Annotated in this window: 57 protein-coding genes (1 of these 57 running past the window's edge); 33 read left to right on the forward strand and 24 right to left on the reverse strand. The window is 33.0% G+C overall.

Translation table 11 applies throughout. The features are described 5' to 3' along the window. Positions 1 to 5 precede the first annotated feature (5 nt). The 3 genes from BUE10_RS09675 to BUE10_RS09685 all read left to right on the forward strand — a co-directional run bounded on the left by BUE10_RS09675 (position 6) and on the right by BUE10_RS09685 (position 1,444). The gene (locus tag BUE10_RS09675) at positions 6 to 380 is read left to right on the forward strand and encodes a hypothetical protein (protein ID WP_073484603.1); all 375 of its coding nucleotides are present in this window, start codon (positions 6 to 8) and stop codon (positions 378 to 380) included. 177 nt (positions 381 to 557) lie between these two features. Continuing rightward, the gene (locus BUE10_RS09680; RefSeq protein WP_073484605.1) at positions 558 to 1,007 is read left to right on the forward strand and encodes a Panacea domain-containing protein; all 450 of its coding nucleotides are present in this window, start codon (positions 558 to 560) and stop codon (positions 1,005 to 1,007) included. Further along, a complete protein-coding gene (locus tag BUE10_RS09685; RefSeq protein ID WP_073484607.1) occupies positions 1,007 to 1,444 on the forward strand; it encodes a hypothetical protein in 438 nt (145 codons plus the stop codon). The genes BUE10_RS09680 and BUE10_RS09685 overlap by 1 nt, the downstream gene beginning before the upstream one ends. A gap of 123 nt (positions 1,445 to 1,567) precedes the next feature. Here the strand turns inward: BUE10_RS09685 and BUE10_RS09690 are convergent, their stop codons facing one another. Continuing rightward, positions 1,568 to 2,353 (reverse strand): sulfite exporter TauE/SafE family protein, encoded by a 786-nt coding sequence (locus BUE10_RS09690; RefSeq protein ID WP_073484609.1) that lies wholly within the window; start codon positions 2,351 to 2,353, stop codon positions 1,568 to 1,570. A 310-nt stretch (positions 2,354 to 2,663) separates the two neighbouring features. Further along, complete coding sequence (locus BUE10_RS09695; RefSeq protein WP_053473921.1) at positions 2,664 to 3,290, reverse strand: Crp/Fnr family transcriptional regulator; 627 nt, start codon at positions 3,288 to 3,290, stop codon at positions 2,664 to 2,666. Positions 3,291 to 3,762: 472 nt separating this feature from the next. Between BUE10_RS09695 and BUE10_RS09705 the strand changes: the two genes are divergently transcribed. The 12 genes from BUE10_RS09705 to BUE10_RS09760 all read left to right on the forward strand — a co-directional run bounded on the left by BUE10_RS09705 (position 3,763) and on the right by BUE10_RS09760 (position 18,480). Then, entirely contained in the window at positions 3,763 to 4,074 is a 312-nt protein-coding gene (locus BUE10_RS09705) for a rhodanese-like domain-containing protein (protein ID WP_053473922.1), read from the forward strand. Positions 4,075 to 4,148: 74 nt separating this feature from the next. Continuing rightward, positions 4,149 to 5,729 (forward strand): NADP-dependent glyceraldehyde-3-phosphate dehydrogenase, encoded by a 1,581-nt coding sequence (locus BUE10_RS09710; protein ID WP_073484612.1) that lies wholly within the window; start codon positions 4,149 to 4,151, stop codon positions 5,727 to 5,729. A 215-nt stretch (positions 5,730 to 5,944) separates the two neighbouring features. Continuing rightward, positions 5,945 to 7,816, forward strand: coding sequence for a M1 family metallopeptidase (locus tag BUE10_RS09715; protein ID WP_073484614.1), 1,872 nt, complete (start codon positions 5,945 to 5,947; stop codon positions 7,814 to 7,816). A 92-nt stretch (positions 7,817 to 7,908) separates the two neighbouring features. Next, positions 7,909 to 9,171, forward strand: a complete 1,263-nt coding sequence (locus tag BUE10_RS09720) for an alpha/beta hydrolase-fold protein (RefSeq protein WP_073484616.1) — start codon at positions 7,909 to 7,911, stop codon at positions 9,169 to 9,171. A gap of 10 nt (positions 9,172 to 9,181) precedes the next feature. Further along, entirely contained in the window at positions 9,182 to 9,574 is a 393-nt protein-coding gene (locus tag BUE10_RS09725) for an ACT domain-containing protein (protein WP_073484618.1), read from the forward strand. 86 nt (positions 9,575 to 9,660) lie between these two features. Then, on the forward strand, positions 9,661 to 10,278 hold the full coding sequence (locus tag BUE10_RS09730; protein WP_073484620.1) for a hypothetical protein: 618 nt from the start codon (positions 9,661 to 9,663) through the stop codon (positions 10,276 to 10,278). Between the two features lie 99 nt (positions 10,279 to 10,377). After that, the gene (locus BUE10_RS09735) at positions 10,378 to 10,788 is read left to right on the forward strand and encodes a GNAT family N-acetyltransferase (RefSeq protein WP_073484622.1); all 411 of its coding nucleotides are present in this window, start codon (positions 10,378 to 10,380) and stop codon (positions 10,786 to 10,788) included. A gap of 185 nt (positions 10,789 to 10,973) precedes the next feature. Further along, a complete protein-coding gene (locus BUE10_RS09740; RefSeq protein ID WP_073484624.1) occupies positions 10,974 to 11,345 on the forward strand; it encodes a hypothetical protein in 372 nt (123 codons plus the stop codon). 173 nt (positions 11,346 to 11,518) lie between these two features. Next, positions 11,519 to 12,601, forward strand: coding sequence for an efflux RND transporter periplasmic adaptor subunit (locus BUE10_RS09745; protein ID WP_073484626.1), 1,083 nt, complete (start codon positions 11,519 to 11,521; stop codon positions 12,599 to 12,601). 125 nt (positions 12,602 to 12,726) lie between these two features. Beyond that, the gene (locus BUE10_RS09750; RefSeq protein ID WP_073484627.1) at positions 12,727 to 15,894 is read left to right on the forward strand and encodes an efflux RND transporter permease subunit; all 3,168 of its coding nucleotides are present in this window, start codon (positions 12,727 to 12,729) and stop codon (positions 15,892 to 15,894) included. Then, a complete protein-coding gene (locus BUE10_RS09755) occupies positions 15,887 to 17,326 on the forward strand; it encodes a TolC family protein (RefSeq protein ID WP_073484629.1) in 1,440 nt (479 codons plus the stop codon). The genes BUE10_RS09750 and BUE10_RS09755 overlap by 8 nt, the downstream gene beginning before the upstream one ends. A 113-nt stretch (positions 17,327 to 17,439) precedes the next feature. Next, complete coding sequence (locus tag BUE10_RS09760; RefSeq protein WP_073484631.1) at positions 17,440 to 18,480, forward strand: S66 family peptidase; 1,041 nt, start codon at positions 17,440 to 17,442, stop codon at positions 18,478 to 18,480. Positions 18,481 to 18,552: 72 nt separating this feature from the next. Here BUE10_RS09760 and BUE10_RS09765 read toward each other — a convergent pair whose 3' ends face one another. From BUE10_RS09765 to BUE10_RS09780, 4 genes are all read right to left on the reverse strand, one after another. Beyond that, a complete protein-coding gene (locus BUE10_RS09765; RefSeq protein WP_073484633.1) occupies positions 18,553 to 19,674 on the reverse strand; it encodes a nuclear transport factor 2 family protein in 1,122 nt (373 codons plus the stop codon). A 131-nt stretch (positions 19,675 to 19,805) separates the two neighbouring features. Next, on the reverse strand, positions 19,806 to 20,288 hold the full coding sequence (locus tag BUE10_RS09770; protein ID WP_073484635.1) for a YybH family protein: 483 nt from the start codon (positions 20,286 to 20,288) through the stop codon (positions 19,806 to 19,808). A 186-nt stretch (positions 20,289 to 20,474) separates the two neighbouring features. Then, complete coding sequence (locus tag BUE10_RS09775; protein WP_073484637.1) at positions 20,475 to 21,284, reverse strand: helix-turn-helix transcriptional regulator; 810 nt, start codon at positions 21,282 to 21,284, stop codon at positions 20,475 to 20,477. Positions 21,285 to 21,350: 66 nt separating this feature from the next. Beyond that, the gene (locus BUE10_RS09780; RefSeq protein WP_073485254.1) at positions 21,351 to 22,100 is read right to left on the reverse strand and encodes a DeoR/GlpR family DNA-binding transcription regulator; all 750 of its coding nucleotides are present in this window, start codon (positions 22,098 to 22,100) and stop codon (positions 21,351 to 21,353) included. 88 nt (positions 22,101 to 22,188) lie between these two features. Between BUE10_RS09780 and BUE10_RS09785 the strand changes: the two genes are divergently transcribed. The 4 genes from BUE10_RS09785 (at position 22,189) to BUE10_RS23870 (ending at position 24,145) form a co-directional block, all read left to right on the forward strand. After that, the gene (locus tag BUE10_RS09785; RefSeq protein WP_073484639.1) at positions 22,189 to 22,722 is read left to right on the forward strand and encodes a 5' nucleotidase, NT5C type; all 534 of its coding nucleotides are present in this window, start codon (positions 22,189 to 22,191) and stop codon (positions 22,720 to 22,722) included. 181 nt (positions 22,723 to 22,903) lie between these two features. Beyond that, positions 22,904 to 23,065 carry a hypothetical protein gene (locus BUE10_RS24000; protein WP_159439055.1) on the forward strand — a complete coding sequence of 54 codons (162 nt, stop codon included), beginning with the start codon at positions 22,904 to 22,906 and terminating at the stop codon, positions 23,063 to 23,065. Further along, entirely contained in the window at positions 23,065 to 23,631 is a 567-nt protein-coding gene (locus BUE10_RS09790) for a GNAT family N-acetyltransferase (RefSeq protein WP_073484641.1), read from the forward strand. Before BUE10_RS24000 ends, BUE10_RS09790 begins: the two co-directional genes overlap by 1 nt. A 238-nt stretch (positions 23,632 to 23,869) precedes the next feature. After that, a complete protein-coding gene (locus BUE10_RS23870; protein WP_143187735.1) occupies positions 23,870 to 24,145 on the forward strand; it encodes a hypothetical protein in 276 nt (91 codons plus the stop codon). A gap of 119 nt (positions 24,146 to 24,264) precedes the next feature. On the opposite strand, the gene BUE10_RS09800 is transcribed toward BUE10_RS23870, so the two are convergent. From BUE10_RS09800 to BUE10_RS09855, 11 genes are all read right to left on the reverse strand, one after another. After that, positions 24,265 to 25,617 carry a GH1 family beta-glucosidase gene (locus BUE10_RS09800; RefSeq protein ID WP_073484644.1) on the reverse strand — a complete coding sequence of 451 codons (1,353 nt, stop codon included), beginning with the start codon at positions 25,615 to 25,617 and terminating at the stop codon, positions 24,265 to 24,267. A 431-nt stretch (positions 25,618 to 26,048) separates the two neighbouring features. Then, the gene (locus tag BUE10_RS09810; protein ID WP_073484647.1) at positions 26,049 to 26,456 is read right to left on the reverse strand and encodes a hypothetical protein; all 408 of its coding nucleotides are present in this window, start codon (positions 26,454 to 26,456) and stop codon (positions 26,049 to 26,051) included. A 120-nt stretch (positions 26,457 to 26,576) separates the two neighbouring features. Then, the gene (locus BUE10_RS09815) at positions 26,577 to 27,608 is read right to left on the reverse strand and encodes a hypothetical protein (RefSeq protein WP_073484649.1); all 1,032 of its coding nucleotides are present in this window, start codon (positions 27,606 to 27,608) and stop codon (positions 26,577 to 26,579) included. A gap of 2 nt (positions 27,609 to 27,610) precedes the next feature. After that, positions 27,611 to 29,389 carry an AAA family ATPase gene (locus BUE10_RS09820; RefSeq protein ID WP_073484651.1) on the reverse strand — a complete coding sequence of 593 codons (1,779 nt, stop codon included), beginning with the start codon at positions 29,387 to 29,389 and terminating at the stop codon, positions 27,611 to 27,613. Positions 29,390 to 29,391: 2 nt separating this feature from the next. Further along, positions 29,392 to 29,607, reverse strand: a complete 216-nt coding sequence (locus tag BUE10_RS09825; protein WP_073484653.1) for a hypothetical protein — start codon at positions 29,605 to 29,607, stop codon at positions 29,392 to 29,394. A 6-nt stretch (positions 29,608 to 29,613) separates the two neighbouring features. Then, positions 29,614 to 29,823 (reverse strand): KTSC domain-containing protein, encoded by a 210-nt coding sequence (locus BUE10_RS09830; RefSeq protein WP_073484655.1) that lies wholly within the window; start codon positions 29,821 to 29,823, stop codon positions 29,614 to 29,616. Positions 29,824 to 29,927: 104 nt separating this feature from the next. Beyond that, entirely contained in the window at positions 29,928 to 30,578 is a 651-nt protein-coding gene (locus BUE10_RS09835; RefSeq protein WP_073484657.1) for a hypothetical protein, read from the reverse strand. Continuing rightward, positions 30,578 to 31,021: a hypothetical protein gene (locus BUE10_RS09840; RefSeq protein WP_073485256.1), complete on the reverse strand. Its 444-nt coding sequence runs from the start codon at positions 31,019 to 31,021 to the stop codon at positions 30,578 to 30,580. Before BUE10_RS09840 ends, BUE10_RS09835 begins: the two co-directional genes overlap by 1 nt. Before the next feature lie 130 nt (positions 31,022 to 31,151). Next, positions 31,152 to 31,820 carry a response regulator gene (locus tag BUE10_RS09845; RefSeq protein ID WP_073484659.1) on the reverse strand — a complete coding sequence of 223 codons (669 nt, stop codon included), beginning with the start codon at positions 31,818 to 31,820 and terminating at the stop codon, positions 31,152 to 31,154. 6 nt (positions 31,821 to 31,826) lie between these two features. Beyond that, on the reverse strand, positions 31,827 to 33,530 hold the full coding sequence (locus tag BUE10_RS09850; protein ID WP_073484661.1) for a tetratricopeptide repeat-containing sensor histidine kinase: 1,704 nt from the start codon (positions 33,528 to 33,530) through the stop codon (positions 31,827 to 31,829). A gap of 57 nt (positions 33,531 to 33,587) precedes the next feature. Further along, entirely contained in the window at positions 33,588 to 33,779 is a 192-nt protein-coding gene (locus BUE10_RS09855; RefSeq protein WP_073484662.1) for a hypothetical protein, read from the reverse strand. A 377-nt stretch (positions 33,780 to 34,156) separates the two neighbouring features. Between BUE10_RS09855 and BUE10_RS09860 the strand changes: the two genes are divergently transcribed. Both BUE10_RS09860 and BUE10_RS09865 read left to right on the forward strand, forming a co-directional pair. After that, a complete protein-coding gene (locus BUE10_RS09860; RefSeq protein WP_073484664.1) occupies positions 34,157 to 35,182 on the forward strand; it encodes a hypothetical protein in 1,026 nt (341 codons plus the stop codon). Positions 35,183 to 35,313: 131 nt separating this feature from the next. Then, positions 35,314 to 35,730 (forward strand): lipocalin family protein, encoded by a 417-nt coding sequence (locus BUE10_RS09865; RefSeq protein WP_073484665.1) that lies wholly within the window; start codon positions 35,314 to 35,316, stop codon positions 35,728 to 35,730. 104 nt (positions 35,731 to 35,834) lie between these two features. On the opposite strand, the gene BUE10_RS24215 is transcribed toward BUE10_RS09865, so the two are convergent. From BUE10_RS24215 to BUE10_RS09880, 3 genes are read right to left on the reverse strand one after another with little or no spacing between them, the layout of a single operon-like run. Further along, positions 35,835 to 37,562 carry a PAS domain-containing sensor histidine kinase gene (locus tag BUE10_RS24215; RefSeq protein WP_317043639.1) on the reverse strand — a complete coding sequence of 576 codons (1,728 nt, stop codon included), beginning with the start codon at positions 37,560 to 37,562 and terminating at the stop codon, positions 35,835 to 35,837. Between the two features lie 31 nt (positions 37,563 to 37,593). Further along, positions 37,594 to 39,483, reverse strand: a complete 1,890-nt coding sequence (locus tag BUE10_RS24220; RefSeq protein ID WP_073484669.1) for a PAS domain-containing protein — start codon at positions 39,481 to 39,483, stop codon at positions 37,594 to 37,596. 10 nt (positions 39,484 to 39,493) lie between these two features. Further along, complete coding sequence (locus BUE10_RS09880; RefSeq protein ID WP_073484671.1) at positions 39,494 to 39,943, reverse strand: response regulator; 450 nt, start codon at positions 39,941 to 39,943, stop codon at positions 39,494 to 39,496. 543 nt (positions 39,944 to 40,486) lie between these two features. On the opposite strand from BUE10_RS09880, the gene BUE10_RS09885 reads away from it, so the two are divergent. Then, positions 40,487 to 41,923, forward strand: a complete 1,437-nt coding sequence (locus BUE10_RS09885) for a glycosyltransferase family 2 protein (RefSeq protein WP_073484672.1) — start codon at positions 40,487 to 40,489, stop codon at positions 41,921 to 41,923. Between the two features lie 52 nt (positions 41,924 to 41,975). Here BUE10_RS09885 and BUE10_RS09890 read toward each other — a convergent pair whose 3' ends face one another. From BUE10_RS09890 to BUE10_RS09900, 3 genes are all read right to left on the reverse strand, one after another. After that, entirely contained in the window at positions 41,976 to 42,365 is a 390-nt protein-coding gene (locus BUE10_RS09890) for a DUF5367 family protein (protein WP_073484674.1), read from the reverse strand. A 4-nt stretch (positions 42,366 to 42,369) separates the two neighbouring features. Then, on the reverse strand, positions 42,370 to 43,200 hold the full coding sequence (locus BUE10_RS09895) for a Rossmann-fold NAD(P)-binding domain-containing protein (protein WP_073484676.1): 831 nt from the start codon (positions 43,198 to 43,200) through the stop codon (positions 42,370 to 42,372). Between the two features lie 72 nt (positions 43,201 to 43,272). Beyond that, positions 43,273 to 44,181, reverse strand: coding sequence for a helix-turn-helix domain-containing protein (locus BUE10_RS09900; protein WP_234984730.1), 909 nt, complete (start codon positions 44,179 to 44,181; stop codon positions 43,273 to 43,275). A 94-nt stretch (positions 44,182 to 44,275) separates the two neighbouring features. Here BUE10_RS09900 and BUE10_RS09905 point away from each other — a divergent pair, with 94 nt between their 5' ends. From BUE10_RS09905 to BUE10_RS09950, 10 genes are all read left to right on the forward strand, one after another. After that, on the forward strand, positions 44,276 to 44,704 hold the full coding sequence (locus tag BUE10_RS09905) for an NUDIX domain-containing protein (RefSeq protein ID WP_073484678.1): 429 nt from the start codon (positions 44,276 to 44,278) through the stop codon (positions 44,702 to 44,704). Positions 44,705 to 44,845: 141 nt separating this feature from the next. Further along, positions 44,846 to 45,427 (forward strand): TetR/AcrR family transcriptional regulator, encoded by a 582-nt coding sequence (locus tag BUE10_RS09910; protein ID WP_073484680.1) that lies wholly within the window; start codon positions 44,846 to 44,848, stop codon positions 45,425 to 45,427. 65 nt (positions 45,428 to 45,492) lie between these two features. Beyond that, the gene (locus BUE10_RS09915; protein WP_073484681.1) at positions 45,493 to 46,683 is read left to right on the forward strand and encodes an MFS transporter; all 1,191 of its coding nucleotides are present in this window, start codon (positions 45,493 to 45,495) and stop codon (positions 46,681 to 46,683) included. A gap of 171 nt (positions 46,684 to 46,854) precedes the next feature. Next, positions 46,855 to 47,457: a TetR/AcrR family transcriptional regulator gene (locus BUE10_RS09920; protein ID WP_073484683.1), complete on the forward strand. Its 603-nt coding sequence runs from the start codon at positions 46,855 to 46,857 to the stop codon at positions 47,455 to 47,457. A 65-nt stretch (positions 47,458 to 47,522) separates the two neighbouring features. Then, positions 47,523 to 48,788 (forward strand): TolC family protein, encoded by a 1,266-nt coding sequence (locus BUE10_RS09925; protein WP_073484684.1) that lies wholly within the window; start codon positions 47,523 to 47,525, stop codon positions 48,786 to 48,788. Between the two features lie 7 nt (positions 48,789 to 48,795). Next, the gene (locus BUE10_RS09930; protein ID WP_073484686.1) at positions 48,796 to 49,695 is read left to right on the forward strand and encodes an HlyD family secretion protein; all 900 of its coding nucleotides are present in this window, start codon (positions 48,796 to 48,798) and stop codon (positions 49,693 to 49,695) included. Next, entirely contained in the window at positions 49,695 to 50,603 is a 909-nt protein-coding gene (locus tag BUE10_RS09935) for an ABC transporter ATP-binding protein (RefSeq protein ID WP_073484688.1), read from the forward strand. The genes BUE10_RS09930 and BUE10_RS09935 overlap by 1 nt, the downstream gene beginning before the upstream one ends. 259 nt (positions 50,604 to 50,862) lie before the next feature. After that, positions 50,863 to 51,603, forward strand: coding sequence for an ABC transporter ATP-binding protein (locus BUE10_RS09940; RefSeq protein WP_073484690.1), 741 nt, complete (start codon positions 50,863 to 50,865; stop codon positions 51,601 to 51,603). A 194-nt stretch (positions 51,604 to 51,797) separates the two neighbouring features. After that, complete coding sequence (locus BUE10_RS09945) at positions 51,798 to 52,904, forward strand: ABC transporter permease (RefSeq protein ID WP_073485260.1); 1,107 nt, start codon at positions 51,798 to 51,800, stop codon at positions 52,902 to 52,904. Continuing rightward, positions 52,901 to 54,019 (forward strand): ABC transporter permease, encoded by a 1,119-nt coding sequence (locus BUE10_RS09950; RefSeq protein WP_073484692.1) that lies wholly within the window; start codon positions 52,901 to 52,903, stop codon positions 54,017 to 54,019. Before BUE10_RS09945 ends, BUE10_RS09950 begins: the two co-directional genes overlap by 4 nt. Positions 54,020 to 54,296: 277 nt before the next feature. On the opposite strand, the gene BUE10_RS09955 is transcribed toward BUE10_RS09950, so the two are convergent. Then, on the reverse strand, positions 54,297 to 55,778 hold the full coding sequence (locus BUE10_RS09955) for an aminotransferase-like domain-containing protein (protein ID WP_073484694.1): 1,482 nt from the start codon (positions 55,776 to 55,778) through the stop codon (positions 54,297 to 54,299). A 68-nt stretch (positions 55,779 to 55,846) separates the two neighbouring features. Between BUE10_RS09955 and BUE10_RS09960 the strand changes: the two genes are divergently transcribed. Beyond that, positions 55,847 to 57,671, forward strand: partial view of a TonB-dependent receptor plug domain-containing protein gene (locus BUE10_RS09960; protein WP_073484695.1) — the 5' portion only. 41 nt of this gene lie beyond the right edge of the window; the window shows 1,825 of its 1,866 coding nt (coding positions 1-1,825); the start codon lies at positions 55,847 to 55,849; its stop codon lies beyond the right edge, outside the window.

The raw sequence follows: 57,671 nt of genomic DNA on the forward strand, positions 1-57,671 counted from the left end.
AATATATGAAAAAAGAAAGTTTTAAATTTTCAAATAAGCAATTGAAAATAGTTCTAAATGTTGGAGTAGCTATTTTTGCAATTTTCCTTTTTGTTAAATCATTTATAATAGATACAGACAGAAAGAGATATAATACTGGACTAAAAAATATTCAAGAAGAAAACTTTCAGGGATTGGTAATTGATAAAGGATTTGAAAAATATAATCATAATGCAGCTATGATTTATTTAAACGATGAAACTAAGTTTTCAGTTTTTGGTCAATTTTGGTCAAAAATTAAAATTGGAGATTCGGTTGTAAAGAAAAGAGGTGAAACAATTATTACGGTTTATAGAAATAAGGAAAAGTTTATATTAGATAATGAAGAAATACTAAACTAAAATCTAATATTTTGTTATTGCCCTTCCATAATATAGCGGCTAGCCTCCGATAGTTATAGGAATAGGCAACGCACAAAGACTTCACATTAATTTTTCTTAATATAATTTTTACAAATATTGTATTTGGTTGGGATTTTCTTAGTTTTGTTAGAAGAGAAATAATTAAAATTTTAGAAAATGTATAATTGTTTTGATATAGCAAAGTATTTCATAGAATTAGCAAAAGCAGAAGGGCAGGGACTTGACCCGATGAAATTGCTAAAACTTACTTATATTTCAGATGGATGGCATTTAGGAATTACCGGAAAGCCGCTTTTTGAAAATGAAATTCAGGCCTGGAAATATGGCGCGGTTATTCCAGATTTGTATTATGCCATACGAATGTTCGGGAAAGATCCAGTTGATCCGTTTTTGTTGATTATATCTGCGAAAACGCCATTAAATGAAGAAGATAAAGAGTTCTTGAAAAAAATCTGGAATAATTACAAAGGTTTATCCGGATTGCAGCTTTCGGCACTAACGCATGAAGAGGGGAGTCCGTGGTCGCAAACCTGGGACGGATCGCATGATGTTGTAATTGGAAACGATTTAATTAAAGAATATTATCAGGAAAAACTAAATAGTTAATGGAAAGAACTTTAGCAGAAAAATTACCAGAAAGTGCTTTAGGAAACGATATTATTAATGTTCCGAAAGATGTAACGAAAGAGGCCGAAAAAGAAGATTATTTAATGAGACCTTACGATCCTAAAAGCCATTCTGAATATATAGAACTTAAAAGATTTGAAATCGAACAGGCAAACGAAAGTTTAGAGCGAAAGCTAAGACAGGAAAACGCCAAAAAAGCTTTTATTTTTTCATCAAGATGGGCGATTTTTATTGCACTTGTTATTTTACTACACGGAGCAGGCGCATCGTATAAATTCTTTATTTTATCGCAAACCGAGTTTTTATTTGTTGTTGGAACTTTAACGACTTCAATTTTTACTTTTTATACTTTGGTCTTGAGATATTTATTTTATAGAAAACCAATTGCTAGAACTGCTGAAAAGAAAATAATCTAAATAGTTTCATCTTTGTCAAAGTTTAAAACTTTGACAAAGATTATCTACAAGTGAAACTAAATTCAAAAATATTTAAAGAAAAAGATTTGAATTATCTGCCAAATCTGCGAGAGAAAATAATATCTAAAACAAAACCTCTTTAGCAATTATATAAAATCCCATAACGAGAACAAACCAGCCAAAAAGCGGTTTTAATTTAGTTCCGTCGATTTTTTTAGAAAGCTGACTTCCAATTAACATTCCCAGAAGCGCCATTCCCGAAACTCCTAATAAAAAAGAATAATCGATTGGAGTTCCTATATATAAATCTCCTCCAAAACCTATTGAAGAATTGATTGTAATAATCAATAATGAAGTTCCTACTGCTTGTTTCATTGGTAATTTGGCAAAAAACAAAAGTGCAGGAATTATTAAAAATCCTCCGCCGGCACCAAGAAATCCGGTTACAATTCCCACTAAAAATCCAATGATACTTAATTGAACATAATTGGTTTCGGTGCTTTTTGCTTCTGGAAGGTTTTTTCGAATCATCGAAATCGCCGCCGTTATCATCAAAACCGAAAAAACAATCATAATCAGAAAATCTTTTGAAACGGTATAAGATGCCACCGAAAAAAGTGTCGCAGCAATTTGAGGAAATATAACTTCGCGGATTATCAAAATCGAAATTACAGAAGGAATCGCAAAATAAAGTGCTGATTTCAGTTTAAGATTTCCCATTTTATAATGGCTGTAGCTTCCGAATAAAGCGGTTAAGCCAACAATAAATAAGGAATAAGAAGTGGCCTGATCTGGATTTACCTTAAATAAATACACCAAAATAGGAATTGTCAATATCGATCCGCCGCCGCCAATTAAACCCAGCGAAACCCCGATAATGATTGAAGCAAAATAACCTAAATATTCCATTGCATTTATTTTTATGCAAAGTTGCTTCGTTAATTATGAATCTACAGTAACATTTATCACAGAAGTAAATTTTTGCCCACGGGTTTTACGGATGGAACGGGTTTACACAGATTAAAGATTTTTTTTCACGCAGATTTTGCAGATTTGAGCAGATTTAAATTTAAAAGTAAATAAAATCTGCGATTATCTGCCTAAATCTGCAAAATCTGCGTGAAATGAATATTTAAAAAAAATCTATGTAAATCTTTTAATCTGTGGCAAAAAAAATAAATCAGCGAAAACCCGTTTCATCTGTAAAATCTGTGGGCAATTATTTTAAAAGCTCAATCTGGTTTCGGTTGAGTTTGACCAAACCTCGCTGTTCCATTTTTTTTAGTAAACGTGAAACCACTTCTCTTGAGGTGTTTAATTCGGTGGCGATTTCCTGGTGTGAAAGTTTGACTTCAGAACAGCCGCAGGCATCAGAATGTCTTTTTAGGTAAAATTCCAAACGCTCGTCCATAGAACGAAAAGCGATATTATCGACAACTTCCAGAACTTCTTCAAAACGACTTCTATACGTTTCGATAACAAATTCGTACCAAGAACGGTGTTCCATCATCCATTTATCCATCATTTGCAGCGGAATCATCATTACCGAAACATCTTCGACTACTTTTGCCATGATTTGGCTTTTCTCGCTTTTTGCAGTGCAGATCATCGAAATGGCGCAGGCTTGTCCGGGCTGTAAGTAATACATTAAAAACTCGCCGCCATCTTCGCCTTCACGGTAAATTTTGATTTTTCCTTTCGTAATCAAAACCGTGTTTTTAATATATTGTCCGGTGCGCATTAAAATAGTTCCGGCTTCAAAATCCTGATGGCTTCCGTTTTCTTCAATAGTAGCAATAAGTTCGCTGGAGAAATTAGGAAAGATGGTTTTTAATGAATTTTGCATGGATTATATTTTTTTGCCACGAATTACACGAATTTTCACGAATTAGTTTAGTGCTTATTCTTGAATTGATGACGAATGTTTTTTTTAAATATAGGATGTCTTTACTATGTGTTGAAAATTATTTTTTTGACGCGAATTTTACAAAATTCCAAAAATTAATTCGTGAAAATTCGCGTAATTCGTGGCAAACCATTTTATCAAAAAGAGATTAAATACTATAATTTTTTACAAAGATAATAGATTCAGCTGTCATTAATTGTCAGAAAACTATATTTAAAGGTATTTTGAGCAAATGAAAAAATCCTATTTTCTATCGATTTTATAGGGTGTATTTTTAAAAATAGTAAGTAAATTTGTGTTTCACTGATTATAATACTTTCTCTAAAACGTTTTCTGAGAATAATAATCGAAATCGCATTTGGCACGTTTTTAATTAATAGAAACGTCGTAATTTTACAAAAACACATTTATTATGAATTTATCACAAGAAGATTGGGTTAATCAGCTGGCTGCTGACGAGAATGCAGTTATACTGGACGTAAGAACTGAAGACGAATTTAATGATGGCTATATTGAAAATGCTTTAAACATTGATATCAATAAAGGTCAGGGTTTTATTTATGAAATCGAAGAATTAGATAAAAATAAAAACTACTACGTGTATTGTCGTTCTGGAGCCAGAAGTGCAAAAGCATGCCAGGTTATGAATGAGTTAGGCATCGAAAATGCCTATAATCTGCTAGGCGGAATCCTGGACTGGGAAGGCGAAACCGTACAACCATAAAATGAAAAAGAGGCATAAAAAAGCCTCTTTTTTCATTAAACCACTATTAATAACCAAATAAAAATTACCAGATTATGAGTTTAATTCCAGAAGAGTTTGAGATTAAAAACCTTATAAATCAAGACACTTACCTTGTAAATGGAGAATTAAAACAATGGACAGGGCAAACCACACCTGTTTTTTCGACTATTTCTTCTACAGAAAAATATACGCCAACATTATTAGGATCTATTCCGTTTATGGCAGAAGCAGAAGCTGCGGAAGTTGTTGAAGCTGCAAATGCGGCCTACAATAAAGGGCAGGGATTATGGCCAACTATGAAAGTAGCTGACCGTATTAAATGCATGGAGAATTTCGTTACCCAAATGAAAGAAACACGTGAAGAAGTAGTGAAACTTTTGATGTGGGAAATTGGAAAAAACCTTGGCGATTCTCAAAAAGAATTTGACAGAACTGTCGAATATATTTATGACACCATTGCCAGCTACAAAGAATTAAACGGACGAAGCGCGCATTTTGAAAAAGTGCAGGGTGTAAACGCCATGATTCGCCGCGGGCCTCTTGGAGTAGTTTTGTGCCTTGGGCCTTACAATTATCCTTTAAACGAAACTTTCTCTTTATTGATTCCGGCTTTAATTATGGGTAACACTGTGATCTTTAAACCGGCTAAACATGGTGTATTGTGTATTTCACCATTGTTAGAAGCTTTTAGAAGCAGTTTTCCAAAAGGCGTTATCAATATCGTTTACGGTAGAGGAAGAGAAGTAGCTTCTCCAATTATGAAATCTGGAAAAATTGATGTTTTGGCATTAATTGGAAACAGTAAATCGGCGATTGCTTTACAAGATCAACATCCAAATAAAAACAGACTTCGTTTGATTTTAGGATTAGAAGCTAAAAACCCGGCGATTATTCTTCCGGATGCCGATTTAGATTTGGCAATTCAGGAATGTATTACTGGAACTCTGTCTTTCAACGGACAGCGTTGTACAGCATTAAAAGTTTTATATGTTCACGAATCAATTATAGAAGAGTTTAATAAAAGATTCTCTGAAAAAGTAGATGCATTACAATTTGGAAATCCGTGGGAAAAAGGAGCTGCATTAACACCGCTTCCAGAAACAGATAAACCACATTATATTCAGGGATTAATTGACGATGCTGTTCATAAAGGCGCTAAAATCCTGAATGAAAAAGGAGGAAAACATACAGATAATTTTATTTTTCCAGCCGTTTTATATCCGGTAAACAGCAAAATGCGTGTGTATCACGAAGAACAATTTGGGCCGGTAGTTCCAGTTATTTCTTTTAAAGATATTCAGCAGCCGTTAGAAGATATGGCTGAATCTAATTACGGACAGCAAGTGAGTTTGTTTGGAAAAGATATTAAAACTCTTGCACCGCTTATCGACGCTTTGGTAAACTTAGTATGCCGTGTGAACTTAAACAGTTCTTGCCAAAGAGGGCCGGATGCTTTCCCATTTACAGGTCGTAAAGATTCTGCAGTAGGTACTTTAAGTATTCCAGATGCTTTGCGTTCTTTCTCAATTCGTACGTTTGTCGCTTCAAAAGATATCGCTTATAACAATGAAATTTTGCAGGAATTGCTAAACAGCAAGGAATCAAACTTCATTAATACCGACTATATTTTGTAGTATCAAGGTTATATATTAATTGTAGATACCGTCTTTTTCTTCTTGAATTAGGCGGTTTTTCTTTTTTTATAAGGTGCTGAGATTCTGAGTTGCTAAGATTCTAAGTTTTTTTAATTTTTTATTCTTTAAAAATATAATTTTATAAAGTTTTGTAACATTATTTCAAAAATTGGGTCTTATTAAAATCATTTAATCAGCAAACCAAAAAACAACTTATGAAAAAAAGACTATCTCAATTTGCATTTATTGCATTTTTGTTTTTGGCACAAACCAGCTTTGCACAAGAGCTTTATATGCCCCGAAATATTCAACAAGCTTACGCCAAAGGTACTCGCTCGAAAGACGGAAAACCCGGAAAAAACTACTGGCAGAACCACGGAAAATATACGATGGATATTACCGTTGATGCTAAAACAAAATTGGTCAGCGGAACAGAAACAATCGTTTACGAAAACAACAGTAACGATAGTTTAAGAAATCTTGCGATTCGATTTGTAAATAATCTTCATAAACCTTCTTCACCAAGAGGCGGAAGCGTAAGTGACGATTTTTTAAGTAACGGCTTAACAATTACATCTCTAAAAGTGGCTGACGTAGTCTATAAAGAAGATGCCAGAAGCTGGGGAACTGTTGGAAATGTAAAATTGAAAAAAGCAATTGCACCACATTCTAAAATTACCATTAATATCGACTGGAATTATCCTTTATCTAAAGAAAGCGGAAGAGAAGGGCAAATTGACGAAACTACATTTTTTGTAGCGTATAGTTATCCTAGAGTTTCTGTTTTTGATGATTATAATGGCTGGGACAGATTAGCACATACAGATCGTCAGGAGTTTTACAATGATTTCAACGATTATGTTTACTCTGTAAAAGCACCAAAAAATTACGTGGTTTATGCAACTGGAGATTTCTTAAATCCAGATGAGGTTTTACAACCTGAGTTTGCTGCACGTTTGAAAAAATCATACGTAACAGATGAAATCCTGCATATCGCAAACGAACAGGAAATGAAAAGCGGTATCGTGACCAAACAAAACGACTGGAATGTCTGGAAATTTGAAGTTAAAAATATCTCAGATGTATGTTTTGGTTTAAGCGATCACTATTTATGGGATGCGAGCAGCGTTGTGGTAGATAAAAAAACAAATCGCCGCGCCAGCGTTCAGGCAGCTTATGATGTAAAAGGAACTGATTTTGTGAATTCAATTAAAAACAATCAATATGCTTTAGATTGGTTTTCTAATAACTGGCCTGGAGTTCCGTATCCTTTTTCTAAAATGACAGCTTTTCAGGGTTTTGCTGATATGGAATATCCAATGATGTGTAACGACTCACAAATGAATGATCCAAAATTTGCTCAATTAGTTCAGGATCATGAAGTAGCACATACTTATTTTCCTTTTTACATGGGAATCAACGAAACTCGTTATGCATTTATGGATGAAGGCTGGGCAACCACTTTTGAATATTTAATCGGAATTGCTGAACACGGAAAAGAAGCAGCAGATAAATTTTATAAAGAATTTAGAGTTGAAGATTATATCAATGATAAATCAACAGAAGAAGATCAGCCAATAATCACAATGTCAACACAAGTTTCTGGTCCGGGTTATGGAAATAACTCTTACGGAAAAGCTTCTCTTTCTTATATAGCTTTAAAAGATCTACTTGGAGACGATTTATTCAAAAAATCACTGCATCATTATATGGATACCTGGAATGGGAAACACCCAATTCCGTGGGATTATTTTAATTCGATGAATACAGCTTCAGGAAAAAACCTGAATTGGTTTTTCAATAACTGGTTCTTTACAAACAATTACATTGATCTTTCGGTTAAAGACGTTTCAAAAAATACAGTTTCTATCGAAAACAAAGGAGGATTTGCCATTCCGTTTGATGTAAATATTGTTTATGCTGATGATACAACAGAAATAGTACATCAAAATCCGGGAGTTTGGGAGAAAAACCAAAATTCAGTTTCGGTAGCTTTGAAGGGCAAAAAGCAAATTAAAAAAATTACGCTGGATGGCGGCATTTTCATGGATGCTACACCAGACAATAATACTTGGGCAGCCAAATAAAAAATTAAAAGCCGTCTTTTTCTAATGATTAAGACGGTTTTTTATCCGTTATAAAAATCTTTTAACAATCAACCAAAATAAAATAACCAATTATGAAAAGTAGCTTAGTTAGGATTTTAATAAATAAACTAACCTTGTTTTTTGTTTTTTTAATGCTGTCTAATTTTGGATTTGCCCAGAAAAACTCAAAAATCGAAATAGGAACTATCGATAGTATTTCTTCAAAAATATTAAACGAGAAACGCAAAATATGGATTCATTTGCCCAAAAGCGCTCAAAATATCGGATTTGCAAAACAAAAATATCCTGTAGTTTATCTTCTCGACGGCGATGGTCATTTTAGTTCGGTTGTTGGGATAATCGAAGAATTAAGTGAAGTAAACGGAAACACAAACTGCCCGGAAATGATTGTGGTTGGGATTACAAATACAAATCGTAATCGGGATTTAACGCCAACACATTCTGAGGTTGATCTTCCGTTTGTGCCTAAAAATCTAAGTGAACAATCTGGCGGCGGCGAAAAATTTGCTGAGTTTCTGGAAAAAGAACTAATTCCGTATATCGATGCTAAATACCCAACTGCGCCGTACAAAACATTAGTAGGCCATTCTTTTGGAGGATTAACGGTTATGAATATTTTGACCAATCATACTTCTTTATTCAATTCATACGTTTCCATTGACCCAAGTATGTGGTGGGATCACGATCAGTTTTTAAAAGAAACCACCAAAAAATTAACCACAAAAAACTTAGCCAATATTTCATTGTTTTTAGGAGCTGCCAATACAATGGATGATAATATGGATGTTATAAAAGTTAGAAAAGATACAACTGTTTTTACAAGACATATCAGGGCCATTTTAGATTTAAATGATTTCCTGAAGCAGCATAAAAAAAGTAATCTTAATTATGATTACAAATATTATAACGAAGATAATCACGGTTCTGTACCTTTAATTGCAACTTATGATGCTTTTCGTTTTATCTTTAAATTCAATCAATTAAAGCTTTCTATACCGGAGCAGATTAATTTTAATAAAAACGTTTTTACTAAAATTGAAAAACACTATAAAGATGTTTCAAAACATTTAGGATATAAAGTATATGTGCCTGAAAACACAGTGAATAATTTTGCGTATCAATCGCTTGGGAAAAAAGATTTAGAATTTGCAGGGTATTTATTTAAACTTAATGTTGTCAATTATCCGCAAAGCCCAAATGTATACGATTCATTAGGCGATTTTTATGAAGCAAGCGGCGATAAGAAAAACGCAATTGCAAATTATGAAAAGGTGTTAGCAATGGATAAAAACTTTCCTGATACAAAAGGAAAATTAGATAAGCTTTTAAAATAAAACAGAGAAAATGTCAGGAGAAAAAGATCTTCAAAAATTACTTAAAACAATGAAACCTGAACACAAGCAGGGCGATTATGTTTTTTGTAAAGTTGATACATTAGAGAATTTCAATTTAGATGAAGTTGAAATGTTTTTTAGGGAAAAAGAAGCGATAACCATTATTCTGAAAGAAGAAATAGCAGTAAAAATGAAACTGAATTACTTTGTAGTAATGTCATGGATAACGCTTACTGTACATTCTTCGCTTGAAGCTGTTGGCTTAACAGCAGCATTTTCAAAAGCACTTTCAGACAACAATATAAGCTGTAATGTTGTTGCGGCATTTTATCACGACCATATTTTTGTCAATAAAAAAGATGTTACAAAAGCAATGACAATTTTAAATTCATTTTCAAATTAAAATTATATCAGATTAAACCTATTTTTTATTTCGTTTTGTAAGAAAAATATTCTAATATTGCAAAATAAAAAATAAAGTTTAAATAGATGAAAAATTATTTGATCCTTATCATTTTGCTTTTTTCAGTAAAAAGTATAGCGCAAAATGCTACAAAGGAGACATTTCAGAAAAATAAATACGAATTAGCGCTTTCTTATTTAAAAAAATCAGAGTATGTAAAAGCTCTTGATTTATTTTCGGTAGTATCCAAAATTAAACCGGAAAATGAAATTGGACAGGAATCATTAAAAGAGATTGATACCTTAAAGGAAATCTTAAGAAAAGATATTTTAGAGAAAATAAGCGGAACATGGTTAGTTACGGGCGATAAACCAATTTGGACAGTTACTGCCCATGAGGATTTTAAAAACCAAAAAGTTGATAAATTAGTTGAAGTAGCGCAGGATAAAATTTTATTTTATGAGCAGGATCGTAAATCGAAAGTAAAAACACTAATTAAAACAGAGGATTTGCTTTACTTTAATACTGACAGATCAGATTCTTTATATTCGGCATTTATTTTATCAGACGGAAGGGTTTGGGATTGCCTTTTAAATGAAGATAATAAAGTAATGCGTGCCATTAATATAGCAAAATACGGAAAAAAAGGTGTTAAAAAAATAACCGAAAACAATCCTGAAGTTTATTTTGTAAGAACGAAGTAATACTGCAAATCAATATAACTAGAGAGGGAATCTGTTTTAAGATTCCCTTTTTTTATTTTAAAATTAATGTAATTTTGAAATATCAGAAATAAACATAAAATGGAAATTAAAGCAATTCAAGCTTCGCAAACCTGGCAAATCCGACATGAAGTAATGTGGCCGGATCAGCCTTTTGAATTTGTACAATTAGAAGAAGACAATTCAGGATTTCATTTTGGAGTTTCTGAAGGGGATAAATTAGTTTCTATAGTTTCCTGTTTTATTGAAGGTAAAGAAATGCAGTTTCGAAAATTAGCTACTTTAACAGTATATCAAGGAAAAGGAATTGCTTCTCATCTTTTAGAATATATTTTACAGTTTGCAAAAGAAAAGCATTTAGAAAAAGTTTGGTGCAATGCCAGAACCAATAAAAAGTCCTTTTATGAAAAATTTGGAATGAAAGATACTTTTAAAACTTTTACTAAAGCTGGACAGGAATTTACCATTATGGAAATCATTTTTTTAAAATAGATTCCTACATTCTTCTAATAATTTAATAGTAAGATGTTTATTGTCTTAAAATACTTTAAAAAACGTCGTTTTTAAATGTAATTTTAATGTAATAAAAAAATGAAAACGTTTTCGTTTTATATAACTGTTAAACCTTGTTAAAAATTCTTTTTTTGTTTTGATAGTTTTACTACTTTCGCACCCAAATGAGAAAGTTAATAGTATTTTTAGTATTCATGAATTTGCTTCTGCTAGGCGGAGGCCAATATCTTAATGCCAATACTTTTTCTCATCATCATAACCTTGCACAGAAACATAGAGTTAAATTTACGAGCCAGGATCGTGGAAGTTCTATAATTGAAGATGCCGATGTTGATCTTGAAGAAGATCTTTTAGGAAATGATGATACTTTACTTACGAACAAGCTTTTTGCTGCTTCGTACAGCTTAGTAGACAATTTGTATCTGGCACTTTCAGATCAGTCTGCAGCGAATGATTCCAATCGTTTTAAAATTTTTACGCCTTCTCTAGGGCATTCAAATCCTATCTACATTACTCAACGAGTATTAAGAATTTGATTTTACAGTATACATCGGTTACCTAAGTCGTGATCTGCATATCTCGTTGATGTATATTTTTTTACTTCTGCTTATATGAAAATTAAGTTCTGACTTCAGGCTTGCTGATGCATTTTATCATCTAAAGAAATCATTATTCCAAGCATTCAATCGCTTAATTTCCAAACTAAATCATGAAAAAAATTATCGTGTTCACGGGCTTGTTTGCCCTAGTGTGCCTAACTAGCTGTACATCTAAAAAAGAAGAAAAAGAAGAAGCTGAAAAATTCACGGTTACAAACCCGGTTAGAATTGATACTTCATTTACAAAACAATATGTTTCGCAGATTAAATCTGTTCGAAATATCGAAATCCGCGCCCAGGAAAAAGGGTTTTTACAAAACATTTATGTTGATGAAGGACAGTTTGTAAAAGCGGGTCAGCTGTTGTTCAGAATTATGCCAAACATGTATCAGGCAGAATTATTGAAAGCGCAGGCTGAACAAAAATCAGTAGAAATTGAACTGCAAAATGCTAAATTATTGGCAGATAAAAATATCGTTTCTAAAAACGAATTGAGCGTTGCTCAGGCAAAATTGCAATCTGCAAAAGCAGAAGTTGCATTGGCAAAACTTCATTTATCATTCACAGAAATCAGAGCTCCGTTTGACGGAACAATCGACAGAATTCCTTTAAAATTAGGAAGCCTTATCGACGAAGGCGAATTATTGACAAGCCTTTCAGACAACAGTCAAATGTTTGCTTACTTCAACGTTTCTGAGCCAGAATATCTTCAGTATCAAACAAATGTTAAAGATCGTGCCGAAAATAAAGTGAATTTGGTTTTGGCCAATGGAGATACTTTTAAAGAAAAAGGTAACGTAGAAGTTATCGAAAGTGAATTTGACAATGAAACAGGAAACATTGCTTTTAGAGCAAGATTCCCAAATTCGGCAAAATTGCTTAGAAACGGAGAAACAGGACAAGTCCAAATGATGGTTCCTCTTAAAAATGCTATCGTAATTCCGCAAAAAGCGACTTACGAAATTCAGGATAAAAAATATGTTTTTATAGTTGATAAAAATGATAAAGTAAGCTCAAAAGAAATCACTATTACAGGTGAAATCCCTGATTTGTATGTGATTAAAACGGGACTTAATGAAAATGATAAAATCTTACTTGAAGGTGTTCAGAAAGTAAAAGAAAATGACAAAATCAAATACGAATTTGAGTCTCCTAAAAAGGTAGTTAACAACCTGCGCTTAAAAGCAGAGTAAGTTTTTTGTTTTAATTGTTTCAGGTTTCAGGTTTCAAGTTCGCACTGAAAACCTGAAACCTGAAACTTGAAACTTGAAACCCTTTTTAAACTTCAAATAAGTTTAATCATTAAAAAAATATAAAAATGTTTAATAAATTTATTCAAAGACCAGTATTGTCGATAGTGATATCGTTGATTATTGTCTTTTTAGGAGTATTGTCGGTATTGAATTTACCAATTACCCAATTCCCTACAATCTCACCACCAATGGTGAATGTTACTGCGGATTATCCGGGATCTAACGGTGAGTTGATGATCAAGTCGGTTGTTATTCCTTTGGAAAGAGCCTTAAATGGAGTTCCGGGAATGAAATACATGACTTCTGATGCCGGAAATGATGGTGAAGCTAATATAAAAGTAGTGTTTAACTTAGGGACAGACCCTAATCAGGCTGCAATTAACGTTCAAAACCGTGTTGCTTCAGTTACGAACAAATTACCTCCATTAGTAATTAGAGAGGGTATTAAAATTACCCGAGAAGTGCCGAGTATGCTGATGTACGTGAACCTTTACAGTACAGACAAAAATACCGACATGAAGTTCTTGTACAACTATGCTGACATCAACGTACTTTCAGAATTGAAAAGGGTAAATGGTATTGGTTCTGGAGATATTTTAGGAACACGTGAATATGCAATGCGTATCTGGTTGAAACCAGATCGTATGCTGGCTTATAAAATTTCTGCTGATGAGGTAATGGAAGCATTATCTAGTCAGAGTTTGGAGGCTTCACCGGGTAAAACAGGAGAAAGTTCTGGTAAACGTTCTCAGGCATTTGAATATGTATTGAAATATTCGGGGCGTTTTACAACAAAAGAACAATATGAGAACATTGTTGTAAAATCAAATTCAAACGGAGAGCTTTTAAGATTGAAAGATGTTGCTAAAGTTGAATTTGGAAGCTCGATGTACGATATCTATTCTAATTTGAATGGAAGACCATCTGCAGCGATTGTATTAAAACAGTCTTTTGGAAGTAATGCCAATCAGGTTATTGAAGAAGTAAAGGCTAAATTGGAAAAAATCAAACAGAGATTTCCTAAAGGAATGGATTATGAAATCTCGTATGACGTCTCTAAATTCCTTGATGCTTCTATCGAAAAAGTAATCCATACTCTTGTTGAAGCTTTTATTCTGGTAGGTCTGGTAGTTTTCCTTTTCTTAGGAGACTGGCGTTCTACGGTTATTCCTGCAATTGCGGTACCCGTTTCATTAGTTGGAACGTTTGTGTTCATGACATTCTTTGATATTTCATTGAACTTAATTACGTTGTTTGCTTTGGTTTTGGCAATTGGGGTTGTCGTCGATGATGCTATTGTGGTTATTGAAGCCGTTCACGCCAAGATGGAAGAAGAACATCTCTCACCATTTAAAGCGACTAAAAAAGCGATGCACGAGATTGCAGGAGCAATTATCGCAATTACTTTCTTAATGGCTGCGGTATTTATTCCTGTTGCTTTTATGTCGGGTCCTGTTGGAGTATTTTACAGACAGTTCTCTGTAACTATGGCAACTGCGATTATCCTTTCGGGTATTGTGGCTTTGACATTGACACCGGCACTTTGTGCGATGATGTTAAAAAATAATCATGGAAAACCTAAAAAGAAAACACCGGCAAATAGATTTATAGATGCTTTCAACGAAAAGTTCAATTTAGCGCAAGGTAAATATCAAAATCTATTAGGCAAAATTGTTAACAGAAGAGTTGTTACCATTGTTGCACTTCTAGGTTTCTGTGCTGGAACATGGTTAATAAGCAGTTCAGTTCCTTCAGGATTTATTCCTAATGAGGATCAGGGAATGTTTTATGCCGTAATTCAGACACCTCCAGGTTCATCTTTAGAAAGGACTAATAATATTGCTGAGAGAGTTCAAAAAATTGCCGAAGATATCGATGGAGTAAAATCAGTTTCGTCGTTAGCAGGTTATGAGATTCTGTCTGAAGGCACCGGTTCTAATTCAGGAACTTGTTTGGTTAACCTTAAAGACTGGAGTGACAGAAAAGAATCTGTTGTTGAGATTATGCATGAAATGGAGGAAAAATGTAAAGATATTACTGGAGCTAATATCGAATTTTTCCAGCCGCCTGCTGTACCTGGATATGGTGCTGCCGGAGGATTTGAGCTTCGTTTATTAGACAAAACGGGTTCTGTAGATTATAAGAGAATGGAACAGGTAAATAACGATTTTGTTGCTGAATTGAACAAACAACCGGAATTATCAAACGTATTTAGTTTTTATAGCTCTAGTTTTCCTCAATACATGATGAAAGTCGACAATGACTTAGCACAGCAAAAAGGAGTTTCTATCGAAAATGCCATGAATACTTTGTCAACTCTTGTGGGAAGTAACTACGAAATCAGTTTTATTAAATTCGGAATCAACTATAAAGTAATTGTTCAGGCTTCACCGGAATATCGTGCACAGCCAGATGATATTTTAAAATTGTATGTGAAAAACAATCGTGATGAAATGGTACCTTTTTCTGCTTTTATGAAATTAGAAAAAGTATACGGACTTTCGGAAATTACGAGACACAACATGTACACTTCTACACAGATCAGTGGTTCTCCAGCTCAGGGCTATAGTTCTGGTACGGCTATTAAAGTAATTCAGGAAGTCGCTGCTAAAAAATTACCTAGAGGTTATGATATTGACTGGGCAGGTATCTCTGCCGATGAGGTTGCACAAGGTAATCAGGCAATTTGGGTATTCTTAATCTGTTTAGGATTTGTTTACTTGGTATTAGCAGCTCAATACGAAAGTTTTATTCTTCCATTATCTGTAATTCTGTCTTTACCTGCGGGTATTTTTGGAGCTTTCCTTTTATTGAAAGTTGCAGGATTAGAAAATAACATTTATGCGCAGGTTGCCATGGTAATGCTTATTGGTTTATTGGGTAAAAATGCCGTATTGATTGTAGAGTTTGCGATACAAAGACACGCAGCAGGAAGAACAGTTTTAGAAGCAGCGATGGAAGGAGCAAAAGCAAGGTTTCGTCCTATTTTGATGACTTCATTTGCTTTTATTGCGGGATTATTACCGCTTGCATTTGCAACTGGTCCGGGTAAAATTGGTAACAGAACCATTGGTACTGCAGCCGCTGGAGGTATGCTTATAGGAACTATTTGCGGAGTATTTGTAATTCCGGGCTTGTATTACATATTTGCCAAAATTGCTGAGAAACACAAACTGGTAAAACATGAAGAAGAAAATCCATTAACAGAAGAAATTGATAACAATCATGTATAAAGTTAAATTATATCAATACAGTATTGCATTGGGTTTATGTCTTGCGGTGGCAGGATGTAAAGCCCCTGCAGCTGAAACAGCAAGTACAAGCGCTCCGGTTCCGGAAGCATTTGGAAGCATAAAATCGCAGGACACTACAAATACATCGACTTTAAAATGGAAAGATTTCTTTAAGGATCAAAACCTTGTAGAGTTGATTGATGTTGCCTTAAAAAACAATCAGGAACTGAATATGACTTTGCAGGAAATTGAAATTGCAAAGAATGATATCAGAGTTCGTAAAGGGGCGCTATTGCCAACAGTTGGGGTTCGTGCGGGTGCAGGGATCGAAAAAGTAGGGCGCTACACAAGCCAGGGGGCAGGTGATGCTACAACAGAAATTAAACCAGGAATTGAAACTCCAGATCCGTTACCGGATTATACAATTGCAGCTTATGCAAACTGGGAAGTAGATATCTGGAAAAAACTGCGTAATTCTAAAAAAGCGGCTGTAAACCGTTATTTAGCAACTGTTGAAGGTAAAAACTTTGTAATTACAAACCTTATCGCTGAGATTGCTGATAATTATTACGAATTATTAGCTTTAGACAGTCAATTAGAGATTGTAAAACAAACTATTGCTTTACAAACAAACGCATTAGAAATTGTAAAAGTTCAAAAACAAGCTGCAAGAGCAACTGAACTTGGAGTTCAGAAATTTCAGGCTGAGGTTTTAACTTCAAAAAGTCTGGAGTTTGATATTTTGCAGAAAATCAAAGAGAACGAAAACAAAATCAACTTTTTGTTAGGACGTTATCCCCAGGATATTAAAAGAGATAAAACCAATTTTACAGATTTGCTTCCGGCAGCTGTAAACTCTGGAATTCCATCTCAATTATTAACAAATCGTCCAGATGTTAAGCAGGCAGAATTAGAATTAGTTGCTGCAAAATTAGATGTAAAAGCAGCTCGTGCAGAATTTTATCCTTCATTGGATATTTCGGCAGCTTTTGGAGTTCAGGCTTTTAAACCATCTTATTTGTTTACATTTCCAGAATCGATTTTATATTCATTAGCCGGAGATATTGCTGCGCCATTAATTAACAGAAATGCGATTAAAGCAGAATTTTCGAGTGCTAATGCAAGACAGCTTCAGGCATTGTACAATTATGATCGTACGATCTTGAATGCGTATTTAGAAGTTTCAACTCAGCTTTCTAAAATTGATAATCTTCAAAAAGGTTACGATTTAAAATCTCAACAAGTTGAGGCGCTAAATAAATCAATTGATGTTTCAAATGATTTATTTAAATCGGCAAGAGTAGATTATTTTGAGGTTTTAATGACGCAAAGAGATGCATTAGAAGCTAAATTAGAATTAATAGATACTAAAAAAGAACAGTTAAATGCTGCGGTTCATGTTTATAGAGACCTGGGCGGCGGATGGAAATAATATTGCCTGTTAATTTGTAGCGAAAAAGCCTTTTGAGAGTAATCTCAAAAGGCTTTTTCAGTTCAGGATGAAAAAGTTTTACTTCTGTATATTTGTATTTCAAAAGTTATTTTATGAAGGGTCTTATTAAACCAAAGGCATTAAAACGAGGTGACAAAGTTGCGGTAATATCGCTTTCATGGGGAGGTGCCGGAGAATTACCGCACCGATATGAATATGGAAAAAAACAGCTTCAGGAGGTGTTTGGATTAGAAGTTGTTGAAACTAAAAATGCATTGAAATCTGCAGATTGGATCTATAATAATCCAAAAGCACGTGCAGAAGATTTAATGGAAGCGTTTTTAGACCAATCGGTTAAGGCAATTATTACCAATATAGGAGGAGAGGACAGCGTTAGGATTCTGCCTTTTTTAGATTTAAATATTATTACACAAAACCCGAAAATATTTTTGGGTTTTTCAGATTCTACAATAACACATTTTGCTTGTTTAAAAGCAGGATTGACTTCTTTTTATGGCACTTCACTCTTAGTGGGATTTGCTGAGAATTGCGGCATGCACGATTATCAAATTCAGGATATTAAAAGAACCTTGTTTTCTGCAAAACCTGCAGGTGAAATTATGCCGAATAATGAAGGCTGGACAACGGAGTATCTGGATTGGTTTGATGCTTCATTATCCAATACAAAAAGAAAGCTTACAGCATCCAGCGGCTGGAATTTTTTGCAGGGAAAAGAAAAAGTTCAAGGAAAATTGATAGGAGGCTGTCTAGACGTTTTAGAATTTTTGAAGGGTACAGAATTTTGGCCGTCTGCAGAGGAATGGAATGATTGTATTTTGTTTTTAGAAACTTCCGAAAATATGGTTGAGCCGAGTGTGCTTAGATATTGGCTAAGAAATTATGCCGCACAAGGAATTTTGCATCGTGTTAAAGGAATTATTTTTGGACGTCCGTACGATTCAAAATATGCAAAAGAATATAATGATGAGATTCTAAAAATTATGAATGAGGAAAAATTGACTGATCTTGTTATTGTTACAGAAATGGATTTTGGTCATACTTGCCCAACATTTACGATTCCGTTTGGTACATTAGGAGAAATAGATTGTGTAAATAAAACATTCAGCATCTTGGAAAATGGCGTGATAGAATAATATAAACTCTATGTCTTAATTTAAAAGCCTTTTAAGAGTAATCTTAAAAAGCTTTTTTTATTTGCTCGATGTTTACTCATTTTTTGCGCCATTTATTAATTCTATAATCTTTAAGGCTACACCGCTTGATGATTGAAAATTTTGTCCGGTGACGATTCTTCCATCTGTTTCTATATGTGAGACATTACGAGCAGAAAACTTAAAAATTCCTCCTCTTTCTTCAATTGTTTTTTGAATTAAAAATGGAAAGTACTTAAAATATTCTCCATCTTGTTTTTCGAATGAATCCGGGTAACCGCTAATTTTTTTCCCTGCTACTAAATACTTACCATCATTAGTTTTTAAGTTTACAATTCCTGCAGTTCCATGACAAACAGAAGAGATAATGCCCTTATTTTCTTCATATACTTTTAAAGCAATAGTTTGAATTTCTTTATTTTCGGGTACATCATACATGGCAGATCCTCCGCCAATGTAATGAACAGCTTTGTAATTTTTTGAATCAATTTCGTTGGGTTTTTTAGTGTTTTTTAGGGCATACATAAAATCAGGATCAAATAAATATTGTTTTTGCAAAGTGTCGGATGTATTGATATAAGCTAATGGAATACTTCCTCCTTCTGGACTTACAAAATCGACGGTGTATCCCCCTGTTTTAAAAGTATGGTAGGCGTTTACTATTTCAGAAAAACTATTTCCTGCGGCTATCGTTGATTTACCATAATAATGGGCATTAGAAACAATAAATAGAATACGCTGTCCTGATTTATTAGTACTTAAACTGCTTGCTGATTTACTGATTATTTTCCATTCGCCCTGAAGCTTTTTGAGTAAAAACAGATCAATAAATTCCATTTTTTTTTCAGGTATTAGTATTTCTGCCTTAGCCAAAGCGATGTTGTTATACACATCAATTGAAACAACTCTGCCAATGCGGCCATTAAACTGTCCCTGATTGTCTTTTTTAAACCATTTGGCATATTCGCTGGCAGGTACAATCCATAATTCTTTGTCTTTACTGCTTAAAAACAGATTAGCTTCGGGATAAAATGCCTTTTCGATGCTGTCAGGTTTGTTATAAGAAGTACCTTCAAGGTAATTTTCAATACATTTTTTAACTAATGCCTCTTCTGTTTGTGCCAATAAACAAGCCGGCGAAAATAATAGCGCGATAAAACAGATAACTTTTTTCATAAACTTTTTGAAAATTAATTTTTCACAAAGCTATGACTAGTAAAACTTTAACCTGTCCGAATATAGGAATTCAGGACTCCTGATTTATAAATTAGGACTAAAAATCAGTTTTGCATAATTGCAGAGGCTTCTTATTTAGCTTTGCGATTACTGCTAAAGGAATCTCTAAACATTTTCCATCCTTTAGGAGTTTTTTTCCAAAGAACAAGAAATTTACCGTCATCCATTAATTCTCCTTTTGAATTTAATGACTGCCACAAACCTTCTTCGGTAACATATTCTACACCATCGCCATATATGGCAGTAGTGATAAATTTACCGCCTCTTAAACCATATTCGTCATAAGCTTTTCTAAAGAATTTAGCAGCTCCTTCTTTCCCATAAATTTGTGGTGCATTTGGGAGTAATATAGAAGTATCTTCGGTATATCTGTCTATAAATATCGAAGCATCATTTTTTTTAAAGGAATCAAAATAAATAGCATTACTTTCCTGAATTGCTTTTCTTGCTTCGTCTAAATTTGCGGTTTCTTTTTTTGATGCAGAATTACAGCTGCTTAATAATAGGGTAAATACAATTAGCTTTAAGATTGTAAAAAGAGCATGATTTTTCATAATAGTAGTTTTTAGTTTTAATTAAAAAATATAGATTGATATTATTTTAATCAAAGGTAGTAAGGCTAAAAACTTCTAAATTGTACAAATCGGAACAGTTTTTCTTTTTAAGTTCTAAGGTTCTGAGAATCTAAGCTGCTAAGATTTAAGGTAAAAAAATAATAACACAAAAGCTGTTTATTACTTTTAAAGAAGCAAATGGTTTATTGGAAATTGATTTTCTAAATAAGCCGTTGGTGTAGTTCCTGTAAAAGATTTAAAATCCCTTATAAAGTGAGATTGATCAAAGTAGCCACAATCATAAGCAATAGATGTTAACGGAGAATTATTGTCTGCAATGAGCTTTAAACTATGCTGAAAACGTCTGATTTTGTTGAATGATTTTGGAGCAAGACCCGTATGCTGAAAAACTAATTTATGGAGATAACGAGGTGTCATTCCGTATTTAGCAGCAACAATATTTATATTATTTTCCGATGGATCTTTGACGAAATTAGATAATATATGAGCCACTTTTTGAATTTTTTGAGACTTATTATCGTTTGTTACTAATTTCTTGATTAAGAATGTTTCGATAAGTTCAATTCTCTTTTTAATGTCCGAAGTTTCTAAAAGCTGTAAATGCAGGGTTGTTATTGGTTTTCCAATTACATCTTCTAAATTTAAAATTTGGTCATTAAATATCCCAACTTCATCATTAAAAAAATAGGCTGCCGAATGTGTATAAAACCGAATGCCAAGCATTGTATGTTTACCTTTTGATTTTATAGCAAGCGGTTTTGTTATTTGTCCCCACAATTCAATTTTAGGGGTTTTGTGAAATTTTTCATCTATTAATGATTCCCAAATACCGTTGCCAAGATTAAAAATCATTTCCATTTCACCACTTGGAAATACAGTATCCTGAAATTCTATATCTGAATCTGATTCAAAAATATAATAATGTTTTATATAAGGTTTCAGAATTTCTGATGGTAGAAAATGTTGGAATTCCATTATACTAGATTTTAATTCCTAAATACTTTTTAGTGTTAACTCATTGTATAAGTCAAAGTTATAAAATTAAAGAATGGTTAAGCCTATTTCTTTGTACGTTTTTAAAATTTCATCTTCGGGAGAAATGTTGGTAACCAAAACGTCAATATCTGTAATTGGAGAGATATAATAAGCTTCTGCTGTTCCTACTTTTTCAATAGAACTCAAAGCGATAACAAAATTAGAATTTTGGATCATGCTCTTTTTAATTTGAGAATCATCATATAAAACGCCTGTAATACCGCGTTCGTGATGAATACTGCAAATTCCCAGAATACAAACATCTGCCCTAAAATTTCGTAAAAAGTCTATCGTGTCAATTCCAGAAGTTGTAAAAGAGGTTTTACTCATTAATCCTCCCGCAAAAATTAATTCAATATTCGGTAAATCTTCCACTAATAAAGCAACTGGGAAACTGTTTGTAACAACGGTTAGTTTTAAATCGTAAGGAAAACTCGCAACTAAGGCTACAGAAGTTGTTCCGCCATCAATAAAAACAACTTGTCCGTCTTTTAAGTATGAAATCGCTTTTTCGGCAATGATCTTTTTATTTTCAACATCGTGTTTTTCTCTTTTTCTATAATGCAGCGGAATTGGAGAAGGAGCAACTGCACCGCCGCGAACGGCTTTTAAAAGTCCCTGATCTGAAAGTTTTTTTAAATCACGTCGAATAGTATCTTCTGAAACGCTTAAATATTCGCTTAATTCTATAGATGTTACCCGATGTTCTTTAGATAAATATTCTAATATAACTTGTTGACGCTCTTCCTTTTTCATTTTTTTTGCGGTTTTATATTGCAAAAATAAGTTAAAAATTGCAATATATTGCGATTTTTGCATAATTTTACCGCAAAATAATTTTACAATGAAAAAGAAAACAATTGCAATAGATATGGATGGTGTGCTTGCTGATATAGATGCACAATTAATTGACCATTATAATAAAGTTTACGGAACAACACTGACAAAAGAAAGTATCGAAGGCTTAACTTCCGAAGATGCTTTTAATGGGAGAGATTTACTATATGAGATTTTAAATACAGAAAATTTCTTTAGAACATTACCAGTAATGCCTGACGCAGTTGAAAGTTTACTTGAATTACAAAAAAAATTTGAAATTTTTATTGTTTCGGCAGCGACAGAATTTCCAATCTCGCTTGCTGAAAAAATAGCATGGCTTGCAGAACATTTCCCTTTTATTAAATGGGATAATATTATTTTATGCGGCAGCAAAAGAATTATCAATACCGATTATATGATTGACGACCATTGTAAAAATTTAGATCACTGCATGGGAAAACCTATTATGTTTACTGCATTTCATAATGTAAATCAAAATCATCATTTAAGAGTGAACAATTGGAAAGAAGCTGTAGCGGTTTTAAACGAAACATTATAAGCTTATTAAGGTTATAATTTTATTGTTTTTTGAAGAAAAAGGCCTTTTAGAAGAAATTCTGAAAGGCTTTTTGTTATTCATGCTTTAAAATTTTTAATTATAAGAATATTTTTACTTTTTAATTCAAGAATATTGTATTTCTATTTTTTGTTTGTACTTTTGGAACAAGTAATAATGACAAATGGCAAAGCCTATTAAAAATACTCCTGTTTTAAAAGGTAAAGAAGCCATTGACTTTTATAAAACTATTGATTTAAATAGAGATAAAAAAGTCAGTGTAGATTCTTTAACAGCAATCCGTACTGATGCTAATAAATTAAAAGAACTTTTAAAGGTTAACTAATGCCTTTTACAGGATTTTCATTTTTCGAATTACACGCTGCAACTATTATTAAACCTTTTGAATGTGGTGATACAGATTTGAATGGTTTTCTAAACGACAAAGCAATTCCTTATAAAAAAGATTTATTAGCTACTACTTATATTCTTGAAAACGAAAACAAAACTATCGCATATTTAAGTATATATAATGATGCTTTAGCGGTTCAGGAAAATCAGTTTGCATCTAAAACTGCGTTTAAGAGATGGATAAAAGAAATTCTTAGTCATCGTAAACGTCATTTGAGACAATTTCCAGCTATAAAAATAGGCAGATTAGCAGTTTGTGAGACTACAAAAAAAGAAAGAAAAGGTATAGGCAAAGCTTTAGTGAATTTTGTTATTGACTTAGCATTAGAACAAAATAATAAATGTGCGTGTCAATTACTTACTGTAGATGCATATGAAAAATCATTAGGTTTTTATGAAAAACTTGGATTTAAGTTTCTTTCTGAAAATGATAATGGAGAAGACACAAGACAAATGTTTTATGATCTTAGACCGTTGATGAATACGTTAAATGAAGATTAATTTCTCCGTTAAGAAATAATAGAAAAGCCTTTCGGAAGTTAAATTCCAAAAGGCTTTTTATATTTAAACAGCGTTAGTGCTTATGATGAAAAATAGCAGCCAGATCAATAAAAATATTTATATTTATAAAATAATAAAGATTATTTCCATGAAAAAAGTTTTACTGTTATTAATCATTTTTTGCTTTTTTGGGTGCAAAAAATTTGTTGTTTCGTTTGAGCAGCCAACAAATGAGAAGTTGGATAATTTAAAGTTGGAAGTACTTCTGGATAAAAAGGAAGTTCAGGAAATTAACTTAAAAGCGACAAATGGATTACCTTCTTATGAAACGGCTGAATTGTCTGTATCTGACGAAGGAAAACACCAGCTTCAGGTAAAAGTAAGAGACACGATATTTACTTATGATATAAAGTATCCCGAAGAAAGATACATTATGGTAACGGCTCATTTAAAAGAGAATGGGAAAATCCATATCGGAATCTTAAAACAAGCTTATAAATATAGATTTCATTAATTGATAGAAATGATATTTAATTCAAAAAGCCTTTCGGAAGTTAAATTCTGAAAGGCTGTTTTTTTGTTTTGCCACAAAGTCACAAAGTCACAAAATTTATTAATATTTTAAGTTATGTCTTAAGATAAAAAATCTTTAAACCATAATCCTGAGTTTTTGATCGTTCTTTTCTGCGTTTCGAAATCAATGTGGATCAATCCGAAGCGGGCATTATAACCTTCAGCCCATTCGAAGTTATCGGTTAAACTCCACACAAAATAACCTTCAACATTTAAACCTTCTTCTTTTGCTTTTAAGATTTGTTCTAAGTTGTCTTGAATAAAGTGGGTTCTCTTTATATCGAATACTTTTCCGTTTGTAACTGTGTCTGGAAAAGCGGCACCATTTTCAGTAATAATAATTTTTCGAATCCCTTCATATTCGTTGAATTTTTTCAGAACGTGATACAATGCTGGCGGATAAACTTCCCAGCCCATTTCGGTTGAAATTGCATTCCTTTTTTCGGCACTTATTAATTCGGCACCAATATAGGGAGTTAAAATAGAAGATTTTACCACTTCACGCGTATAACATTGTAATCCGATGAAATCAAAATCGAAATCGAGATTGTTTAAATCATCTTCTAAAATATAATTATTAAGCTTCTTAAGTACGGGAAGATCTTTTTGCGGATATCCCAATCCTAAAATTGGCTCGATAAAAGTTCGGTTTAATAAAGTATCGACACGTTTTGCGGCTTCAACATCTTTTTGACTATCTGTTGCAGGCTCAATATGCGTACACGAAAATGTAGTTCCAATATTAGCATTCGGAATTTTATTTCGTAATATTTTAGCACCCGCAGCCGTTGCCAGCGTTACATGATGCATGGCTTTTAGATAATTGGTAATTCCCTTTTTTCCGGGTGCATGAATACCTAAAAAATATCCGGCTCCCGTAAATACAGAAGGTTCATTAATTACCATCCAGTTTTTTACGCGATCACCAAAATACTGGGCACAAACTTCAACATATTCTGAAAACCAGGAAACCGATTCGCGGCTTGTCCAGCCTCCTTTTAATTCGAGTTCATGTGGTAAATCCCAATGATAAAGCGTAATCCAGGGTTCTATTCCAGATGCAAGTAAGGAGTCGATAATTTTATTGTAATAATCTATTCCGGCTTGATTTACAGGATGAGTCCCTGTTGGCATAATTCTCGGCCAGCTGATAGAGAATCTAAAATTCGGAATATTTAATTCCCGAATTAAGTCAATATCATTTTGGTAAGAATTGTAGAAATCGCAGGCAGTTAGGGCATGATGTCCGTTTTTTATTTTCCCTTTTTGAGAAGTAAAAACGTCCCAGATAGAAGAACCTTTTCCGTCAGAATCATGTGCTCCCTCAATTTGGAAAGCGGCGGTAGAAACACCCCACAAGAAATCTTCACCAAATTGGTTTTTGTTCAAAAATGAGTTTTCAATTTTATTCATTCAATAGTACTTTCCTTTATTTTCTAAACTGTTTATTAATGAAGGAAAGAAGATTGCATAGCTCTTAAAAAAAGCCATTCTTTGAATGATACCAGGAAATTTAGGTTAAAGAATTTCATAACGATTAGTTTTATTCAAATTACGAAAACTAATGTGAATTTATTGTAAAGCCATTATTATCAAATAATTAAATAAAAAACGGGAAGATAAATCAATCTTCCCATCCACAAAGTGTTAAACCAAGGCCCTGAGCTTGTTTGAGTGATGTTTTTACCACTTCCTGCCTGCATGACGATAAACCCCGGCAATGTTCTTTATAATGATATTTTTTCGATCCGCTTGATCCGCAGATATAAACACTGGTATCTGGAGGAGAAAACGAAGTTAAAAAAACAAAAAATAAGGGTAAAGCATATTTCATCAGCTAGTCTTTATTTGACAATTAAATTGTATTCGTTTCCTTTTTTATCAGTAGCTTTTAATTTTCCGTATGCAACCCATTCGGTATTAATTTCTATTTCGGCAACGGTGTCGGTTAAAATTCCCGCGCCGTATTTCCCCTGCACGTTAATATTCCCAAAAACCGAATCGCCATTGATATTAATTCCTTTTACATCATAATTGTATTCATAATTTCCAGAATTTCCGGTTCTGTACTCGTATTGATGCGTTTTATTTACATGATACGTTTTAGCTTCTTCGGGCGTAATTGTTTTACGATCGTCTGCTGTAATTACCGGTTTATAAAATGTATTTATTTGCGGTGGAGGCGGAGCAGAAGCCTTTTCACAGGAATAAAATGTAAATAATAAAAATAAGATGAAGTAGTTTTTTGACATAGGCGTTTGTAATTAGGATTTGTATTATTCAAATGTAAAACCAAATGAAGTAGGGATTTTATGGAAATCCATAATGAAATAATAGTTGCAGAAAGTTAAAAAACAAACTTATTTTAAAACTTAAATGTCATTAATATCTCTTTCAATTAATTTATATTTATCCTTAATATCATCGGCCATATAAAAGTCTAACAAATCTTTTTTTGTCAAGGTTCCAATATTTAAAAAACGTTTCAAATAATCCTGATTAAATTCCATTAATAAGATGGATTTTTCAAGTTGCTTTAGAATAACTTTATTATTTTCAATATTATTTATGACTAATGATTTTACAGAAAGAACTTCGTTAATATCTTTGATAATTCGATTTACAATCATTGCCAAAACATCTTTATCCAGCTCAATTTCTTTAGAATTTAAAGCAATATCTCGCGCAAGCATATAAGCGATAGCTAAATTTGAGTAATCTCCTTTTTGAGAATTTATAATTGCTATAAAGCCAACTCCAGGAATGTAACCAACATTGTCAAAATTTTTGAGAATAGAATTGTCTATCAATGAAATATCAAAAACAATTAAACTTACTTTTGAATCTCTGTTGGCTTGCGTCTCAATTAATTGACTCCACGCCGTATCTGTTTTTCTAGTGAAAATTTCTTTGTTTTCAATTTCTCCAAAACGAATGCTTTTGTCAAACTTACATTCGATAGCAATTTTTAAATCTGAACTTCCATTAACTTCGCAAATAATATCTCCAGTTTTATTTTTAGAGATATTTCCAGCAGTATTTCCAGTAAGGAAAGCCTTGTCCTTTAATCTTTTTTCTGAAAAATAATTGTTTAGAAATTCTGCAATGTCATCTTCTGCTAAAGAACCTTTGATTGTTGACTTATAAAAAAGCTCTTTTTTCATTTCGAAAATCATTTTAAGACTTTCTAATTCTGTTCCTAATTCATTGTTAGTTTTAGCCAAAAAAGAAGAAATACGATCTTCCATTAATGCTAAAACACCAATATAAATTGCACGTAATAGTTTTTCATCTCTTTCATTTGCAGAAAGATTGTTAAAGTAGTTAAAAACGATTTGGTTTTCAATTTCAAACTCTTGAATTTCCAAGCGTTTGAGTTGTTGGTTTAGTTTGATTGTTGACATGATTATTCGGTATATATTTCTATAACTTTTTGTTTGAACGAATCACTTATTATAAAATTTTCATCAGCTATGAAGCTTATCGCTTTATATGCTTTACCACTACTAACTTTTTCTGTCATACCCAGTTCTTCTTCAATATCATTTTCTAAAATATGTGTTTTTCCAAAAGAATTATTTAATGCATCTTCAATGCTTTTAGAAACTAAATCGGCAGTAGCAATTCCATCTGCATTTTTACCAGTTTGATGATCTCTATCATAAACTGCACAATATTCGATTTTAAATTTATTCAGTAAATTCATATACAGAGGGATATTGTTTTTACTTCCACAATCAATTACTGTAAAATCATATCTAAATATATTTAATGATTGAGCGAGCATTGGTATAATTGTTCTATCAGTTTGTCCTTCTACAAGTATAACTTTCTTAGCAAAAAATAGTTCACTTCTTTCAGGGTTTATCCAATAACTTAAATTAAACTTTTTCTTTTCATCAACATCCTCAAAGATGTCATTAACATATTGGAGAACTTTAGTTCCGGTATCAATACTTTCTTTTTTTACAATACAAATAGATTTATGAAATTCTAAATCTAAGAAAGAACTTGAGTGTGTACATAAAATTACTTGACTTTCATCTTTAGATAAATTTACTAAAGAAAAAAAGAGTTCTTTTTGTGCTTGTGGATGTAAAAATAATTCTGGTTCTTCAAAGATAAAATAAGTAGACTTTGATGATTTTCTTGTAGATACTTCAGGATCTTGATCTTCACCTTCTCTTTCTTCTTTTAGAACTTTTGACCATGCTTTTATTAATGCAAAAATTAATGCTCTTTGTAAACCATGACCTTTTCTGGCAATATCTGTTTTAATTCCATCATCAACGGAAACATTTGCTCCAACTCTAAAAATATCATCAACATTTGGAGCTGTAATTTGGATATCAATTTTTGTATTCCAACTTATTAATTCTTTATCTAATAAGTTTTCAAGAGATGTTAAATCTTCAGGTCTATTTTCATTTACCTCCCCATCTATGTTTGTTTTATTAAGAATTTTAGTTAATTCTATTATTTTTTCTTTTGCCTCTCTAAACTGTGGATTGTGTTCTGAAATTTTATTAATTACTCTAGAATAGAGTTGACCAAAGAGTGAGCTGCCTTTAGGATTTAATTCATCGGAAGCATTTTTTATTGATGGAATAAAAAAAAGATCTCCAAAACTTCCTTTAGCTACATTTTTCAAACCTAAGAAATTAGTTTCTTCCAGAATATAATTAAATGTAATATTTTCTATGTTTTCCTGAATATATTGATTTTGAGCCAGCCTAAAATGATCAATAGTAATTGCCCCTTTATCAGGGAGAAAAACTGCTAAAGGGAGATTTTCAGCAATTTCTCGTTTTTTAAATTCTGAAATTTTTGATTCTTTTAGCCAATCATCATTTGCTTCTTCAATATATCCATTGTAAGTAAAAGATCCATTTTTTAAAGCTGTTTTCCTTGCTTTAATTCTATTGTCCGCTGAAACGTATTTTTTAAAAGTTATACCTTCAGATTCTGATAGGTCTGTAAATTCTATTTCAACCCATAATTCTTCTGAATCGCCATTAAAATCAAGAGACTGATGTGCGATTTCACCAAAAAAGAATAAAACGGAACTAAGAACATTAGATTTACCATGATTATTTTGGCCTATAAAAATCATTAAATCTTGAAAAATAATATTTTCACTAATTATAGATCTCCAATTTGAGATTTTTATACTATTAATTTTCATACTTAGTCGTATTTAAATTTTACATACGAATTGATATAACTGTTCAATCCAGAGCCTGCTACAGCTAAACGTTTCATATTTTCAACATGAGACTGTCCAGCTTTTCTATAACTGTATTGATAAATACTTCCCGAGGAGAATCTAACCCTAATATAATCTGATCCAATTTCATATGCTGAAACTCCTGATTCACCTCTTTTATTTCTATATCTTTCCATAAAATCTTAAAGTTTTTGAGTTCTATAAGAGTCTCTTATTTGTGATGAAAAATATGATCCTTTTGAATTAGCGGACATTAATTGATCGTAAATATATTCTGGAACATCGAAGTATTGATAAATTCCACCATGATTGAATTCAATTTCTAATATTTGGTTTTTATCATCATAGCCGATAGAGCTAATATTTGATGACTTTACAAATTCTCTTTCCATAGTTTTTGGTTTTAGGTTATAGATTAGTTTTTGTTTTATTTTTAGGTTGTGATAAATCTAACTAGATTTACATTGTTTAAAATGCGTAGTTCTACCTGATTTTATTAGAAACTCATTAATTCTGAGTCGTTTGGAGAATCAATTTCATAGTAAGTATATTCGTCATCATACTTATACCATTTGTAATTAACTTTCGAAAAACGAAACATCTTTAATGCTTCTTGTAATGTTTGTTGTGTTTGGGCTTTATTACCATTATTTGCAAAATATCCTCCAGTAAATTGAATTGTTTTATTCTTATTACCTAATACTTGGGTTTCAATGTTCTGTTCCCATAACTTATGATAAATAGCTTTCGCATAGGCTTTCCTTAAAACAGGAAATTCTTTAATCTGCATGTTTTTTACTTTTTTCTCCAACTCTTTACCTAAAGTTTTAACTTCGGCGTTTTCTGATGATAATGCTTCATTAATGGTTTTGGCCCATGCCGCAAATAGCACTAATTCCATTTGAGTAGCTTCAACCGTATTTCTATAAGTTGAGAAATTAACACCTTCTTCTATAGAAGCTATTTCTCTTTTTAGTTGAGCAATTTGATTGGGAATGTCTTTTGCTTTTTCTTCGGTTGATGATGGAGAAGAAAATGATTCAGTTGAAGTTTTTGGTTTTACTTCATCATCTCCACTTCCAAATGCGATGAAGATAAATCCTGCAAGTGTAAGTGCAGAAAATAAGTGTTGTACTTTTCTTTTCATTAGTGTATTAAATTTATGGTTATTGATTTTCGGTAAATTATAAATGGTAAAGTTGTTCCTAAGAAATACATGAGAAGGTCTGAAGAATCGAAAGTGCCGGGAACAATTTTTATAAGTTGTCCTAATTCAGAAATAATAGAGATTATTGGGATTATAAGAATCCAAAATAGATTTTCATTTTTAATTTCGTTTTTCCATAAAAACAAAACGAGACTAACATATGAAAACATCCATAAACCATCTGGTAATGAATAAAGAATAATGTTTGGAAGATGACTTGAATAGCTGACAGTAAAACTTCTTAGGCTATTTATAATGTCTAAAATTTTTAATTCATCAAACCAAATAAACATTTTTAAATTTGAAGTTCTGAATAAGATATATATTAAACTTCCGCACAGCAATGTGAAAATATGACCGATATATAATTGTTTGACTTTCATTAGTTGTTTATTTTTTTCAAAAGTAAAACCAATAAAAACCAGTATTTTACGGAAATCCATAATCCATAAATTAATTTGTAGAAATAAAAAAAGCCCCCGAAGGAGCTTGAAATAATAATATAAAAAGAGATTAAATAATCCCCATATCTTTTGTAATAGAAACTAAATGAATGGTGTTATTTGCTTTAAAAAAGTCTTTAAGTTTAGACAATCTTTTTTCTACAGCACTTTTACTGTTGGGTTTAATATCGGTGCTTTTAAAAATTTCTATTATTTCATCTTGCGAAGTGCCGGAAGATAAATATTTCAGAATTTTAATATCGACATCGTCAATTTCGTAATTGTTTTTTTCCTGAAGTGCAGAACCAACTTCGGGAGAAATAAATATTTGATCTGAAGTCGAAATGATATTGATTGCTTTTTTTAATTCTTCAATACTGTTTAAACCTTTCAGGACAAAACCATCAATTTCGGCATTATCAAAAAGTGATTTAATGCGGTAACTTTTATCTTCTACAGAATAAGCAATAATTTTAATATTGGGCTGCAGCTCGCGAACTTTTTGAACCAGTTCATCTCCATTAGCAATATCCGATTTGCGATGATCCATTTTAAACGAAAGATCACTAATTAACAAATCATAGGGTTCATTTTGATGAATGGCAGCGCGTATTTTTAAAAACGCTTCGTCACAAAATTTAGAATGCTGAAAATCTACAATATTTAAATCTTTTAAAACTTGCTGAATTCCTAAGTTCATTGCATCAAGATCTTCGGCTATAATTACTTTTTTAAACATAGGCTTTTATTTAGGCATTGTTATATTTACTTTAAAACCTTTATCTGGTTCAGTTTCAAAAGTAATAGTTCCTTTTATGGCCAGAATACGGTTTTCCATATTTTGTAAACCGTTTTTTATAATTTTTGATTTTTCGCAGCCTTTTCCATTGTCTTTATAGTCGATCAACAGAGTATTTTGAGCATTTTCAAACTTTAAAACAACTAATTGAGCCTGGCTGTGCTTTTTCATATTGACCATTAACTCATGTAATACGCGCTGAATTGCTATCTTTTTTAAATCTTCAATAGAGTCCCAATTTACCTTTTCGATATTAGTAATAATAACATTGGTAGTCTCGCTATTATAAGTAGAAAGCATTTCTTTTAAATTGTTAGAGTAATTTGATCCGGTGTCGATATCATTATTTTCTCTGGAAATGCCGCGCACACGACTGTAAATATGATCGAGTTTTTGCAGTAAATTTTCTTTTGTATTTTGAATTTCCAGCGGCTGTGTCTGGGTAAAAGTTATCGTATTAAAAACATCATTTGCAAGTTCATCGTGAATGTCTTTTGCTATTCTGGTTTCGGTATCGTAGGCCGTTTTTATTTTTTCGATTCGGTTTCGATTTTGATAAAACTTTCTTAAATATAACAATAGAAAGAAAAGCGATACAATCCCAATTATAAAAAATATCCTTTGATATTTAACTTTTTGAAGTGATAACTCATTTTCTATTTTTTCTAATCGAAGTTTCTGATTTTCGTCTTTCTCTTTTTTTGAATCGTATTTTATTTTAGCAAACTTATTTTTAAAGTTGTTTCTGATTTTGATTATACTATCATTTATTGAAATATACTGCTGAGCATATTTTGTGCCGGAACCATTAGAAATTAGAAAGGATAATGCTTTTAAACGTTCATCAACACTATTTTGGATAGTAGAAATTTGGTACGCTTTTTTAGCATTTTCATTTGATTTTTGAATGTCTTTTTTTGCGTAAAATTCTGCCAGATGAAGATAGCTTTCAATACTTCCGTATGAGTCATTGTTTTCTTCCCTAAGTTTAAGGCTTTCTGTCATTAACATCAGAGCTTTATCGTAGTTTTCTTTTTTAAAATAGGCATAACCTAAATTATCCATAAAACGGGCTTTATTAGGAATAAAAACTTTTTCTTCTAGCACTTTTTCTCTTAGAATGGATTCAAGAATTTTTATAGACTCATTGTATTTTTTTTGTTGAATGTAAACAACCGCAATATTGTTTAAAGGGGATTGTCTTGATACAGAATCAGTACAGTCTTTTAAAGCTTCATTATAGTAATAAAATGCTTCATCATATATAGCAAGTTCTTTGTAAGCTATGCCAAAGAGGTTATTAATTGCAGCGCTGTAAATGTCCTTTTTTTTAATATAAGGCAAAGCTTCTGTCAGCGTTTCATTGCTGCCGTAATAGTCTCCATTTATTTGCTGAATAGAGGCCATTTGTATAAGATTATAAACAATGTTGGAACTGTCTTTTATGTTCTCAAACTTTATTTTAGATTTATTAAAATTATAAAATGCACTATTGTAATTTTTATCCTGAAAATTCAAAATGGCTTTATCCCGTATAATCATAGCTTCTTTTTTTCTGGGATTATTTTGCTGCACAGTAATGTCTTTTTCTTTTTGGCAGGAAAGAAAAAAAACAAAAAAAAGAGAATAAAAAAACGGGGAACGCAGCATAACACTTACTTTCCCCGAAAATACTAATTAATTCTAGATTATGTAATCTTATTCAGATTATTTTGGTGGTGGAACAATTATAGGTGCATCACCGGGACCATCTGGTGGTACATCTGCTTGTATGCTGTCTCGAACGACATCTCTTTTTATCTCAGTTTTTTTACTCGTTGTATCAAATTCGTCAGCAGTACAAGAAAATAATGTAGTTGACAATAGCGCGCACGCTCCCAATAAATATAGAGTTTTCATTTTTTTAAAGTTTAAAAATTAGACAAAGGCATTGCTGGCCGGAACTTTTCCGTGCTTTTGGTTGTGTGCAATACCAAATTTGTTTGGGAAGTGAAGTGCGTAGAACAGTAAGATTTTTATCTATACTTCCCGGAATAAACTCCGTCTTACGGTTTTCCGCACTTTTTGAATAAACTAGTTTTGTACATTTGTTTTTGACCTGCAGATCAAAGCGCTAACTAATTTTGTTGAGGCAAAGTAACGACGGCTTTGAGCCTGCATTGATCAGAAAGTCAGGAAAGTCTAATATATTTTTTTAAAGTCGGGATAAGTTCTAAGAAGTAGTAAAAAGTAGAATAAAGTACTTTAGAAAAAGTTTTAAAAAGTTTAAAATGCCTATGTCAAACTATACTTTTGAAGATTATAAAAAAGCTATTAAAGCTAAATATGAGGAGGAAGTAGAAGGGGAACATTCTAATAATTTAAGTTCTCCAACTACAGCAAATCTTAGAAAATTGTGTGTTAAAAGATTCAAGTCAAACAATAATAAAGATGACTTAAGTGCTTTTGAATCTTTTTTTGATGTTCCATTTGATAAGGATAAAAAGAATTTGTTTGGAGATGAAGAGATGAATAAATTAGAAGCGGTTAAAAGATTTTTTTTAGGTAAAACAGAGAAGCCTGCTGAAGATACAATTCAATTGGCTGCAATACTTGTAGATCTTCAGCCAAGACCTTTTCGCGAGTTTAGAAAACAAAATGATCCAGATGAATTAGAATTAATAGATGATCTTAGAGATACCAAATTTTTTAATCCACAAAATCCTTCTGATGATTTGATTGATGAGGTGGAAAAGGAAAATGTTATTGATCCGAAAATTGAAGAGCCAGAAGAAAATCAAAGTGAGGAATCTGAACCGATTCAAGATGAAGAATTAGAACCAACTTTTGAGGCTGAAAAAACTGAATCATTTCAAAATCAAGAATCGGCGTCAACGGAACCATCATTTCCTATATTAACTTTTGTCAACACAGGCAAGAAACCACCAACTAAAATATGGTGGTATTCAGGAATCACAGCTGTTCTTGTTGTATTATGTTTTATCATTTATTTGGCTTTACAAAAAAAGGATTGCATGCAATGGTCTGACAACCATTATGAAGAAGTAAGCTGTGATTTGAAAATGGAAGGAATAGGAACATTTAACGCGCCTGAACCTTATGATGAAAGAATTATTGATCTTCGAAGGATTAAGGTTTGCGATACAACAACCTTTTTTAAAAACGAAAAAGCTGTTGTTTGGTACGCTAAAGTGGGAGATAGTGTTGAGTTTTTTAACACACATGGAATGCATCCGGAAAACGGCAGAGCTTTAAGACCCATAACTCCTTATATCATCCATAAATATGTAGTAAAAAAATAATCCCTTAAAAAACATTAGTTTTTTGAAATAAATGCGTTTTATGTAAAATAAACTTAAAATCATGGAAATTTCTGTAAGATTATACTTTTAATTTAGCATTATTAAATTAAATCAATAAAAAACAAATCGACATGAAAAGTAAAAACATATTATTCGTATTAGCCTTAAGCTTGGGAATGTTTGCTGCGTCTTGCAGCAGCGATGATAATGAAGGAGAAACAATTGTACCGTTAGCAGGAAAATATAATTTAAGTAAAACCGGAACGATTGAAAATGGAAATGAAGTATTAGTGGATGCTCCGCAAAACCAAAGTGGATGCAGTAGAGATTATTTAGAACTAAAATTAAGTAATGCAGCAGTTATAGGTGATTACAGCGGTGAGAATTGTGCTTTAGTAGAAACAACAGGAACTTACGTAAGATCACATAACGATTTAACGATTACTATTGGTAATGCAAGTACAACCAGCGACATTATGAACCTTACTAATAAAGAGCTGAAAATTAAAGACAAAGCTACAGGTATAATTACAGTTTATACCAGATAAGAAATAGGTATTAAGGTATATTCCTAATTCAGGAGAATCAGGAATAAAAACGGAAATGACTTAGTAAAGTTATTTCCGTTTTTTTATAAATTTTAGTTGAAGAATTATTCCAGCGGAATATAAATATCAAAAGAAGCGCCTTTATTTTGTTCGCCTTTTGCTGTAATAATTCCGTTATGGTTTTCAACGATTTTTTTTACGATTGCAAGGCCAATTCCGGTTCCGGTGTACTGATCTCTTCCGTGTAAACGCTGGAAAACATCGAAGATTTTTTTGCTGTATTGCGGTTCAAAACCAATTCCGTTGTCTGAAATAGTAATATGACAATAACTAGTTTCTTTTGCTAAAGCTTCTTCCTCAAAATGGGAACCTTTTGCAATTTCGCTGTTAATTTTTATTACAGCCGGAATATCTGGTTTTGCAAACTTAAGTGAATTGCTGATTAAATTATAAAGCAGTTGTCTAAACTGAAACGGAATAATATTAATTTCACCGACATCATTATTTTCAATCACGGCATTTTTTTGCTCCAGTTCTTCTTTAAGATCTTCCCGTACTTCATCAATGATTTTAGAAAGACTCGTTTTTTCAAACACCCTTTCCTGAATATTTGTCCTCGAATACGAAAGCAAATCATTAATTAAAGTCTGCATACGCTGCGCAGCATTTTGCATTCTTTTGAATTTATCTTTTCCTAAATCTGATAAATTTTGAAATTCCTTATCCAGAATCTGCGATGCAAAAGTTTGAATTTTCCGAAGCGGTTCCTGCAAATCGTGACTTGAAATATAAGCAAAAGACTGAAGCTCTTTGTTCATATGTTCCAGTTCGGCGTTTTTTTGTTCCAGTTCTAAAGCATTCAATTTAATTTTATCGTCGGCTCTCTTTTTCTCTGTTAAGTCGTGCGTAACTTTCGAAAAACCAATTACTTCATTGTTTTTATTATGAACAGCTGTAATTACAACACTTGCCCAAAACAAACTTCCGTTTTTACGCACGCGCCAGCCTTGCTGCACCGCACGGCCTTTTTCTCTGGCTAATTCAAGCAATGTATTGGGCAGATTATTTTTCTGGTCTTCCGGTGTATAGAAAACGCCAAAATATTTTCCGGTTATTTCTTGTGCTTTGTAACCTTTAATCTTTTCGGCTCCCACATTCCAGTTTTCAACAATTCCCTTATGGTTTAAATACAAAATCGCATAATCCTGAACTTCTTCGACCATTAAATGATAACGTTCTTCACTTTTTTTAAGTGATTCATACATCTGGCTCAACTCTCGGGTTCGTGCTGTAACTTGTTGTTCCAGTTCGTGTGTAAAAGCTTTTTCGGTATGAATATCGGTAAAAGCACCAACCCATTTAATAATTTTATCATCATCATCCAGAACAGGTTCGCCAATAACGGCGTGCCATCTGTAGCTTCCGTCTTTTCTTAAAACCCTTACATCAGTTCTGTAAACTTGTCCGGTTTCTAAACTATGAGTCCAAATTTTAATATTTTCCTCATAATCATCAGGATGAATCATCGCTTTCCATTCCGCTTCTCCGGCAGGTTTTATTCCGGTATATTCTTCCCATTTTCCAGAAGTAAATAATGCATTTCCTTTTTCATCGGTTTCCCAGATTAACTGCGGAATACTTTCTGTTAACGAGCGGAAACGGTTTTCACTTTCTTCAATTTTTTTTCGGGTTTCAACTTTTTCCGTTACATCAATTAATGTAGTTCTAATTCCAGAAATACTATTGTTTGTTTCATATATAGGAGCATATTCAAAATCAATATAAAACAGCTTTTCGCCATTGTCTCCATTAATAAATATTGGTGATTCAATTTCAGAATGTGTTTTTCCGGTCGTGAAAACTTCATTTTAATAATTGACTGTATTTTTGAGTGAGAAGTTCCGGGAAAATTTCAAATAATTTTTTACCCTGAACGTCACTTTCTTTTTTGTTCCAAATAGTTGTTAGTAAAGCTACATTAGCCACTTCAACAACCATTTCCCTGCCTTTCAAAATAGCTTTTGGAACAGGAGACTGCATTACAAGATTGCGGAATCTTTTTTCGCTTTGTTCTAATTCCTGCTGGTGCTTTTTCTCGGCTGTAATATCTCTAAGCGTTCCAATTAATTTCTCCGGATTATGATTTTCGTCGTAAAAAACTTTTCCTTTTCCTTCAACCCAGTGAATCGATTTGTCGTGCCATATTGTTCGTACTTCATAATGAAGAGCTCCTGATCTAAGCGCATCTTTAAAACCTTTGTTTCTAATATGCATATCATCCGGGTGCAAATGCTGGAGCAATTGTTCGTGCGATAACATAATTTCTTCCTTGTAACCGCCAATAATTTCAAGATATCGTTGAGAATAACGAGGCTCGCGTGTTTTTACATTCAATTCCCAGGTTCCTAGTTCGCTGGCTTCAACAATAATATTTAAGCGTTCCTGGTTTTGTTCTATTTTTTTACGGGCTTCGACCTTTTCAGTTACTTCAGTTACCGTGACAATTATGCCTGTAATTTCACCATTTTCTTCTCTTAAAGGATGATAAAGAAAATCAAAATACCAAATACCTAATTTTCCATATCGGTTTAAGGGAACCGGAACTTCATTACCATGATAAGGAATACCGGTTGCTACAACATTTTTTAATAAGGAATCAACCGTGTCTTTAACTTCGGGGAGGGAATCAAATAATGGTTTGCCCACAAAGTTTTCTTCTTCTCGTGCAACAAGTTTAAGATAAGATTCATTTGCCGATTCGACAATATAATCCGGGCCGCGTAGAATAGTAATTCCAAGCGGCGCCTGTTTTACCGTATCACGGAAGCGTTTGTCTGCTATTTCAATTTTTTTAGAAGCAAGATGCAAATCAGTAACTTCGGCAGCTGTATTCATAACCGCATATACATTTCCGTTTGTATCAAACAATGGTGTAAAACTATAATTGAAATAAAAAGTTTCGAGTTTATTGTTGATCGTTAAATCAATTTGGGCATTTTTATTATGAAAAGATTTTCCAGTTTTTAAAACACCCAGAACCTGTTCAAAAACAGATTGATTATTGAGCTCCGGCAGAATTTCGCGATAGGATTTTCCAATTACATCATCGCCTTTTCCCCAAACTTTTATAATAGATTCATTAGCGAGTTCAATGCGCATTTCTTCACCCACATAAACCGCAATAGGAAAAGGGGCATTTTCTACCAACTGTCTTATTTTTTGTTCGCTTTCCTGAAGCTGCGCACGCGCTTCAACCTGATCTATAACTTCTTTTTTCTTTGCAGTAGTTTCAACAACGGTTACTAAAACACCGCCAATTTCACCATTTTCAATTCGTATGGGAGAATAAGAAAAATCAAAATAACAAGTTTCTACAATCCCATTTTTGTTTAAAGGAACAATAAAATCAGGAAAAGAAACTGATTTTCCCTGCATAGCCTCTTCAAACATTGGCTCTGTAATGTTCCAGATTTCTGAGAAAGTATCTTTGGGAGAATTTCCTAAAGCTTGTGGATGTTTCTCAGAACTAATAATTTTTAAAAAAGCATCATTATATAATTGTGTAAAATCTTTTCCCCAGGCAATGTACATTCCAAAAGGATTATTGAGCATAACAGAAGTTAGGGTTTGCAGACTTTGAGGCCAGTTTTCAGGATCACCTAAAGGAGTTTTGCTCCAGTCTTTAGACCGAATTAATTCCCCCATTTCACCGCCATCGGCTAGAAAATAATGTCCCTTATGTTCTTGGCTCATTCAAAATAAATTAGGGTTGAATTATAAAATGCGCTCTTTCAGGCTGTTTAAAATTATTTTGAGAAGCTGCGATAAGTGCATTTTCAATAACGGTTTTTAGTTTTGAAAAATCACCGGGTTTTCGAATATAAAATGTAGCGCCCATATCGTAGGTAACATCTACAATTTTGGTATCAAGAGAAGTTGAAAATATAATAATGGGAAAATCTTTTAATCTTTCAATCTGTCTGATTTCTGTAAGGCATTCAGATCCATTTTTTTTGGGCATATTCAAATCCAGAAAAAGAACATCAGGGAGAGGTTCTCCGGATTTCTCATCTAAAAAACTCATTAACTGGACTCCGTCATTTACAGTTACAAGAGTTGTTGCAAGCGACAATTCATCAAGAGCTTCTTCAAAGAAAGAGCAGTCATCATCATCGTCATCAGCAAGTAAAATGTTGTAAATCTGTTGGTTCATGCAGTGTAAAATGTTTTTAAAGAATAAAAAATAGAAACAAAAAATGAATTGTTTCCCGCTAAAATAAAATTAATTTTCGCAGGAAAATTACTTAAATACCCATAAAATTAACTCATTTAAATTAAAATCTGAAAAGATTCTGTCTTAATAATTCGTATTAAAATCTTTTTGTAAGTAAAAGTTTTCAATTTTAAAAAACAGGTTTTAAATTTTGAAAACTATCAAAATCAAATACAATTTTTGAATTAATGGTGCGTTTTTATATTCTGCGACACTTATTCTCGGCTGCAAAAATCCCTTATTTTACTACTGTTTACACACAAAAAACTGTATAAACATTCTACAAAGTGTAAAAATATTACACACCTCATTTTATGTGATAATTCGTAAACCGCTTAAATTCAGTTTAAAACCTAAATGGCACAACGCTTGCAAATTGGGAACATGTCACTCTTTAATATTTTTTGATGTTTATTCAGAAAAATGCAAAAAAAGATGATTTGATAAAAGCCATTTTAGAGAATTAATACAAACAAACAGGACATGGAAAGCGAAACAATTATTTCAAAACAATTTTATGCAGGAGGCGATATTAGCAGCGAAGTAATCAGCCCATCTATTTTTAAAATAAACAACAACTCAACCAAAATACATATAGAAAGACCAAAAAGCCTTTTTGGTTTCATGGTTCTTGCCGCAACATTTTTATTATTAATTGCAGGATCTCTTTTAGTCCTTCAATTTCAGCCCGATTTTGATCAGCTGCATTTAGAAAGATTAAATTCAACCGGAGGGATGATTTTTCTTGCTATTACCGTAGCCTTATTTCTTTTTAAAGGCGGAATGTTTTTGTACAACGTAGTTTTGTATTTCAAATACAAACCAATCGAATCTGTATCTGATGAATTACTGCCAACATGTACCGTAATTGTTCCGGCTTACAACGAAGGAAAATTAGTGTATGAAACTTTAATGAGTTTGGCCGAAAGTGATTTTCCGGCACATAAATTAGAACTTCTGGCAATTGACGATGGAAGTAAAGATGACACTTGGTATTGGATTCAACAAGCAAAATTAAAACTAGGAGATCGTGTTTCTATTTTCCAGCAGCCGCAAAACAAAGGAAAACGTCACGCCTTATACCGTGGATTTAATTTAGGAAAAGGAGAAATTTTTGTAACTGTTGACTCTGATTCAATCGTTAAAAAAGATACTTTAAGAAACTTAGTAAGTCCGTTTGTAGTTGACGAAAAATGCGGAGCCGTTGCAGGAAACGTTCAGGTTTTAAACAATGAAAAAGCCATTTTACCAAAAATGCTAAACGTAAGTTTTGTAATGAGTTTTGAATTCATGCGCTCTGCCGAAAGTTCACTAGGTTCTGTACTTTGTACACCTGGAGCTTTAGCAGCTTACAAAAGAAATGCTGTTTTTGCCTGCCTGCCAGAATGGATTGACCAGACTTTTATGGGACAGCCATCAGACATCGGTGAAGACCGTGCCATGACCAATATGATCTTAAAACAAGGACATCACGTATTGTTTCAGCGTAATGCTTATGTATTAACAAACGTTCCTGAAGATTATACAGGATTGTACAAAATGTTTATAAGATGGGGAAGAAGCAATGTTCGTGAAAACATTATGATGGCAAAATATGTTTGGAAAGATTTTAGAAAAGAATCTAAACTAGGAGCAAGATTATTGTTTACAGAACAATCTTTGAGAATCATTTTAACGTATCCGTTTTTTATATTCATGTTCTATTTTATTGCAACGCATCCATTATTGTTCATTAGCTCTGCACTTTTAGGAATATTATTAGTATCAAGCTTTTCAGTTTTATTCTATGCAAAAAGATATTCTTTAGGCGAAGCATTCTGGGCTTATTCATATAGTGTTTTTTATACCTTTTCATTGTTCTGGATTGCGCCATACTCAATCATTACAGTTCGTAAAAAAGGATGGTTGACACGAGGATAATAAATTCCATTGACTACTCTATTATATATTAATCCGAAAAACTCCTGTACCACTAAACAGGAGTTTTTTTATTGTTTAGCTTTCGCCAAAGAAAAACGGAAACCGTATTAATAAAGACCAAAATCCATAAAGTGGGACTTGTAAAAAAGCTTTCATAACTTTTTCCTTTAGGAATTTCTACCAAAGGAACCGTAATAATAATATCCAGAAATAAAGCCGTAAGAGACATTATAATCCCGAGTTGTAAACCGCTCATTTTGTAATTTTTTAGATAATAAAACTTCGCACCGCCAATAGCGAAAAACACAATACAAATCGCCAAAATAACCGACTGCCGGAAAAAGGAATCTTTTACAACGGGAATAAATCCTAAAATATAAAAAGATATACTAACGGCCAGCCAAACCAAAATGCTGGAAAATAATGCTCTGATATATTTCATCTTTTTAATTTTCAGGATTCCAAATTCCGGTTTTGGCTGTTTCTTTCGCGTAAGCGCTAAAATCTTTCGCTTTTCTGCCCAGTACTTTTTCAATATCAAAAGTCACACTCGAATTTCTTCCGTCTAAAACCTGTTCAAAAAGGTAATTTACCAGCCAGATATGATCTTCAGGAATTTGATATTCTTTCAGCATCTGCGTATATTCTTCTAAAGATATGCCTTGAAAAGAAATATTTCTATCGCTTGCATTGGCAATTTCGTTTACGGCATCTTTAAAAGTCAATAATCTTGGACCGGTTAATTCATACGTTTTTCCGTTATGACTTTCGTCTAAAAGTGCAGTTGTAACAACATCGGCAATATCATCAGCATCCGTAAAAGGTTCGAGTGCTTCAGCTCTTGGCAAAGCGACAATCCCGTACAGAATTGGATCTAAAAAGAAACTCTCGCTAAAGTTTTGGTTGAACCAGCTGGCGCGGATTATCGTCCAGTTTTTGGCATTTTTCTTTACAATTTCTTCGCAAACCTGCGCTTCTTGTTCACCTCTTCCAGAAAGTAAAACTATTTTCTGCACACCTGATTTTGTGGCAAGATTAGTGAAATTTTCTATCGCATCTGCAGCAAAAGGAACTGCTAAATCTGGTTGAAAAGTAATATAAACCGTTTCAATATCTTTTACAACATTTTCCCAGGTTTCTGGTTTTTCCCAATCAAATGGAATTTTCTCATTTCGTGAACCTAAACGAAGTTCAACTTCAGCATTGTTTTCTAATCTTGCTGCAACTCTGCTTCCTGTTTTTCCGGTAGAACCCAGAACTAAAATTTTGGTTTTCATATCAATATTTTTTTAAATGATTACTGATACAAAGTTGCCAAGATTAAATAAGAATCATTTGTCGTAAAAGAATTATAATTTGTTTGAAAAGAATTGCTGTTTTACATCATTTGGACGCATTCCGAATTTTTTATGAAAAGCATTCGAAAACGAACTCAGACTTTCATAACCAACTTCCCATGCCGATTCCTGAACTGTTTTTTCGCTTTCGCGGAGTAATTCATACGCTTTATTCAACCGTTCTTCCTGAACATATTTAAAAACCGGAATCCCGAAAAGTTCTTTAAAATTCTTCTTTAATTTGTTACTGTTTAAACCCACCATTTGTGATAATTGAGTTATCGAAGGCGGCGTAGAATAATGCGTCGTTACAATTTCCTTAGCCTGAAAAAGTTTGTTTTTATCTATCTCTGATAATTCCGATTTTTTTTCAGAAGCTAGCAGCGCATAGAAATGTGCCAAAAGTTCATTTATCTGACTTTTTAAAAACAGAAAACGTGTATTTCCGGTATATGATGTATTAAAGATTTTTTGAACCGCCAATTGCATTTCAAGCGTCATATAAAAAGAAGGGCCTTTTACAAAATGCTCTTTCGGGTTTAATAACTGCGGTAAATAATTTTCGAAAATCTCTCTTTCGGCCTGTGGAAGCGAATTCAGATTCTTCAGTTTTGTAAAAATACTAATGGACTGTAAAGGCTTGTCTGGCTCAATTTTATGAGAGAATTCAACTTTTTGATTTCCGAAGAAACAAATTGCCAAACCCGTTGTATTCATTAAATATTTGGTCTGATTATTATGTTTAATTTCCAACTCAACATTGCCTGAACCATAAAAAGCAAAACCAACAGCGTCTCCGTCAATTTCACATTTTTGGACGATAGTTTTTGTAGTATTAGATTGCTCTACTAAAACAATACAATCATGTAATTCTATAATATCGGTTGTCATAATTGAAGTTGAGGTTTGAATAAAAAGCATGAAAAGTTACCATTTATTTTTTAAATAGATAGTATGGAGAAGCGGCGATCAATTGCTTATTTTTGTAAAACTGCAAATTATTAATTAAAACTTTATGAGCGAATTAATTGGATTTAACGTCAGGGTATATGCGTTTTGTGTAAATGACAATAAAGTTTTAGCGCTGCACGAAAGCTATGCCGGATCAAATATTTGCAAATTGCCGGGAGGCGGACTTGAATTTGGCGAAGGAACAATTGACTGCCTGCACAGAGAATTTCAGGAAGAATTAAACTTAAAAATAGAAGTTGTAAAACATATTTATACACAAGAAAATTTTATAGTATCCAGAATGAAAGATAATAGGCAGATTTTTACGATTTATTATCTTGTTAAGATTCTTAATATGGAAGAATTAGATGTTCAAATCTCCACTATCGAAAAATTAGAATGGTTTGATATTAATTCTGAGACTTGTCCACTCGTTCTTCCTACCGATAAAATCGCTTTTGAAAAATTAAAAACGGACTATTTTCTTCAATAATTACTTCTTTTTCTCTTTTAAAACAGAAATACAAACCATTGATTTTGCTTGACTTTTAATGATTTATGAAAAATAAATTAAAAAAAGCTTGCAAATTTAGACCGATCGGTCTAAATTTGCAGTGTCAAAATGAAAAAGATTATGAGTAAAGCAGAACGTACAAAACAGTTTATTATTGAAAAATCGGCTGCGATTATCAATAAAAAAGGAATGGCCGGAACTTCTCTAAGTGATATTATGGAAGCCACAAAACTGGCAAAAGGCGGTATTTACGGAAACTTTGAAAGCAAAGAAGAAATTTGTAAAGAATCGTTTTTGTATTTAAGATCGCAGTTAGCGGCAAAATTAGATAATGCGGTTTCGCAGGGAAAAACAGCAAGAGAAAAGCTTTATAAATTATTGGCTGTTTATGAAAATAAAGATAACATGATGGACGGCTGTCCAATTTTAAATTTTGGAATTGAAGCAGATGATACAAACCCTGCTATAAAAGAGCAGGTAAAAAGAGCTATTCTCTCAGCGCATAAAAGATATACGGATATAATTGAATTGGGAGTTGAAAACAAAGAACTTTTGGCAGAAATCAACCCTGAAAAATTTGCTATAATGGCATTTGCGATGATAGAAGGCGCTATTTTGTGCCGAAAAGTTTTTGATAACAACGACCAAATGGAAGTTGTTTTAGAAATCTTAAAAAATGAATTTGAAAGATATGTTGTTTAACATATTTTTTTTAAAATATTTTAGACCGATTGGTCTGTTTTGTAATAAATAAATTAATAATAAGAATGAGAAATTTAAAAGAGGATCACAAAGGATTCAGTACCATATTGGCTTTAGCCTTAATTCCGTTATCAGGGTTTGCAACAGATATTTATCTGCCTTCACTTCCGGCAATGGCAAAAGACTTAAATGTTTCGGCATCGGCCATTCAGCTTACGTTAGTGTTTTTTATGTTCAGCCTCGGCATCAGCCAAATTTTTATAGGGAGTATATTAGACAGTTTCGGGCGTTTTAAAATCAGCATTGCATCACTTGCCGTGTTCTCAATAACCAGTTTTGTTATTGCACTCGTTCCGGATATTTTTGTAATATATGCCATGCGTATTATTCAGGGAATCGCCATTGCTTTTATTGTAATCTCAAAACGTGCTTATTTTGTTGACTTATTTAAAGGCGAAAAATTAAAAAGCTACATTAGTTTGTTTTCCATCATTTGGGCAAGTGCACCCATTATGGCCCCATTTTTAGGCGGATATCTGGAACATAGTTTCGGCTGGAAATCTAATTTTTATTTCCTCGGCGGATTATCATTACTTATTTTACTTTTAGAACTTCGCTATAGCGGAGAAAGCATAAAAGAACTGCATCCGTTTAAATTTAAGGCAATTACCAATACCTATTCAAACATGCTGAAATCGGCTGATTTTACTTTAGGATTTGTAATTCTGGGAATCACTTTTGCAATCGTTATCATGTTCAATTTAACCAGTCCGTTTATAATAGAACGCATTTTTGGATATTCGGCCATAACAACGGGTTACAGTGCTTTATTATCTGGATTGTCAGTTATGATTGGCGGAATTACTGCAAAATCTATGATCAAAAAACCTTTGGCACAAAAAGTGGGAACTGCGATAACCATTCAGCTGATTTTGGCTTTGCTGATGATTTTTACCTCTTCTTTAGAAAGTAATATTTATACTTTGGTTGCTTTTACAATGGGATTGAATATCTGCGGAGGTTTTATATACAATATTGTTTTAGGTTATTGTTTAAGCCGATTTTCAAAAAATGCCGGAGTTGCCAGCGGATTAACAGGTGGAGGAGCCTATATGGTAAGCGCTCTTTTTAGCTACAGTTTTGTGAATATATACGCTGTAAAAAGCCAGTTTTTATTAGGATTGGCAAACATTTCTTTGATCGCAATTGTAGGTATCGTTTTTATCATTTTCAATAAATACAGATTGAAAAATTAACATTCAAAGAAATTATAAATAAAAAATCCCTGCAGATCTTGAATTTACAGGGATTTTTTGCGTAATTGATTCAAAGCCTTATCATTAGTTTAAAAATATTTTTTAATCAACTGATTAAATCTGTTGTTTAATTCAAAAACATTTATATCTTTGCCGAACATTTACAACAATATGGCCTCAAAAAGCAAAGACGCAAGTACCGAAGAAAAAATAAAAGAAGCAGCACGAATAGTATTTACCCAAAAGGGATATTCTGCTACGCGTACTCGTGATATTGCCGAAGAAGCAGGAATTAATCTGGCGCTTTTAAATTATTATTTCAGAAGTAAAGAAAAACTTTTTGAATTGGTAATGTCAGAGAAAGTAGCAAAATTATTTGGTGTAATTGCACCCATAATTAATGGCGATAAAACTTCTATAGAGGAGAAAGTGACCTTGATAGCTGATGCTTACATCACAATGTTGATTCAAAATCCTGGTCTGCCTTTATTTGTTTTAAGCGAAATAAGAAATAATCCGGAACATTTTGGAAACAAAGTGCAAGCCGGAAAATTATTGACAGAATCCATTTTTATAAAACAATTGATAGAAAGAAAACCGGATATTAATCCGCTGCATTTTATTATCAATCTTTTATCAATGTGTATTTTTCCTTTTATAGCAAAACCGGTTTTAGAATCAGCCGGAGTTGCGACAGCAAGTCAAATGAATGATTTTGCAGAAGAAAGAAAAATATTGATTGTACAATGGTTTAAAGCTATGATAAACTCCTAGCTATTTTTTTGGACTAAATTTAATCAAATGATTAAAACGAATTATTAAAAATTAAAAAATTGAGTATGAAAAGGTTATTTGTAGTTATACTGGTTTTTCTTCCCGTATTTCATTTTTATGCACAGCAAAATGACAAGTTATTACGACTGCAGGATTGTTACGCATTAGCAGAAGAAAATTATCCGTTATCTAAAAAACGAGATTTAATTGCCAAAAGCGGCGAATTCACGATTGATAACATTGCCAAAGGATATTATCCCAAATTCGACATTTTTGGTCAGGCAACGTATCAATCTGATGTTACCAAACTGCCAATTAGTCTTCCGGGCGTTGAGGTTCCCATTTTAAATAAAGATCAGTATCGCGCTTACGCAGAAGTGAATCAGCTGCTTTATGACGGAGGAAATTTAAAACAGCAGAAAGAAGTTGTAGAAAAACAAACCAAAGTCTCAGAACAGCAGCTTCAGGTTGATTTATATGCAGTAAAACAAAAAGTAACTGAGCTTTATTTTGGAATATTGGTTTTTGACGAACAACTGCATCAAAATGATTTGCTCAAAAACGATATCAATATCGGAATCAAAACCGTTCAGGCGCAATTGAATAATGGAACTGCATACAGAAGCAGTTTAGATTTGCTTAAAGCAGAATATCTAAAAGCCGACCAAACCGCAATTGGAATCCGCAATTACAAAAAAGCCTATTTAGATATGCTGGGGCTTTTTATCAACTTAGAATTATCTCAAAACACAAAACTAGAAACTCCGGATAATATTGTAAATTCAATTGAAATTAATCGTCTTGAGTTACAGCTTTTTAAATACAGAAATGAAAGTCTGGAACTAGGCAAAAAAACGGTTGATATTGCCAATTTACCAAAGTTTAATTTCTTCGTGCAGGGCGGTTACGGAAATCCGGGACTGAATATGCTTGAAGTGGGCTGGAAATCCTATTACATTGGCGGAGTACGGCTAAACTGGTCTTTAACGGGACTTTATACAGATAAAAAACAAAAACAGATTATCTACATTAATAAGCAGCAGCTCGAAGTTGATAAAGAAGTTTTTCTTTTTAATACCAATCAATCCATAAAACAGCAAAGTGCAGAAATAACAAAACTCGAAGAATATCTGGTTTCTGACAATGAAATTATTACGCTGAGAAACAATGTTAAAAAAGCAGCTTTGGCACAATTAGACAATGGCGTAATTGATTCCAGCGATTATCTGCGTGAAGTAAACGAAGAAAACGCCGCAACGCAAAATAAAATTATTCATGAAACAGATTTGCTTTTAGCAAAATACAGACAAAAATTAATAACCGGTAATTAAGCATAAGATGAAAAAAATAGCATTTATACTAATAGCAGCAACAGCAATATCATGTTCTGATAATAAAAATGAATTTGATGCAACAGGAACTTTTGAAGCCGTAGAAACCATTATTCCGGCAGAAGCGGGCGGTATAATCAAAGAATTAAAAGTTGAAGAAGGTAATATTTTAAAAGAAAACCAAGTCGTAGGTTATATTGACACGATACAGCTTTCGCTGAAACAAGATCAGCTTTTGGCACAAATTAAAGCAACGCAGAGTAAAAAACCAGACATCAATTCGCAGTTAGATGTTTACAGAGAAGAACTGAAACAAGCAAAATTAGATCAGCAGCGCATGCAGAATCTGGTAAAAGCCGATGCCGCAACAAGAAAACAACTGGATGATGCCACGACAAAAGTTTCGGTTATTCAAAAACAAATTACCGCTTTACAAACCCAGCTTAATATCAGCACAACCGGAATCGACGATGAAACCCAAACCTTAAAAGTTCAGATAAGTCAAATTAAAGATCAGCTGGCTAAATCGAAAATTGTCAATAAAACGAACGGAACAGTTTTGACAAAATATGCTGAGGTAGGAGAGATGGCGGCCATTGGTAAACCACTTTATAAAATTGCAGATTTATCAACGATAAACTTAAGAGTTTATATTACCGGAGATCAATTGCCGGGCGTAAAATTAAACGACAATGTAAAAGTTTTTGTAGACGATACTAACAAAACTTATAAAGAATACAGCGGAGTTGTAGAATGGATTAGCGATAAAGCAGAGTTTACGCCAAAAACAATTCAAACAAAAGACGAACGTGCCAATTTGGTTTACGCCGTTAAAGTGAGAGTTAAAAATGATGGTTATTTGAAAATTGGAATGTATGGCGAAATTAAACTCAAACTTTCAAAATAATGGAATCGGTTATTGTAAAAAATATTACCAAAACCTACGGAAAGGAGAAAAAAGTTGCTGTAAATGATGTTTCATTTTCAGTAAACAAAGGCGAACTTTTTGGATTAATTGGCCCGGACGGTGCAGGAAAAACCAGTATTTTCAGAATCCTGACCACGGTTTTATTAGCAGATAGTGGTTCGGCTTCAATTGATGGACTTGATGTGGTAAAAGATTTTAAATCCATTAGAAATACAATTGGTTATATGCCGGGAAAATTCTCCTTGTATCAGGATTTAACAGTCGAAGAAAACCTGAATTTTTTCGCCACATTATTCGGAACTACAATTGAAGAAAATTACAATTTGATCAAAGATATCTATGTTCAGATTGAGCCTTTTAAAACCCGAAGAGCAGGAAAATTATCGGGCGGAATGAAACAAAAACTGGCTTTGTGCTGCGCCTTAATTCATAAACCAAATGTTTTGTTTCTGGACGAACCTACAACCGGAGTTGATCCTGTTTCCAGAAAGGAATTTTGGGAAATGCTCCAAAAACTGAAACAACAGGATATTACGATTATTGTTTCGACACCTTATATGGACGAAGCCAATCTTTGTGATCGAATTGCATTAATTCAGGACGGAAAAATTCTTTCGATTGACAGTCCGAAAAATATAATCCAGAATTATCCGGACGCACTTTTTGCCGTAAAAGCAGATAATATGTATTCGCTTTTGAAAGCTTTGGCATTATATCCAAATCGGTTAATGAGTTATGCTTTTGGAGAATTTGCTCATTTTTCTTTCAAGGAAAATCCAAACAAAGCAGATTTATTAGAGTTTTTGGAAACAAAAGGAATTAAAAATATAGAGATAAAAGAAGCCGCCGTAACGATTGAAGACAGCTTTATAAAACTCTTAAGTTAATTTGATTTTTTAACATATAGAAATATAGATATTGAGTGCTCATTTTACTCGTTTTTTTTTAACATAGCCAGTGGTTTCAACCACTGGAAACGCATCGTGAATTATCCTGCGTCCCAGTGGTTGAAACCACTGGCTATATTGAATATAATGTCATTTTAAAACATCGCTATCTATGTTTGTTCAAACAAGTGAAACGCCTTTTAACTCAAAGAATACCTATGTCCCTATGTGTTTAAAAAACTAATCAACAGAAAAAAATATGAACGAGAAAGTAATTTCGTGCAAAGCATTAACCAAACGATTTGGAGATTTTACCGCCGTAGATGCCATCACTTTTGAGGTGGAAAAAGGAGAAATTTTTGGATTTCTTGGTGCAAACGGAGCAGGTAAAACAACAGCCATGAGAATGCTTTGCGGATTATCGAACCCAACATCCGGCGAAGCAAAAATTGCAGGTTTTGATATTTATAAAGAAACCGAAAAAATAAAGAAAAGTATAGGATATATGAGTCAGAAATTCTCGTTGTACGATGATTTAACGGTTCAGGAAAATATCACCTTTTTTGCCGGAATTTATGGTTTAATTGATAAAGCCATCAAAGAAAACAGCGCGGCACTTTTGAAACAATTAGGAATGGAAGATCAGGCAGACAAACGAGTAAGTTCACTTCCGTTAGGATGGAAACAAAAACTGGCTTTTTCAACCGCCATAATTCATAAACCAGAAATTGTATTTCTGGATGAACCTACAGGCGGTGTCGATCCTGTAACGCGCAGACAATTTTGGGATTTGATTTACGAAGCATCCGGAAACGGAATTACCATTTTTGTAACCACGCATTACATGGACGAAGCCGAATATTGTAACCGGGTTTCTATAATGGTCGACGGAAAAGTAGAAGCGCTCGATACGCCAACAAACCTAAAAAAACAATTTAGCGTAACCACAATGGATGAGGTATTTTATCATCTTGCCAGAGAAGCCAAACGCGGAGAATAGCTATTCGTCCTGCAAGGTTTTCAAAACCTTGTAAGTATTAAGAATAGACCATATTCTAAACGAATTCCATCCTGCAAGGTTTTCAAAACCTTGTAGGTCTAAATATAAAGTACACCAAATAATAGCATACCTACAAGGTTTTGAAAACCTTGCAGGAGAAGATCAAGTTCAAAAAAAAGAAAAATAATCCGAATATGAAACAGTTTCTAACATTCGTAAAAAAAGAATTTTTGCACGTCCTGCGTGACAAAAAAACACTGCTGATTCTCTTCGGGATGCCGGTAGTGCAGATTCTTATTTTTGGTTTTGCTTTAACCAATGAAGTAAAAAACTCCCAAATAGTAGTAGTTGATTATGCTAAAGACATTGCCTCACAAGAAATCATTACCAAAATAGAAGCAAGCCGTTATTTTGAAATTAGAAAAACCCTTGCCGGAAGTAAAGAACTGGAAGCTGCCTTTAGAACCGGAGAAATAAAAATGGCAGTCATATTTCCGGAAGGGTTTAATAATCAGCTTTTGCATCAAAATAAAGCACAGATTCAGGTTTTGGCAGATGCATCAGACCCAAATAATGCGACAACATTAACCAATTATGTTACGTCAATTATAAACGATTATCAGGCACAATTGAATCAGGAAAATACAGTGCCGTTGCAGATAAAACCTGAAGTTAAAATGTTATACAATCCGCAGTTAAAAGGCGCGCCAAACTTTGTTCCCGGTGTTATGGCTTTGGTTTTAATGTTAGTCTGCGTAATGATGACGGCAATTGCAATTGTAAAAGAAAAAGAAACCGGAACCATGGAAATTCTTTTGGTTTCGCCTTTCAAACCTTTAATGGTAATACTTTCAAAAGCAGTTCCGTATCTTTTACTTTCAATGGTAAATGTAGTTTCGATTTTGTTATTAAGCGTATTTGTGCTCGATTTGCCCATTGCAGGAAACATACTTTTACTTTTTGCAGAAAGCACTTTGTTTATCATAACCTGTTTGACTTTAGGAATTTTTATTTCGGTTAAAACCGATTCGCAGCAAACCGCAATGTTGATTTCATTACTCGGAATGCTTCTACCAACCTTACTTTTCAGCGGATTTATGTTTCCTATCGAAAATATGCCTTTGCCTTTGCAGTGGTTTTCAAATGTTGTGCCTTCAAAATGGTATTACATTATCGTAAAAGGAATCATGATAAAAGGATTAGGATTTTCCTATGTCTGGAAAGAAACCTTAATCCTGTTCGGAATCACCATTTTCTTATTGATTATAAGTCTTAAAAGCTTTAAAATACGTTTGTCATGAGAATCATCAAATTTTTGCTCATCAAAGAGTTCAAACAAATATTTCGTAATCGTGCCATTTTAGCCGTAATTATGGTAATGCCCGTTATTCAGCTTATTATTTTGCCGCTTGCCGCAAATTATGAAATCAAAAATATTAATCTGGCGGTGGTTGATAACGATCGATCTGATTATTCAAGAGATTTAATCAATCAGGTTATTGCTTCGGGTTATTTTAAATTGAGAGCGTACAACGATTCATATAAACAGGCTTTTACACAATTAGAAGAAGACAATGCCGATTTAATTCTGGAAATTCCACATGGCTTTGAACAAGATCTTATCAAAGAAAACAAACAGCAGCTTTTTATAGGTGTAAACGCCATTAACGGAACAAAAGCCGGATTAGGAGCCGGTTATATCAGCGATATTATTAGAGAATACAATAACGGACTGCGAAAAAAAATGAATGTTCCAACAAGTTTTAATGCAATGCCTGTCATAGAAATTACATCATCAAACTGGTACAATCCACATTTAAATTACCAATTGTATATGGTTCCGGGAATCCTGGCTATTTTGGTGACGCTTGTTGGCGGTTTTCTTTCGGCATTAAATATTGTAAAAGAAAAAGAAGCCGGAACAATTGAACAGATTAACGTTTCTCCGGTAAAAAAATACCATTTTATTTTAGGGAAATTAATTCCGTTCTGGATTCTCGGCAACGTTGTTTTTACATTAGGATTATTAGTTGGCTGGATTTTTTACGGAATAATTCCAGTCGGAAATCTTTTGGTTTTATACGCTTTTATAGCCGTTTATTTACTCGCCATTTTAGGTTTCGGATTATTGGTTTCCACAATCTGTGACACACAGCAACAAGCGATGCTTATTATGTTCTTTTTTGTCATGATTTTTGTTTTAATGGGCGGTTTGTTTACCCCAATAGACAGTATGCCGGATTGGGCAAAAACCGTTTCAAAATTCAATCCAATAAGTTATTTTATTGATGTTATGCGAATGGTTGTGATAAAAGGAAGCGGTTTTAAAGATGTTCAAAAACATATTATAATTATGGTAGGTTTTGCCATTGTTTTGAATATTGCCGCGGTTTTAAATTATAGAAAAACATCTTAAAATTAATGTTTTAACCTGTTGGGCGTAATTAATTTAACACATAGAAATATAGATATTCTTTGAACTAAAAGGCGTTTCACTTGTCTAAACAAACATAAATAGCGATGTTTAAAAGGAATAAAATGACATTGTATTTAATATAGCCAGTGGTTTCAACCACTGGGACGCAGGATAATTCACGATACGTCCCCAGTGGTTGAAACCACTGGCTATGTTTAAAAAAAAGAGTAAAATGAAAACTCAAAAACTATGTTTCTATGTGTTTTAAAAATAGGAATTAAATCGTCTCAATAGATTTGCACAAAATAGAAACAGCCTGTTCCATTTCTTCTTTTTCTAAATGTCCAAAACCTAATCTTGTAGCGGTTACATCTTTTGTTTGGTATAAAATGGTTTTGGGCAGAAACAAATCATTTTTGGCACATTCTTTTTGCAGTGTAATCAAATTGAATTTATCAAGCCATTCAATCCAAACCGCCAAACCGCGCGCAGGAACTTTAAATTTAATTTTGCCTTTCAGTTTTTCATTCAATAAGGAAACAAAATAATCCCGGCGTTCTTTGTAGATTTTTTTATTTTTTTTCGAAAGCCGATGCACTTCGCCTTCGTTAATCCATTCGGTTAAAACCTGTTCTTTCAAAACATCAATTCCGGGTTCCAGAATGTTTTGGTGTTTTTCTAATTCAGTAATAAATTCGGGCGGAGCAGCCACAAAACCATAACTAAATCCAGATGGAAGCGATCTTCCAAATGAACCAATATAAACCACTTTTTGATTCGAATCAAAAGCAGCTAAAGGCAAAATAGGATTATTATCATAATGAAAATCAAAATCGTAATCATCTTCCAGAATCACAAATCCGTATTGATTGGCGAGTTCCAGTAATTCCTTTCTTCTTTTGGCACTTAAAGAAATAGTGGTTGGATAATTATAATTAGAAGTCAGGTATAAAACCCTGATTTTGGTTTCTTCACAAATTTCTTTTAACCGATTGGTATCAATTCCGTCCTGATCAACCGGAATTGTAATTATCTGCGCTCCGGTATTCGTCAGCGTCATGTTTGAAATATAATATCCGGGAGAAGCCACAACCACTTTATCGCCGGGAGAAATTAACACTTTTGTAACCAGATACAAACTAATTTCATGGCTGCTTGTCGTCAATAAATCTGCGGTAGCAATTCGTAAACCGCGAGTAAGATTTAAATAATTCGAAAAATGCGTTTTAAAATTTAAATGCGACCGAATTTGAATCTGTTCGTATGTTTTGGACGTTTTTTGTCTCTTTAATTTTGAAACATAAAGCCGCGCCAAAATATCATTTTGAACCAATCTTAAATCCGGCATTCCGTCATTAAATTGATACGGCAGAGTGCTGGTTTCGGTAGGGTTTTCAAGAATGGTCGAACGTTTGAATTCAAAACCAATATTGATTTCCTGCGTTTTATTTTCCTTTGGAATTATAAATTCGGCGTTGCTTTTTTCTTTGTGCTGAGAAAGGATAAAAGTTCCTTTATTAGGAAGTGTTTCAATCCAGCCCTGCGATTCTAAATCCTGAAAAGCCTTTATTAAAGTGTTTCTATTTACGGCTAAAAGTTTACATAAAATGCGTGTTCCCGGAAGTTTTGTTCCTTCGGGAAGAAATCCTGTTTGTATCGCTTTTATAAATTCAAAAACGATTTGCAGGTAAATTGCCGTGCTTTCTTCGGGCTTAAGCAGGATAAAGCTTTTAAAAGGAATTTGAACCGGACCACTCATAATTACAAAACTGGTATACTTGATTAGTACGGCAAGGTACTACTTTTGCAAAAAAAATTAAACCCAGAATGAAAAAAATCTATTTTGCTGTTACAGCATTAATATGTACCAACTTTTATGCCCAGACAAAAAAGGATTCGATTATAGAAATTGATGAGGTAATTATCCATGAAAACCGATTAAGCACGCCAATTTCAAAACAAAACAGAAACGTTTATGTTATTAGTAACGAAACGATTAAAAAATTACCGGGAAGAACACTTCAGGAAGTTTTGCAATATGCAAACGGAGTTGATATAAGACAAAGAGGACCTTTTGGAGGACAGGCTGATATAAGTGTAGACGGAGGAAGTTTTGAGCAGACTGTTGTTTTGTTAAATGGTGCGAAAATAATAGACTCTCAAACGGCTCACAATATGCTTAATCTGCCTCTTCCGGTTGAAGCAATTGAAAGAATTGAAATTTTGCGTGGTCCGGCCGCGAGAATCTTCGGAATCAACAGCTTAACGGGGGCAATTAATATTATTACTAAAAAGCCAACCAAATCAGGAGTTTTACTAAGCACTTATGCAGGTTCTAATTTTGAGAAAGATTCTGACGATACGGGAGATACATTTTTTGGAACCGGAGTTCAGGTTGGAGCTGTTTTAGGAAAAGAAAAGCACCAGCACTCTATTTTTGCATCGCACGATAAAAGCAACGGATACCGCTATAATACAGGTTTTGAAAACAATAAAATCTTGTATCAGGGAAATGTTCAGGTGAATGATTCAAACGAAATTTTAGGTTCGTTTGGTTACGTAAACAACGGATTTGGAGCCAACGGATTTTATGCTGCGCCGGGCGATAAAAATTCTACGGAAGTGGTGCAGACAACTTTTGCTAATATTCAATCGAAACATTCTATTACAGACAATTGGAAAATTATGCCAAGAGTTACGTACAGATACAATTATGATGATTACAGATATTTAGGAAATAATAATCTGAATGCTGGAAGAAGCCAGCATTATACTAATTCTATTGCGGCAGAATTAAATTCTTCTATCAAAACTGAAAAAGGAGAAATTGGTTTTGGTGCCGAATTTAGAAATGAAGATATTCATTCTTCAAATATTGGCGATCACGATCGTGAAAATGTGGGGATTTATGCAGAATACAAAACGTATTTGTTTGAGAAACTGAACGTGAATGTAGGTACATATTTAAATTATAATTCCGATTATAAATGGCAGATTTATCCAGGGCTTGATGCAAGTTACGAGTTGACAGACGAGTTTAAGGTTATTGCTAATGTGGGGACTAGTCAAAGGATTCCTTCGTTTACAGACTTGTACTTGAATCAGCGTCCGGGAAATATTGGAAATCCTGATTTGGAATCAGAAAATGCTTTTCAAAGTGAATTCGGGTTTAAATTCAACAGAAAATCTTTAAACTTAAACATGAATTATTTCTACAGAGAAATAAGCAATTATATCGACTGGACAAGAATGGTAACAACGGTGCCGTGGCAAAGTCAAAATTATGGTGATTTAATTACAAACGGAATCAACATGCGCGGATCGTACAGATTTGATATTTCTGATGTTTCAAAATTAAATTTCACTTTAGGATATTCTTACTTAGATTCTAAATTTAAAGATACGCGCGACGAACCGTATTCTAAATATTTAATTTCATCTTTAAAACATCAGGTAACCAATACGATAGATTTTCAACATAAAGACTTCTCCGTATTATTGGCCACTCGTTTTAACGAAAGAGTTACGGGAGCTTCTTACTGGATTAATGACGTAAGAATTAGTCAGTCTATTAAAAAGTTTATCATTTTTATTGATGCACAAAACATTTTCAATACTACCTATTATGAAATTGGAGCATTTCCTTTGCCGG

Origin of the sequence: Flavobacterium sp. CF108 (assembly GCF_900129795.1) — a bacterium.
Taxonomy (GTDB): Bacteria; Bacteroidota; Bacteroidia; order Flavobacteriales; family Flavobacteriaceae; genus Flavobacterium.

Excerpts from the sequence above, each read along its gene's own strand:
- BUE10_RS09895 (WP_073484676.1), bottom strand. The coding sequence starts at position 43,200 with ATGAAAACCAAAATTTTAGTTCTGGGTTCTACCGGAAAAACAGGAAGC.
- BUE10_RS24000 (WP_159439055.1), top strand. The coding sequence starts at position 22,904 with ATGGCAAAGCCTATTAAAAATACTCCTGTTTTAAAAGGTAAAGAAGCC.
- BUE10_RS09850 (WP_073484661.1), bottom strand. The coding sequence starts at position 33,530 with ATGCTGCGTTCCCCGTTTTTTTATTCTCTTTTTTTTGTTTTTTTTCTT.
- BUE10_RS09855 (WP_073484662.1), bottom strand. The coding sequence starts at position 33,779 with ATGAAAACTCTATATTTATTGGGAGCGTGCGCGCTATTGTCAACTACA.
- BUE10_RS09820 (WP_073484651.1), bottom strand. The coding sequence starts at position 29,389 with ATGAAAATTAATAGTATAAAAATCTCAAATTGGAGATCTATAATTAGT.
- BUE10_RS09695 (WP_053473921.1), bottom strand. The coding sequence starts at position 3,290 with ATGCAAAATTCATTAAAAACCATCTTTCCTAATTTCTCCAGCGAACTT.
- BUE10_RS09945 (WP_073485260.1), top strand. The coding sequence starts at position 51,798 with ATGAAACAGTTTCTAACATTCGTAAAAAAAGAATTTTTGCACGTCCTG.
- BUE10_RS09710 (WP_073484612.1), top strand. The coding sequence starts at position 4,149 with ATGAGTTTAATTCCAGAAGAGTTTGAGATTAAAAACCTTATAAATCAA.
- BUE10_RS09925 (WP_073484684.1), top strand. The coding sequence starts at position 47,523 with ATGAAAAGGTTATTTGTAGTTATACTGGTTTTTCTTCCCGTATTTCAT.
- BUE10_RS09915 (WP_073484681.1), top strand. The coding sequence starts at position 45,493 with ATGAGAAATTTAAAAGAGGATCACAAAGGATTCAGTACCATATTGGCT.
- BUE10_RS09910 (WP_073484680.1), top strand. The coding sequence starts at position 44,846 with ATGAGTAAAGCAGAACGTACAAAACAGTTTATTATTGAAAAATCGGCT.
- BUE10_RS09740 (WP_073484624.1), top strand. The coding sequence starts at position 10,974 with ATGAGAAAGTTAATAGTATTTTTAGTATTCATGAATTTGCTTCTGCTA.
- BUE10_RS09920 (WP_073484683.1), top strand. The coding sequence starts at position 46,855 with ATGGCCTCAAAAAGCAAAGACGCAAGTACCGAAGAAAAAATAAAAGAA.
- BUE10_RS09730 (WP_073484620.1), top strand. The coding sequence starts at position 9,661 with ATGAAAAATTATTTGATCCTTATCATTTTGCTTTTTTCAGTAAAAAGT.
- BUE10_RS09845 (WP_073484659.1), bottom strand. The coding sequence starts at position 31,820 with ATGTTTAAAAAAGTAATTATAGCCGAAGATCTTGATGCAATGAACTTA.
- BUE10_RS09705 (WP_053473922.1), top strand. The coding sequence starts at position 3,763 with ATGAATTTATCACAAGAAGATTGGGTTAATCAGCTGGCTGCTGACGAG.
- BUE10_RS09815 (WP_073484649.1), bottom strand. The coding sequence starts at position 27,608 with ATGTCAACAATCAAACTAAACCAACAACTCAAACGCTTGGAAATTCAA.
- BUE10_RS09905 (WP_073484678.1), top strand. The coding sequence starts at position 44,276 with ATGAGCGAATTAATTGGATTTAACGTCAGGGTATATGCGTTTTGTGTA.
- BUE10_RS09715 (WP_073484614.1), top strand. The coding sequence starts at position 5,945 with ATGAAAAAAAGACTATCTCAATTTGCATTTATTGCATTTTTGTTTTTG.
- BUE10_RS09770 (WP_073484635.1), bottom strand. The coding sequence starts at position 20,288 with ATGAAAAATCATGCTCTTTTTACAATCTTAAAGCTAATTGTATTTACC.
- BUE10_RS09825 (WP_073484653.1), bottom strand. The coding sequence starts at position 29,607 with ATGGAAAGATATAGAAATAAAAGAGGTGAATCAGGAGTTTCAGCATAT.
- BUE10_RS09745 (WP_073484626.1), top strand. The coding sequence starts at position 11,519 with ATGAAAAAAATTATCGTGTTCACGGGCTTGTTTGCCCTAGTGTGCCTA.
- BUE10_RS09835 (WP_073484657.1), bottom strand. The coding sequence starts at position 30,578 with ATGAAAAGAAAAGTACAACACTTATTTTCTGCACTTACACTTGCAGGA.
- BUE10_RS09765 (WP_073484633.1), bottom strand. The coding sequence starts at position 19,674 with ATGAAAAAAGTTATCTGTTTTATCGCGCTATTATTTTCGCCGGCTTGT.
- BUE10_RS09775 (WP_073484637.1), bottom strand. The coding sequence starts at position 21,284 with ATGGAATTCCAACATTTTCTACCATCAGAAATTCTGAAACCTTATATA.
- BUE10_RS09840 (WP_073485256.1), bottom strand. The coding sequence starts at position 31,021 with ATGAAAGTCAAACAATTATATATCGGTCATATTTTCACATTGCTGTGC.
- BUE10_RS09900 (WP_234984730.1), bottom strand. The coding sequence starts at position 44,181 with ATGCTTTTTATTCAAACCTCAACTTCAATTATGACAACCGATATTATA.
- BUE10_RS09930 (WP_073484686.1), top strand. The coding sequence starts at position 48,796 with ATGAAAAAAATAGCATTTATACTAATAGCAGCAACAGCAATATCATGT.
- BUE10_RS09865 (WP_073484665.1), top strand. The coding sequence starts at position 35,314 with ATGAAAAGTAAAAACATATTATTCGTATTAGCCTTAAGCTTGGGAATG.
- BUE10_RS09680 (WP_073484605.1), top strand. The coding sequence starts at position 558 with ATGTATAATTGTTTTGATATAGCAAAGTATTTCATAGAATTAGCAAAA.
- BUE10_RS09720 (WP_073484616.1), top strand. The coding sequence starts at position 7,909 with ATGAAAAGTAGCTTAGTTAGGATTTTAATAAATAAACTAACCTTGTTT.
- BUE10_RS09790 (WP_073484641.1), top strand. The coding sequence starts at position 23,065 with ATGCCTTTTACAGGATTTTCATTTTTCGAATTACACGCTGCAACTATT.
- BUE10_RS09780 (WP_073485254.1), bottom strand. The coding sequence starts at position 22,100 with ATGAAAAAGGAAGAGCGTCAACAAGTTATATTAGAATATTTATCTAAA.
- BUE10_RS09690 (WP_073484609.1), bottom strand. The coding sequence starts at position 2,353 with ATGGAATATTTAGGTTATTTTGCTTCAATCATTATCGGGGTTTCGCTG.
- BUE10_RS09830 (WP_073484655.1), bottom strand. The coding sequence starts at position 29,823 with ATGGAAAGAGAATTTGTAAAGTCATCAAATATTAGCTCTATCGGCTAT.
- BUE10_RS09725 (WP_073484618.1), top strand. The coding sequence starts at position 9,182 with ATGTCAGGAGAAAAAGATCTTCAAAAATTACTTAAAACAATGAAACCT.
- BUE10_RS09955 (WP_073484694.1), bottom strand. The coding sequence starts at position 55,778 with ATGAGTGGTCCGGTTCAAATTCCTTTTAAAAGCTTTATCCTGCTTAAG.
- BUE10_RS09675 (WP_073484603.1), top strand. The coding sequence starts at position 6 with ATGAAAAAAGAAAGTTTTAAATTTTCAAATAAGCAATTGAAAATAGTT.
- BUE10_RS09685 (WP_073484607.1), top strand. The coding sequence starts at position 1,007 with ATGGAAAGAACTTTAGCAGAAAAATTACCAGAAAGTGCTTTAGGAAAC.
- BUE10_RS09890 (WP_073484674.1), bottom strand. The coding sequence starts at position 42,365 with ATGAAATATATCAGAGCATTATTTTCCAGCATTTTGGTTTGGCTGGCC.
- BUE10_RS09940 (WP_073484690.1), top strand. The coding sequence starts at position 50,863 with ATGAACGAGAAAGTAATTTCGTGCAAAGCATTAACCAAACGATTTGGA.
- BUE10_RS09735 (WP_073484622.1), top strand. The coding sequence starts at position 10,378 with ATGGAAATTAAAGCAATTCAAGCTTCGCAAACCTGGCAAATCCGACAT.
- BUE10_RS09885 (WP_073484672.1), top strand. The coding sequence starts at position 40,487 with ATGGAAAGCGAAACAATTATTTCAAAACAATTTTATGCAGGAGGCGAT.
- BUE10_RS09760 (WP_073484631.1), top strand. The coding sequence starts at position 17,440 with ATGAAGGGTCTTATTAAACCAAAGGCATTAAAACGAGGTGACAAAGTT.
- BUE10_RS09755 (WP_073484629.1), top strand. The coding sequence starts at position 15,887 with ATGTATAAAGTTAAATTATATCAATACAGTATTGCATTGGGTTTATGT.
- BUE10_RS09750 (WP_073484627.1), top strand. The coding sequence starts at position 12,727 with ATGTTTAATAAATTTATTCAAAGACCAGTATTGTCGATAGTGATATCG.
- BUE10_RS09785 (WP_073484639.1), top strand. The coding sequence starts at position 22,189 with ATGAAAAAGAAAACAATTGCAATAGATATGGATGGTGTGCTTGCTGAT.
- BUE10_RS24220 (WP_073484669.1), bottom strand. The coding sequence starts at position 39,483 with ATGAGCCAAGAACATAAGGGACATTATTTTCTAGCCGATGGCGGTGAA.
- BUE10_RS09880 (WP_073484671.1), bottom strand. The coding sequence starts at position 39,943 with ATGAACCAACAGATTTACAACATTTTACTTGCTGATGACGATGATGAT.
- BUE10_RS09935 (WP_073484688.1), top strand. The coding sequence starts at position 49,695 with ATGGAATCGGTTATTGTAAAAAATATTACCAAAACCTACGGAAAGGAG.
- BUE10_RS09810 (WP_073484647.1), bottom strand. The coding sequence starts at position 26,456 with ATGTCAAAAAACTACTTCATCTTATTTTTATTATTTACATTTTATTCC.
- BUE10_RS09950 (WP_073484692.1), top strand. The coding sequence starts at position 52,901 with ATGAGAATCATCAAATTTTTGCTCATCAAAGAGTTCAAACAAATATTT.
- BUE10_RS09800 (WP_073484644.1), bottom strand. The coding sequence starts at position 25,617 with ATGAATAAAATTGAAAACTCATTTTTGAACAAAAACCAATTTGGTGAA.
- BUE10_RS09860 (WP_073484664.1), top strand. The coding sequence starts at position 34,157 with ATGTCAAACTATACTTTTGAAGATTATAAAAAAGCTATTAAAGCTAAA.